44 protein-coding genes, 2 pseudogenes and 1 riboswitch (2 of these 47 running past the window's edge) are annotated in these 57,671 nt (G+C 70.0%); of the genes and pseudogenes, 22 read left to right on the forward strand and 24 right to left on the reverse strand.

Annotation, left to right across the window (positions count from 1 at the left end):
• Together ACFYO0_RS22825 and ACFYO0_RS22830 are read left to right on the forward strand one after the other, a co-directional pair.
• Window positions 1–352: the 3' end of an FHA domain-containing protein gene (locus ACFYO0_RS22825; RefSeq protein ID WP_388678866.1), read on the forward strand. Its footprint begins 389 nt before the window's first position; 352 of the gene's 741 nt are visible here — the last part of the coding sequence; its start codon lies off the left edge, out of view; it ends in the stop codon at window positions 350–352.
• On the forward strand, window positions 349–1,800 hold the full coding sequence (locus tag ACFYO0_RS22830; RefSeq protein WP_388678869.1) for a serine/threonine-protein kinase: 1,452 nt from the start codon (window positions 349–351) through the stop codon (window positions 1,798–1,800). The genes ACFYO0_RS22825 and ACFYO0_RS22830 overlap by 4 nt, the downstream gene beginning before the upstream one ends.
• 25 nt (window positions 1,801–1,825) lie before the next feature.
• Here the strand turns inward: ACFYO0_RS22830 and ACFYO0_RS22835 are convergent, their stop codons facing one another.
• A complete protein-coding gene (locus ACFYO0_RS22835; RefSeq protein WP_388678872.1) occupies window positions 1,826–2,245 on the reverse strand; it encodes a hypothetical protein in 420 nt (139 codons plus the stop codon).
• Between the two features lie 485 nt (window positions 2,246–2,730).
• Between ACFYO0_RS22835 and ACFYO0_RS22840 the strand changes: the two genes are divergently transcribed.
• The 3 genes from ACFYO0_RS22840 (at window position 2,731) to ACFYO0_RS22850 (ending at window position 5,886) form a co-directional block, all read left to right on the forward strand.
• Window positions 2,731–3,177: a peptidoglycan-binding protein gene (locus ACFYO0_RS22840; protein ID WP_388678875.1), complete on the forward strand. Its 447-nt coding sequence runs from the start codon at window positions 2,731–2,733 to the stop codon at window positions 3,175–3,177.
• Window positions 3,178–3,265: 88 nt separating this feature from the next.
• Window positions 3,266–3,694 (forward strand): peptidoglycan-binding protein, encoded by a 429-nt coding sequence (locus ACFYO0_RS22845; protein WP_388678877.1) that lies wholly within the window; start codon window positions 3,266–3,268, stop codon window positions 3,692–3,694.
• A 326-nt stretch (window positions 3,695–4,020) separates the two neighbouring features.
• Window positions 4,021–5,886, forward strand: coding sequence for a protein kinase (locus tag ACFYO0_RS22850; RefSeq protein ID WP_388678880.1), 1,866 nt, complete (start codon window positions 4,021–4,023; stop codon window positions 5,884–5,886).
• A gap of 70 nt (window positions 5,887–5,956) precedes the next feature.
• Here ACFYO0_RS22850 and purH read toward each other — a convergent pair whose 3' ends face one another.
• A complete protein-coding gene (gene purH / locus ACFYO0_RS22855; protein ID WP_388678883.1) occupies window positions 5,957–7,528 on the reverse strand; it encodes a bifunctional phosphoribosylaminoimidazolecarboxamide formyltransferase/IMP cyclohydrolase in 1,572 nt (523 codons plus the stop codon).
• Window positions 7,525–8,163 carry a phosphoribosylglycinamide formyltransferase gene (gene purN / locus ACFYO0_RS22860; RefSeq protein ID WP_388678886.1) on the reverse strand — a complete coding sequence of 213 codons (639 nt, stop codon included), beginning with the start codon at window positions 8,161–8,163 and terminating at the stop codon, window positions 7,525–7,527. The genes purH and purN overlap by 4 nt, the downstream gene beginning before the upstream one ends.
• Window positions 8,164–8,539: 376 nt before the next feature.
• On the opposite strand from purN, the gene ACFYO0_RS22865 reads away from it, so the two are divergent.
• Together ACFYO0_RS22865 and ACFYO0_RS22870 are read left to right on the forward strand one after the other, a co-directional pair.
• Window positions 8,540–9,553 carry a hypothetical protein gene (locus tag ACFYO0_RS22865; protein ID WP_388678888.1) on the forward strand — a complete coding sequence of 338 codons (1,014 nt, stop codon included), beginning with the start codon at window positions 8,540–8,542 and terminating at the stop codon, window positions 9,551–9,553.
• A 503-nt stretch (window positions 9,554–10,056) separates the two neighbouring features.
• A complete protein-coding gene (locus ACFYO0_RS22870; protein ID WP_388678890.1) occupies window positions 10,057–11,043 on the forward strand; it encodes an aldo/keto reductase in 987 nt (328 codons plus the stop codon).
• Here ACFYO0_RS22870 and ACFYO0_RS22875 read toward each other — a convergent pair.
• Entirely contained in the window at window positions 11,037–12,689 is a 1,653-nt protein-coding gene (locus ACFYO0_RS22875; protein WP_388678892.1) for a DUF6350 family protein, read from the reverse strand. The genes ACFYO0_RS22870 and ACFYO0_RS22875 overlap by 7 nt on opposite strands.
• Window positions 12,690–12,794: 105 nt before the next feature.
• Here ACFYO0_RS22875 and ACFYO0_RS22880 point away from each other — a divergent pair, with 105 nt between their 5' ends.
• A complete protein-coding gene (locus tag ACFYO0_RS22880) occupies window positions 12,795–13,919 on the forward strand; it encodes a helix-turn-helix domain-containing protein (protein WP_388678894.1) in 1,125 nt (374 codons plus the stop codon).
• A gap of 99 nt (window positions 13,920–14,018) precedes the next feature.
• On the opposite strand, the gene sucD is transcribed toward ACFYO0_RS22880, so the two are convergent.
• The 7 genes from sucD to ACFYO0_RS22915 all read right to left on the reverse strand — a co-directional run bounded on the left by sucD (window position 14,019) and on the right by ACFYO0_RS22915 (window position 24,908).
• On the reverse strand, window positions 14,019–14,903 hold the full coding sequence (gene sucD / locus ACFYO0_RS22885) for a succinate--CoA ligase subunit alpha (protein WP_033329097.1): 885 nt from the start codon (window positions 14,901–14,903) through the stop codon (window positions 14,019–14,021).
• A 21-nt stretch (window positions 14,904–14,924) separates the two neighbouring features.
• Entirely contained in the window at window positions 14,925–16,103 is a 1,179-nt protein-coding gene (gene sucC / locus ACFYO0_RS22890; RefSeq protein WP_388678895.1) for an ADP-forming succinate--CoA ligase subunit beta, read from the reverse strand.
• A 435-nt stretch (window positions 16,104–16,538) separates the two neighbouring features.
• Window positions 16,539–18,299 (reverse strand): hypothetical protein, encoded by a 1,761-nt coding sequence (locus tag ACFYO0_RS22895; protein ID WP_388678898.1) that lies wholly within the window; start codon window positions 18,297–18,299, stop codon window positions 16,539–16,541.
• A gap of 232 nt (window positions 18,300–18,531) precedes the next feature.
• Complete coding sequence (locus tag ACFYO0_RS22900) at window positions 18,532–19,764, reverse strand: hypothetical protein (protein ID WP_388678901.1); 1,233 nt, start codon at window positions 19,762–19,764, stop codon at window positions 18,532–18,534.
• A gap of 184 nt (window positions 19,765–19,948) precedes the next feature.
• The gene (locus tag ACFYO0_RS22905) at window positions 19,949–21,157 is read right to left on the reverse strand and encodes a VWA domain-containing protein (RefSeq protein ID WP_388678904.1); all 1,209 of its coding nucleotides are present in this window, start codon (window positions 21,155–21,157) and stop codon (window positions 19,949–19,951) included.
• Window positions 21,154–23,721 carry a DUF5682 family protein gene (locus ACFYO0_RS22910; protein WP_388678907.1) on the reverse strand — a complete coding sequence of 856 codons (2,568 nt, stop codon included), beginning with the start codon at window positions 23,719–23,721 and terminating at the stop codon, window positions 21,154–21,156. The genes ACFYO0_RS22905 and ACFYO0_RS22910 overlap by 4 nt, the downstream gene beginning before the upstream one ends.
• Window positions 23,718–24,908 (reverse strand): AAA family ATPase, encoded by a 1,191-nt coding sequence (locus ACFYO0_RS22915; protein WP_388678909.1) that lies wholly within the window; start codon window positions 24,906–24,908, stop codon window positions 23,718–23,720. Before ACFYO0_RS22915 ends, ACFYO0_RS22910 begins: the two co-directional genes overlap by 4 nt.
• Window positions 24,909–25,052: 144 nt before the next feature.
• Between ACFYO0_RS22915 and ACFYO0_RS22920 the strand changes: the two genes are divergently transcribed.
• Window positions 25,053–26,414, forward strand: coding sequence for an SWIM zinc finger family protein (locus ACFYO0_RS22920; protein ID WP_388678910.1), 1,362 nt, complete (start codon window positions 25,053–25,055; stop codon window positions 26,412–26,414).
• Window positions 26,415–26,490: 76 nt separating this feature from the next.
• Entirely contained in the window at window positions 26,491–28,140 is a 1,650-nt protein-coding gene (locus ACFYO0_RS22925; protein WP_388678913.1) for a DUF5691 domain-containing protein, read from the forward strand.
• 210 nt (window positions 28,141–28,350) lie between these two features.
• Here ACFYO0_RS22925 and ACFYO0_RS22930 read toward each other — a convergent pair whose 3' ends face one another.
• A complete protein-coding gene (locus ACFYO0_RS22930; RefSeq protein WP_328769183.1) occupies window positions 28,351–28,770 on the reverse strand; it encodes a cobalamin B12-binding domain-containing protein in 420 nt (139 codons plus the stop codon).
• A 585-nt stretch (window positions 28,771–29,355) separates the two neighbouring features.
• Between ACFYO0_RS22930 and ACFYO0_RS22935 the strand changes: the two genes are divergently transcribed.
• Both ACFYO0_RS22935 and ACFYO0_RS22940 read left to right on the forward strand, forming a co-directional pair.
• On the forward strand, window positions 29,356–30,327 hold the full coding sequence (locus ACFYO0_RS22935) for an esterase/lipase family protein (protein WP_388678915.1): 972 nt from the start codon (window positions 29,356–29,358) through the stop codon (window positions 30,325–30,327).
• 243 nt (window positions 30,328–30,570) lie between these two features.
• Window positions 30,571–32,148, forward strand: coding sequence for a M23 family metallopeptidase (locus ACFYO0_RS22940; RefSeq protein WP_388678917.1), 1,578 nt, complete (start codon window positions 30,571–30,573; stop codon window positions 32,146–32,148).
• A 34-nt stretch (window positions 32,149–32,182) separates the two neighbouring features.
• On the opposite strand, the gene pcrA is transcribed toward ACFYO0_RS22940, so the two are convergent.
• Window positions 32,183–34,675 carry a DNA helicase PcrA gene (pcrA, locus tag ACFYO0_RS22945; RefSeq protein WP_388678920.1) on the reverse strand — a complete coding sequence of 831 codons (2,493 nt, stop codon included), beginning with the start codon at window positions 34,673–34,675 and terminating at the stop codon, window positions 32,183–32,185.
• A 271-nt stretch (window positions 34,676–34,946) separates the two neighbouring features.
• A riboswitch (cyclic di-AMP (ydaO/yuaA leader) is annotated at window positions 34,947–35,119 on the forward strand.
• A gap of 7 nt (window positions 35,120–35,126) precedes the next feature.
• On the opposite strand from pcrA, the gene ACFYO0_RS22950 reads away from it, so the two are divergent.
• Window positions 35,127–36,281, forward strand: coding sequence for an NlpC/P60 family protein (locus tag ACFYO0_RS22950; RefSeq protein ID WP_388678923.1), 1,155 nt, complete (start codon window positions 35,127–35,129; stop codon window positions 36,279–36,281).
• Window positions 36,282–36,374: 93 nt separating this feature from the next.
• Here the strand turns inward: ACFYO0_RS22950 and ACFYO0_RS22955 are convergent, their stop codons facing one another.
• Window positions 36,375–36,728 carry a hypothetical protein gene (locus ACFYO0_RS22955; protein WP_388678925.1) on the reverse strand — a complete coding sequence of 118 codons (354 nt, stop codon included), beginning with the start codon at window positions 36,726–36,728 and terminating at the stop codon, window positions 36,375–36,377.
• 425 nt (window positions 36,729–37,153) lie between these two features.
• Between ACFYO0_RS22955 and ACFYO0_RS22960 the strand changes: the two genes are divergently transcribed.
• A complete protein-coding gene (locus ACFYO0_RS22960; protein ID WP_388678927.1) occupies window positions 37,154–38,203 on the forward strand; it encodes an NlpC/P60 family protein in 1,050 nt (349 codons plus the stop codon).
• Window positions 38,204–38,360: 157 nt separating this feature from the next.
• On the opposite strand, the gene ACFYO0_RS22965 is transcribed toward ACFYO0_RS22960, so the two are convergent.
• A complete protein-coding gene (locus ACFYO0_RS22965; RefSeq protein WP_388678930.1) occupies window positions 38,361–40,010 on the reverse strand; it encodes a PLP-dependent aminotransferase family protein in 1,650 nt (549 codons plus the stop codon).
• On the opposite strand from ACFYO0_RS22965, the gene ACFYO0_RS22970 reads away from it, so the two are divergent.
• Window positions 40,009–40,836, forward strand: a complete 828-nt coding sequence (locus ACFYO0_RS22970) for an L-histidine N(alpha)-methyltransferase (RefSeq protein ID WP_388678932.1) — start codon at window positions 40,009–40,011, stop codon at window positions 40,834–40,836. The two genes, ACFYO0_RS22965 and ACFYO0_RS22970, sit on opposite strands and share 2 nt — an antisense overlap.
• Before the next feature lie 222 nt (window positions 40,837–41,058).
• Here the strand turns inward: ACFYO0_RS22970 and ACFYO0_RS22975 are convergent, their stop codons facing one another.
• On the reverse strand, window positions 41,059–41,898 hold the full coding sequence (locus tag ACFYO0_RS22975) for a LuxR C-terminal-related transcriptional regulator (RefSeq protein ID WP_388678935.1): 840 nt from the start codon (window positions 41,896–41,898) through the stop codon (window positions 41,059–41,061).
• The gene (locus ACFYO0_RS22980) at window positions 41,895–43,178 is read right to left on the reverse strand and encodes a PspC domain-containing protein (RefSeq protein WP_388678938.1); all 1,284 of its coding nucleotides are present in this window, start codon (window positions 43,176–43,178) and stop codon (window positions 41,895–41,897) included. Before ACFYO0_RS22980 ends, ACFYO0_RS22975 begins: the two co-directional genes overlap by 4 nt.
• 180 nt (window positions 43,179–43,358) lie before the next feature.
• Between ACFYO0_RS22980 and ACFYO0_RS22985 the strand changes: the two genes are divergently transcribed.
• Together ACFYO0_RS22985 and ACFYO0_RS22990 are read left to right on the forward strand one after the other, a co-directional pair.
• Window positions 43,359–44,786, forward strand: a complete 1,428-nt coding sequence (locus ACFYO0_RS22985; protein WP_388678940.1) for a PspC domain-containing protein — start codon at window positions 43,359–43,361, stop codon at window positions 44,784–44,786.
• Entirely contained in the window at window positions 44,773–45,012 is a 240-nt protein-coding gene (locus ACFYO0_RS22990; protein WP_388678942.1) for a hypothetical protein, read from the forward strand. Before ACFYO0_RS22985 ends, ACFYO0_RS22990 begins: the two co-directional genes overlap by 14 nt.
• A gap of 35 nt (window positions 45,013–45,047) precedes the next feature.
• Here the strand turns inward: ACFYO0_RS22990 and ACFYO0_RS22995 are convergent, their stop codons facing one another.
• Together ACFYO0_RS22995 and ACFYO0_RS23000 are read right to left on the reverse strand one after the other, a co-directional pair.
• Window positions 45,048–45,578, reverse strand: a complete 531-nt coding sequence (locus ACFYO0_RS22995) for a DoxX family protein (protein ID WP_388678945.1) — start codon at window positions 45,576–45,578, stop codon at window positions 45,048–45,050.
• Window positions 45,579–45,984: 406 nt separating this feature from the next.
• A complete protein-coding gene (locus ACFYO0_RS23000; RefSeq protein WP_388678947.1) occupies window positions 45,985–47,250 on the reverse strand; it encodes a hypothetical protein in 1,266 nt (421 codons plus the stop codon).
• A gap of 208 nt (window positions 47,251–47,458) precedes the next feature.
• Here ACFYO0_RS23000 and ACFYO0_RS23005 point away from each other — a divergent pair, with 208 nt between their 5' ends.
• Complete coding sequence (locus ACFYO0_RS23005) at window positions 47,459–48,364, forward strand: DUF4429 domain-containing protein (protein ID WP_388678949.1); 906 nt, start codon at window positions 47,459–47,461, stop codon at window positions 48,362–48,364.
• Window positions 48,365–48,446: 82 nt separating this feature from the next.
• Here ACFYO0_RS23005 and ACFYO0_RS23010 read toward each other — a convergent pair whose 3' ends face one another.
• A complete protein-coding gene (locus ACFYO0_RS23010; RefSeq protein ID WP_388678952.1) occupies window positions 48,447–49,241 on the reverse strand; it encodes a class II aldolase/adducin family protein in 795 nt (264 codons plus the stop codon).
• Window positions 49,242–49,459: 218 nt separating this feature from the next.
• Between ACFYO0_RS23010 and ACFYO0_RS23015 the strand changes: the two genes are divergently transcribed.
• Together ACFYO0_RS23015 and ACFYO0_RS23020 are read left to right on the forward strand one after the other, a co-directional pair.
• Window positions 49,460–50,008 carry a hypothetical protein gene (locus ACFYO0_RS23015; RefSeq protein ID WP_388678955.1) on the forward strand — a complete coding sequence of 183 codons (549 nt, stop codon included), beginning with the start codon at window positions 49,460–49,462 and terminating at the stop codon, window positions 50,006–50,008.
• A 107-nt stretch (window positions 50,009–50,115) separates the two neighbouring features.
• The gene (locus ACFYO0_RS23020; protein WP_388678957.1) at window positions 50,116–50,613 is read left to right on the forward strand and encodes a pyridoxamine 5'-phosphate oxidase family protein; all 498 of its coding nucleotides are present in this window, start codon (window positions 50,116–50,118) and stop codon (window positions 50,611–50,613) included.
• Between the two features lie 36 nt (window positions 50,614–50,649).
• Here the strand turns inward: ACFYO0_RS23020 and guaA are convergent, their stop codons facing one another.
• Window positions 50,650–52,224, reverse strand: coding sequence for a glutamine-hydrolyzing GMP synthase (guaA, locus tag ACFYO0_RS23025; RefSeq protein ID WP_388678959.1), 1,575 nt, complete (start codon window positions 52,222–52,224; stop codon window positions 50,650–50,652).
• 312 nt (window positions 52,225–52,536) lie between these two features.
• Here guaA and ACFYO0_RS23030 point away from each other — a divergent pair.
• A pseudogene (locus ACFYO0_RS23030) lies at window positions 52,537–52,824 on the forward strand (chorismate mutase); the annotation flags it as partial.
• A 668-nt stretch (window positions 52,825–53,492) separates the two neighbouring features.
• Here the strand turns inward: ACFYO0_RS23030 and ACFYO0_RS23035 are convergent.
• Window positions 53,493–54,650, reverse strand: coding sequence for a hypothetical protein (locus ACFYO0_RS23035; protein ID WP_388678962.1), 1,158 nt, complete (start codon window positions 54,648–54,650; stop codon window positions 53,493–53,495).
• 232 nt (window positions 54,651–54,882) lie between these two features.
• Between ACFYO0_RS23035 and ACFYO0_RS23040 the strand changes: the two are divergent.
• Window positions 54,883–55,035: pseudogene (locus ACFYO0_RS23040) on the forward strand (site-specific integrase); the annotation flags it as partial.
• Window positions 55,036–55,124: 89 nt separating this feature from the next.
• Here ACFYO0_RS23040 and ACFYO0_RS23045 read toward each other — a convergent pair.
• Window positions 55,125–55,520: a hypothetical protein gene (locus tag ACFYO0_RS23045; RefSeq protein WP_388678965.1), complete on the reverse strand. Its 396-nt coding sequence runs from the start codon at window positions 55,518–55,520 to the stop codon at window positions 55,125–55,127.
• 9 nt (window positions 55,521–55,529) lie between these two features.
• Window positions 55,530–57,671 carry the 3' portion of a polymorphic toxin-type HINT domain-containing protein gene (locus ACFYO0_RS23050; RefSeq protein ID WP_388678968.1) on the reverse strand. The gene runs 5,082 nt beyond the window's last position, so only the last 2,142 of its 7,224 coding nucleotides appear in the window; its start codon lies off the right edge, out of view; its stop codon occupies window positions 55,530–55,532.

The following is a 57,671-nucleotide window of genomic DNA, read 5'->3' on the forward strand; positions in this document are numbered from 1 at the left end:
CACCACGGCCCAGGCGTTCTCCCTCGACCGCACCAAGCGGTACTTCGCGGTGCTGGCCGCCCTGTGCGAGCCCCGGCTACGCGGCGCACCGCACGCCCCGCTGCCCACCGTCGACGAGCTCGTGGAGCGCCTGCGGCACACCTGGCCCGCGGCCAACCGCTCCTCCGTCTACTGGAACATCGACTACCTGGCGGTCAAGCTCCGCCTGAGACCTGCCGCGGACGCGGCGGAACCCGGCCCACGCCGCTACGGCAAGAAGGATTCGCTGGTCTCGCTCGCGCTCCGTTTCGACCTCGTACGTGAGGATGATCTCGTCGTGCTCGCGGCGGTCCCGAGCGAGGTGGCGCGGTGAACGGACGCTCCTACGCCGTCCCCGTTCCGAAGGGCTACCGGGTGGGCCCTTGGGAGGTGCGCGAACCCCTCGCGTCGGGTGCGTTCGGCAGCGTGTACGCGGCCCGGCGCACCGGTGACGGCGGCAAGGCCGAAGATGGGGCCGCCGCCGGGGAGACCGTCGTGGGCCAGGGAGCCGGTCCGCTACCCCGGCACGCGGCGCTGAAGTTCCTGCCGACCGGCACCCGTACCCCGCGCCAACTCCACCACCTGCGCGAACTGGCCCACCGCGAACAGGAGTTGCTGAAGCGGCTGCGCTCACCACGACTGATCCGGATGTACGAGGCGCTGACGGTCGACGACCCTCAGCAGCCCGAACTCGACGGCGCCACCGTCCTCGTACTGGAACGGGCCGAGGGTTCTCTGGCCACGCTGCTGGACCGGTCCGCGACCCCGGAATCCGGGCCCGCCCTTCTCGCCCAGGTCTGCGAAGGCCTGCACCAACTGCACCACGCGGGATGGGTGCACGGCGACCTCAAGCCGGCCAACGTCCTGCTGATGAAGGACGGTTCCGCCCGGCTCGCCGACTTCAACCTGGCCGCGGAGATGGAGGGCACCCACGCGTACGCGCCCGCCTTCTCCACCCCCGACTACACCCCGCCGGAACTTCTCTGGTCCGAGATCAGCGAACGCGGCCAGCAGATCCGCCCGACCGCCGACATCTGGGCCTTCGGCGTGCTGGCCCACCTGGTCCTGACCGGTGCCTTCCCCCTGCCCGGGGGCACCACGGAGGCCCGCAGAGACGCGGCCGTGCGCTACGCGCGCGGTTCCGAGGCGCTACGCCTGTCTCCCGAACTCCCCTCGGACTGGCGGGAGATCATCACGGACTGCCTGGCCCCCGCGCACGCGGAGCGCGCGGCCCGCTACGCCGACACCGCCTCGCTGCTGTGCCGGGTGGAGCAGGCGGCCGGAACCACCCGCTCGCCCCGCCTGCCCCGGCTCCGCCCCCGCAGGTGGCTCCGCCCCGCCCTGGCGAGCGGCCTCGCGGCGGCTGTGCTGGCGTTGGCCGCGACGGTGACGTACGCGATGCGGGACGACGGTCCGACGTACGGCTATCACCGCTGCGCCTTCGGGTCCGTCTGCTTCTTCAGCGAGGAGTTCGGCATGGGCGAGATGTGCAGTTGGAAGGGCGACGACGCCGACTGGCTGTCGGGCGAGGAGACGTGCATGTGGACCCGTGACCGCCCGGTGAAGTCGATCTTCAACAACGGTGACGAGTCGACGGGACTCGCCGGCGTGGCCTACTACCGGGGCCGCGACTTCACGCCCGTCGGCGAGGACATCACCCGCAAGAACTCACGCAACCGGACCGGCTGCACCGCCCAACGGGCCCAGGGGAACCTGGCGGGCACCTACGCTCCGCTGTCCCACAAGTGGATCGAGCACTGCGGGGACGGGGCCTCGGACTGACACCGTCGCGCACGTGCGAGGGAAGTCAGTGGGCCCGCATACCCGTCGACGCGGCAGAGCTCGCGAACTGGAACTTGAACTTGGTGCCGTCCTTGACGTCGCCGGCGATGACCTTCCACGCACCGGCCGTGGTGGTCTTGTATTCACGCTGGCAGTAGTTGAGACCGCCGCCGCTGGCGTAGAAGCAGACCTTCACCTTGCGGCTGGTGTCGGTCTTGATGTTGATGTCGGCGCAGTTGTCGGTCGTGAAGTAGAGGGCGCCGCTGCTCGGCTGGAAAAAGGTGTTCGCCGGCTTGCTGTAACTCCACGCGTCGCCGTAGCAGGACTGGGCGACCGCCGCTCCCTGCGTGGCCGCGCCGGCGGTGCCCGCCGTGCTGCCGACGAGGCTGCCGCCGGTGAGCGCGCCGATCACGGCGACAGTGACGAACCGCTTGTGCCTGGTCATGAGAAACCCCCGCTGTCGATGGCTTGCGGCGCCGCTCTCCGGCCCTCGTCCTCTGGGCCTCGGGCGCCGTGGTCACCACGGTGACGGATCGTGAAGGGGGCTGGGAACCTGAAACTCTTCAGGTCTTCCCCGCCCCCTTTCGGAGTACGCGGGATACGTCCACTTCCTGGGCGGTGACTTCAACGCCGAGCCGCTCGACAACGAGATGAAGCAGATCTACAGCAGCCGCTGCTCCACCGACGCCACCGGGCGGTACGGAGAAGTCGACGGTCCCTGCGAGAGCGACACACACCTGCCCTAGTGGGCCTCCCCCTCAGCATCACCCTCTGATCAACGTGCCGACGCGGCCTCGCCCTGTGCACAAGCGACTTCGGGGCCGACCCTGAAACGTTTGAGGTATGCCGCGGCGTGGCTGTCCCCGAGACTCGTCGCGTGCATGTGCGGCTGAAAGGCCCACGCACACCGAGAACAAGGGGGATCAACTCATGAAGAGAGTTCACAAGTTGCGAGCCAAGGCGGGTGTCACGGCCGGGCTCATGCTGGTCGCCGGACTGGGCGTGGCCGCTACGGCCTCTCCGGCGGCGGCTGCCGGCTACTGCAACACCGGCAAGTCGATCATGAAGGGTACCTACAACCACATCTTCGTTCCGGCCAACGGCACCAGCACCAACTGCACCATGGCCCAGGGTGCCGGCGGCAACCACGTCAAGGCGCTGCAGCGGGCGTTGAAGGACTGCTACGACGTGGGCCTGGAAGCGGAGAGGGACGTCGACGGGATCTTCGGCCCGAAGACCTACTCGGCCCTGTGGGCCGCGCAGGGCAAGGCCGGTACCAAGCAGGACGGGATCTACGGTCCCAATACCCGCGACGCGTTGAAGTGGCCGCGTTACAAGAAGCTCGACGGCAGCTACCAGGGCTGTGGGTCGTTCTGAGCACCGCCTCGTGATCGCGCGTGAGCGCCGAGCCCTCCATCCGAAGCCCAGTCACAGTCACAGTCACAGTCAACGGGGAGAGTGACGTATGAAAAGGATCCGCACAATACGCGCCAAGGCGAGCGTCGTAGCGGGAATGATGCTGCTGTCCGGGCTGGCTGTGGCCGGCACGGCGACTCCGGCCGCGGCGGCGAGTTGGTGCAACACCACACAGGGCGACTTCATCAGCGGCGGCGAGCACAGCCTGGCCCAGATCCCCGCCTACAACGCGAACCGGGACTGCATCACCGCCCGGGGAGCCTCCGGTCCGCATGTGAAGGCGATCCAGCGCTCGCTGCGTTACTGCCACGGGCGGAGCACGGTGGAAGTCGACGGCCACTTCGGGGAGATCACCGAAACGCAGCTGGAGATCGTGCAGCGCGCTCTGAGGCTCGAAGACGACGGTGTGTATGGCCCCCTGACCCGCGACAAGCTGAGGTGGCGGGCCCACGACGGCGTCTGCGGGACCCTTCCGTAACGCGGCGTCAGCCTGACGATTCGGCGCCGCGGCCGTCTCCGGCAGCGGCGCCGGTCGGCGCGCCGCCGGAACCCCGGCACCATCGGTTCGCCCGCACCCCAGCCGGCCGCCCAGTCGTACGGCGGCGCGCGGTTCCCTGCCCGGCCGCGCCAGGCTCCGGCCGTACCGCCGCAGAGTTACCGCGGCAACGGCTCGATGCAGAGCCGCCGTTGGCCTGAGACGACGGCGGGACACACGAGGCCGCGATAGCCTCGTGTCAACTGGAGTGACCAACCAGCCATTTGCGCAAAACCGGCTGTGGAAGATCAGCGCATCGGGGGGGACCCATGTCAGACCAGCGGCCCGAGTCGCCGTACTCTCCGGCGACCGGGAACGCCGGTCTGGAGCAGGCCGGCGCGACCCCGCTGCAGCCCGCGGATCCGAGGCAGATCGGGCCGTACGTACCGCTCGGGCGGCTCGGCAGCGGCGGGATGGGCCGGGTCTATCTGGCGCGGCCCGTCGACGACGGGCCGGGGCTCGCCGCGGTCAAGGTGATCAGGCCCGAGTACGCCGAGGACGCCGACTTCCGGCGGCGGTTCGAGCGTGAGGCGGCCGTGCACGCCCGGGTCGGACCGCCGCACGCGCCGGAGCTGCTGGGCACCGGGTTCCAGGACGAGCTGCTGTGGATGGCCACGCGGTATCTGCCCGGCCTCAGCCTCTCGGACGCCGTCAAGGAATGCGGCGTACTGGAACCGGCCGGAGCATGGCGCCTCGTGGGAGAACTCGGCCGGGCCCTGTCGGCACTGTCCGCCGAAGGGGTCGTGCACCGGGACCTCAAACCGTCCAACGTGATCCTGTCCGAACAGGGCGCCCACGTCATCGACTTCGGTATCTCGCAGGCCGTGGACGCCAGCGCGATCACCGGCACCGGAAACAGGGTCGGCACCCCCTCCTTCATGTCGCCGGAGTACCTCAGGGAGGGCCGCTGCGACACCGCCTCGGATGTGTTCTCGCTCGCGGGCACGCTCGTGTACGCCACCACCGGGCACGCCCCGTTCGGTGACGGCACCGGTGTGGACGTACTGCACCGCGTGGCGTACGAGGAACCCGACGCGGAGATCATGAGTGAAGTCGCGGCCATGGACGCGGCGTTGGGTGCCCTGCTGGCCAGGTGTCTGGCCAAGGACCCTGCCGGGCGACCGCCCCCGCGACAGCTGATCGAAGCGGCCGACGCACATGGCGACGGTTCCTCGGCGAGGTCCTCCTGGCAGGAACCGCTCGACTCCCGGCTGCTCGATCGCCGCCGGGCTTGCGAGGTGCTGCGGCACGCCTCCGTCCAGCAGACCGGTCATTTGCGCACGCCCACGCAGCGGGTGGCTGCACCTGCTCCGGGGCCGGGCTTCGGGCCGGCCACGCCGCCGGGTGCGTACGGGCCGGGATCGCAGACGCCGCCGGGACAGTTCGGTCCGCCCTCGGTCGGCGTACCGCAGCCGGGACCGGGACCCACACCCGATCATCCTCCGGCTGCCGGGCGCGGGCGCAAGAAGGTGTACTTCGCCGTCGCCGCGGGGCTCGCGGTGTGTGCCGTCCTCGTGAGCACCTTCCTGCTCACCCGGCCGAACACCGAGGACACGGCGGCCTCTTCGACACCGACGGCCTCCGAGACCAGCACCCCCGATGACAAGGCGAGGGCGTCGCTGCCCGGTTCCTCCGCTTCTCCGTCTCCCGACAAGGAGACGGATGACGGGAGGGATGAGGAGCAGAGAGACAAGGAGAACGCCGCCCGGGGCGGTGGCGGAACCGAAGCCGAGGCCGGAGGCGGCACGGGTGGCGCTGAGGACACCACGCCCACGGTGACGCCGACGCCCACGCCCGGCGGAAGCGGTGGGAGCGGCGGCGGGGACGGCGGCGGCACCAGCCCGCACCCCTCTCCGACGAAGACCACGGCCCAGCCGCCCACACCGCCATGGATCTCCCAGTGCACGTACTACTCCGGCACCCAGCTCACGCAGTTCGGCGACAAGAACCAGCGGGTGGTGCAGGTGCAGTGCATGCTCACCAAACGTGGATACGGCGTCGGGGCCGCAGGGGTGGACGGCCAGTTCGGCCAGGACACCTTGAGGGCGGTCAAGCAGTTCCAGGGCGACAAGGGGCTTGACGTCGACGGCGACGTGGGGCCCAACACCTGGGCGGCACTGCGCAGTAGGACGTAGAAGACGTAACGGCAGACGACAACGGCCCGCCGGTGCAGCACCGGCGGGCCGTCCACACTTCCGGTCGGTGTCAGTGGAAGAAGTGGCGCGTCCCCGTGAAGTACATCGTGATGCCCGCCTTCTGCGCGGCCTCCACGACCTGCTCGTCACGAACCGAACCGCCCGGCTGGACGATGGCCTTGACGCCGGCGGCGCCCAGGACGTCGATGTTGTCGGGGAACGGGAAGAACGCGTCCGACGCGACATACGAGTCACGTGCCCGCTCGGCCCCGGCGCGCTCAACGGCCAACTTGCAGGAGTCGACCCGGTTCACCTGCCCCATCCCGACCCCGACCGAAGCCCCGTCCTTGGCGAGCAGGATGGCGTTGGACTTCACGGCCCGGCAGGCCCGCCAGGCGAAGGCGAGGTCCGCCAGTTCGTCGGCGGACAGGGCCTCGCCGGTCGCGAGCGTCCAGTTGGCCGGGGCGTCGCCCTCGGCCTGGAGTACGTCCGTGATCTGGGCGAGACCGCCGCCGTCGATCGGCTTGAACTCGGCCGGGGGCTGCGGTCCTTCGGGGCAGCGGAGGACGCGGATGTTCTTCTTGCGGGCGAGGATCTCGACCGCGCCGTCCTCGTAGTCCGGGGCGACGATGACCTCGGTGAAGATCTCGGCGACCTGCTCGGCCATCGCCACGGACACCGGACGGTTGACGGCGATGACGCCACCGAAGGCGGACAGCGGGTCGCAGGCGTGGGCCTTGCGATGCGCCTCGGCGACGTCCGCGCCGATCGCGATGCCGCACGGGTTGGCGTGCTTGATGATCGCTACACAGGGCTCGCTGTGGTCGTAGGCGGCGCGGCGGGCGGCGTCGGTGTCCGTGTAGTTGTTGTACGACATCTCCTTGCCGTGCAACTGCTCGGCCTCGGCGAGACCGCCGCAGCCGCCCGTGTAGAGGGCGGCGGGCTGGTGCGGGTTCTCGCCGTACCGCAGCACGTTCTTGCGCTCGTACGTGACGCCGATGAAGCCGGGGAATTCCCCGCCGTCACCCGCGTAGTCACCGGCGAACCAGCCCGCGACCGCCACGTCGTACTCGGCGGTGTGCCGGAAAGCCTCCGCCGCGAGCCGCTTGCGCGCGGTGAGGTCGAAGCCACCGTCCGCGACCGCCTTGAGGACGTCGCCGTAGCGGTCGGGGCTGACGACGACCGCGACCGAGGGGTGGTTCTTGGCGGCGGCCCGGACCATGGAGGGCCCACCGATGTCGATCTGCTCGACGCACTCGTCGGGCGAGGCGCCCGAGGCGACGGTCTCGGTGAAGGGGTAGAGGTTCACGACGACGAGATCGAAGGGCTCCACGCCCAGCTCGGTCAGCTGGTTGCGATGGTCCTCGAGCCGCAGATCGGCGAGGATCCCGGCATGCACGCGCGGGTGCAGCGTCTTGACCCGGCCGTCCAGACACTCGGGGAACCCGGTGAGTTCCTCGACCTTGGTGACCGGGACGCCGGCGGCGGCGATCCTGCCGGCGGTCGAGCCGGTGGAGACGAGTGCGACCCCGGCCTCGTGCAGCCCGCGGGCGAGGTCTTCGAGCCCGGTCTTGTCGTAGACGCTGATGAGCGCACGCTTGATCGGGCGCTGTGTACCTTCCGTGGTCACTTCGGCGGTCACGGGATAATCACCTTTCGTCCCTCGATGCGATAGCCGTGACGGGCGAGCCGCCCCACGACATCGACGAGCAGCCTTCGTTCGACTTCCTTGATGCGCTCATGGAGAGCGGCACCTTCGTCCTCGTAGTCCTCGTCCCGGACCTCGACCACGCCCTGAGCGATGATCGGGCCGGTGTCGACGCCGTCGTCGACGAAGTGGACGGTGCAACCGGTGACCTTGACGCCGTACGCGAGGGCGTCGCGGACACCATGCGCTCCCGGGAAGCTGGGCAGCAGCGCGGGGTGGGTGTTCACGAACCGGCCACCGAAGCGGGCCAGGAACTCTTTGCCAACGATCTTCATGAACCCGGCCGAGACGACCAGATCCGGCTCGTACGCCGCCGTGGCCTCGGTCAGCGCGCTGTCCCACTCCTCCCTGGTCGCGTGGTCCTTCACACGGCACACGAAGGTGGGCAGGCCCGCGCGCTCGGCACGTGCGAGGCCCTCGATGCCCGTACGGTCGGCGCCGACCGCGACGATCTCGGCCCCGTAGACGGCCCGCCCCTGCATGGCGATCGCGTCGAGGAGAGCCTGCAGGTTCGTACCTGATCCGGAGACCAGCACGACGAGGCGCTTGGCCACGGGATTGGCGGCCACGGCGGGGCCCTTTCTCGGGAGAGCTTTTGTAGGGTCGTACGAATGCTTCACGCCCCCTGATACGGGGAAGTCTACGAAGCGGCCGACCGTCAGCAACGATACCGGCACAGCGATCGGCCCTCTTGGGACGGGGGCGTGGCCGGAAGGTAGCGTCTGGGAAGGATCCGCCGGGGAACACGGACCATGGGGGGGAACGCCTCCGACGCATGGGTCGTTGTTGGGGCGGGGACGAAAATCGGGCATGACGCCCGCCGCCTGCTCCACCCGCTCGCTTCACCACCCGCTCGACCAGTCCGAACCATCGTTTTTGCTCCATCAACCCGATTCGCAGACCTGATTCGCCAGCCTGATTCGCCAAGGGGAAGACGCACACCTGATGCCGGACCGCAGCCTCCGACTCCTCCCACTCCTCCCCTCCCACGTGTCCAGCCCTTCGGGGGTCGCGGAGGGAGGGGGGCGGGGTGCGTTCGACCCGTCCTTCCGGTCCTTCCCGTCGTTCGCGTCCGACCGACCGTCCGGGGTCGCGCCTGGGCAGGGGGGCGGGCGCGGAGGCTTGCTGCTACGGGAGCGGCACTCGTCCTCGTCGGCCACTCCGCCGCGTGAGGGCGAGGGGGCGGAGAGCGATTCGACGCGACCCTCGGGCGCCTCCGGTGCGTCTGGTGCCTCCGGTGACGGGAACCCGGGCGGGGACTCGTCGCCGCAGGGCGGGCAGGGAGCCCCGCCGCCCACGGACGACAACCCGTTCGCGCCGCCGCCGGAGGGTGCGCCCGACCGTCCGTGGCAGCCGCGCCGGCCCGCGGACGGACAGGGGTCGGACGAGGGGCAGGGCGGCAACGGCGGGCACTCTCCCTGGGGCAGCCAGTGGAGCGACCGGCAGCCGGGGCCCGCGCAGGGCGGTGGTTTCGGTGACCGGCCCAGCCCCTCGGGCGGACCAGGCGGGCAGGGCGGCCCGGAGGGATCCGGCGGCCCCAACACCGGTCTGCGCTGGGACCCGACGGACCCGACCCAGCGCCGCGCCCGCTATGCCCTGCTCGCGGGCATATGGGCCTTCTTCTTCGCGCTCTTCAGCTGGCCGTACGTAGCGCTGCTGCTCGGCGCGCTGGCCCTGTACTGGGGCATCAGCACTCTGCGCGCCAAGCCCCGCACCCCGGACCCGGACACCTCGGCGCCCCCGCCCGGCTCCGGCGCCCGCCCCCAGACCACGGCGGCGATCAGCGGCCTGGTCACCGCGTCGCTGGCCCTCGCCATGGTCGCGGCGGGCTTTGCGGCGCAGCTTGTGTACCGCGACTACTACACGTGCGTGAACGACTCCCTGACCAACACGGCGAGGCAGTCCTGCGACAAGCTCCTGCCGGAGGAGTTGCGGGGGTTGCTGGGATCGCGGAGCTGATGGCCTCCGACGGTTGAGCGGTTGGGTTCGTCGTCGGGTGCGGGTGCGTTGTGGTTGCTCGCGCCCCGCGGCGGAGCCGCTGATGTCACAGCCCCGCGCCCCTGGGTTCGTGGTGGGTCGGGGCCGCGGGCCGGTGCGTCAGCCCGTCGCCAACAGGGCATACGGCCCTTTACTGACACAGGGCGCAGGCGGCCTGAGACAGAACCTACGCGACGGGCATACGACGCACCGGCCCACGTCCCCTCCCGCCGGTGGGAGAGCGCGGGTAGTCGGGGGTACGGGCTTTTAGGCCCGGGGGAGTCGCAGGCTTTGTCTTTTGGGGGCGCGGGGAACTGCGCGGCCAGCCACGACGGACCCGCAGTCGCCAGCGAACCGAACCCACCACCCCCGTAGGCGCCCCTGCTCAACCGCCGGAGGCCACCGTTGACTTGGAGAGCGCTTCAACTTGCATACTCCCGCTCAACGCCCCGCCATCCGGCGGGCCGGAAGGGGAGGACATCCGCATGCGCTACCGCACGATCGGTTCGGACCCCAAGACCCGCCGCGACGTGAGCGTCCTCAGCCTCGGCGCGATGCTGTTCGGCACCGTCACCGACGAGGAGACCTCGTTAGCCATCCTCGACCGCTACGTCGAGGCGGGCGGCACCTTCATCGACACCTCCGACAACTACGCGTTCTGGATCAACGGCACGCAGGGCGGCGAGAGCGAGGCCCTGCTGGGCCGCTGGCGCCGCAGCCGCGGCATCGGAGACGAGATTGTCATCGCGACGAAGCTGGGCGCACGCCCGCTCGCCCCCGGCACCGGCTATATCGACAACCCCGAGGGCCTGTCCGCCAAGGCCATCCGCGCGGCGGCGGAGGGCAGCCGCGAACGGCTCGGCGTACCGAAACTGGATCTCCTGTACGCCCACATCGAGGACCCCACCGTGCCTCTGGAGGAGACCGTCGAGGCCTTGGCGGATCTCGTCGCCGAGGGCACCGTCGGCCTCCTCGGAGCGAGCAACCACTGGTCGTGGCGCCTGGAGCGGGCCCGCAGCCTCGCCGCGGGGGCCGGTCTGCCGGGTTACGAGATCCTCCAGTACCAGCACAGCTATCTGCGCAGGCGCGCGGACCTGCCCGGCCAGCTCTCGCCGGACGGCGACCAGGGTGCGACCGGCGGCGACCTGCTCAGTTATCTCCGCGCCGAGCCCTCGCTGACACTCGTGGCCTACTCCCCGCTGCTGAAGGGAAGTTACGCCCGCGAGGACAAGCCCCTCGGCCCCGAGTTCGACCATGCCGGCACCCCCACGCGCCTGGCCGCACTCCGCTCGGTCGCCGAGGAAACCGGCGCCACCGTCAACCAGGTGGTCATCTCCTGGCTGATCGACGCCGACATCCCGTCGATCCCCCTGGTCGGCTGCTCCTCGGTGGCCCAACTGAACGAGAACCTGGCGGCGGTGGACCTGCGGCTGACACCGGACCAGCGGGCGAGGCTGGACGCGGCCTACTGACCCGGCGCACGTCCACGCTCGCCGGACGCGGCGTCCTGCCGGAGCGGGGCGAAGGGGTCCGAGGAGTCGACAGGGTCGACGGGCAGGAAGTCGTACGGCTCGAAGTCGGGGTCCTCGTGGGCGGTGGGCTTCTCTCGGCGACGTCGGCGGGGCAGCCGCAGCCAGGTGGTCCAGGACCACGTGGGCCAGGACCACGTGGGCCGGGACGTCGATGCGGCCTGAGGCTCGGCCTCGGGCGCGGATGCCGACGCCTCGCCCGCCTGCGGTTCGCGTTCCATGGTCTTCCGTGCCCGCGGCTCGCGCAGACGCCACGCCCGCAGGCCCACCGCCACCGGCACCCCCACCCCCGCGATCCACCCCACCGCCGCAGGCCCCGTCTGCCACCAGACGGGGCCGAAGTCGGCGAGTGCGGCCACCCCGAGCGGTCCACCGGCCAGGACGGCGAGCACCGCGAGGGCCAGCCCGCACAGGAGCGCCGCCAGCGTCACGGTTCCGGCGACCCGCCCGCGCGACCAGGCCTCACCACGCGCGGGCGCCGTCGCACCCATGTCCCCCAGGCCCTCACCCCTCGGCAACCCCACCGCCACCGCGAACCACGCCACCGTCACCCCCGCGAGCAGTGGCACCATCGCCACGGCCCAGTTCAGCGGGGTTCCAGGGCCCGCGTCTGGTAGTGCCGCCAGCAGAGGGAAGGGCGGCAGCATGGGTGCGGGCGACGAGGACAGGGGATCCGTCACGTGCCCGGCCCCGAGAGCGAAGCCCGGGCCGAGTGCGTACGCCGCGCCCCATACCGCCGCGTTCGGCAACAGGGCCAGCGCCAGCAGGAGTACGGCGAAACGACCCGACCACGCTTCGGTCAGCTCCAGGAACGAGGCGCGGGCCGGCGCTCCGTGCCAGACCAGCGAAACACCCACCAGCAGGGCCCCGCCTCCGACGAGCACCGCCGCTCCGGCCCCCGCCGCGCGCCCGGCGGCCACGAGAACGTCGCCCGCGACGAGACGGCGTACGCCCTTGGGAAGGGCTCGACGGACGAACGGCGGCAGGGGCCCGCCAGGGCGCCCGTACGCCGTCCACACCCCCGCCCCCGCCGCGGCCACGACGAACAGCGGCGGCAACAGGACGCCCACCGTCCAGGACGGGCGGAACGTACCGCCCGAGGCGTACAGCACGACTGCCACTCCGACCGCCAGATAGCCCGCGACCACACCGCCCCACGCGCTGCGGGTGGCAGGCATCGTGCCCCCGCCGTCGTCCTCCGCCGCGTCGCGCGCCGCCCGGTGCAGCAGCCACGCGGGCAGCGCGACCAGGAGCAGCGGGGTGACGCCGACCGGCGCGGGTACGCCGGAAAGGGTCTCGGTGCGGACGAGCTCGACGCCGTGCGCCAGCAGCCACAGAGCGGCGACGATGTGCAACGCCCCGTCGGGACCGCTGTCCGGGTAGGGCGAACTGATCCACAGGAGCATCACGAGGACGGCGAACGAGCCGAGCCCCAGTCCGGCCGCGAGAACACCGCCCACGAGGCCGCCCACCAGCGCAGGCGACCGGGCGGGCGGGTGCGACGGCATCGGGCCGCGGTCGGTCAGGTGGGTCGGACGGGCCGCGCGGGCCGGGTGCCTCGAGTAGGCCGAGTGGGTCGGGTGAGTCACGCCCCCATACTCCCAACGACACACACTTTCCCGGTGTAATAGGCGAACTCTGGACGCGTCGCTCAAAATCTGTTTTATGCACTTTTATGTCTGGAGGGGCGCTCAGTGACACAAAGCCCTGCCAGAAGCCCGGCCAGCTCGCTGCCGCCCCCGAAGGAACGTCGCCGTCTGCGCCAGGCCCGCTCCCTGAGCCAAGCCGAGGTCGCCGCCAGGGTGGGCGTCACCCCCAAGACGGTTCGCTCCTGGGAGACCGGCCGCACCACGCCACGGGGGCGCAGGCGGGAAGCGTACGCACGGCTGTTGGCGGAGTTGGCTCCGCTCGATGCGAAGCCTGAGGTTGTACCCGAGCCCGAACCCGAACCTGCGGCTGAGCCGGTGGCCGAAGCCGAACCGGTGGCCGAGCCCGAGCTCTCCACCCCCACCCTGACCCCCGCCCAAGCCTTCGACGCGCTCTACGCGTTCTGCGCCCCCAGTCTCGTACGGCAGACGTATCTCCTCACCGGGCGGCGGAAGTTGGCGGGAGAGTCCGTGGACCGTGCGTTCCAACTGGCCTGGCAACGCTGGCCGGAAGTCGCGGTCGACCCGGACCCGGCGGGCTGGGTGCGGGCGGTGGCCTACGAGTACGCGCTGTCGCCCTGGCACCGGGTGCGCCTTCGCCAACGGCGCCCGGACGCACCGCCCGCCACCCCGAGCGATCGCCGCCTGCTCTCCGTACTGCTGAGCCTTCCGCCCGCGTACCGTCGCACGCTGCTCCTCCACGACGGCCTCGGCATCGGTCTGCCGGAGACCGCGGCCGAGACGGAGGCGAGCACCGTCGCGGCGGCGAACCGCCTGCTGCACGCACGCCAGGCCATCGCCGAGCACTTCCCTGACCTGACGGATCCACAGGAGCTACGACGCCTCCTGACGAGACTGATGAAACTGGCGGACAAGGAGCGCCTGCGGACCGCCCCGAAACCCGTGACGGTCCGCATGAGCAGCGAACGCCGAGCCCGGCACTGGACCCGCGCGGCCATCGCCTTCACCACCCTGCTCGTCACCGCCACGGCCATGACCGTCAGAACGGCCCCGAGCCACTACGAACCTCCGGTGCCCCCGGGCGAGAAGATCCACGGCGTACCGCCCCGAGCGGTCCCCGGCACCCTCTCGGACAAAGAGCAGAAACTTCGGGCGAAGCTGAAGTCGGAATCGGCGAACGGTCCCGAGAGACTGATCCCCCAGAGCCACTGAGCCGCCAACGCCGCGGGAAACACGCGATGGGCCCGCATCCCGGCAAGGGATACGAGCCCACCCGACGTTCAGCTGAAGAAACCGCTCAGCTGCGGAACCTCAGCCGGCGAGAATCGCGCGCGCCAGCTTCGCCGTCTCCGTGGGCGTCTTGCCCACCTTCACACCGGCGGCCTCGAGCGCTTCCTTCTTGGCCGCGGCCGTACCGGAGGAACCGGAGACGATGGCGCCGGCGTGGCCCATCGTCTTGCCCTCGGGCGCGGTGAAGCCCGCGACGTAACCGACGACCGGCTTGGACACGTTGGCCTTGATGAAGTCGGCCGCGCGCTCCTCGGCGTCGCCGCCGATCTCACCGATCATGACGATCAGGTCGGTGTCGGGGTCGGCCTCGAACGCGGCGAGCGCGTCAATGTGCGTCGTACCGATGACCGGGTCGCCACCGATGCCGACGGCCGAGGAGAAGCCGATGTCACGGAGCTCGTACATCATCTGGTACGTCAGCGTGCCGGACTTCGAGACCAGGCCGATACGGCCCGGCTTCGTGATGTCGCCCGGGATGATGCCGGCGTTCGACTGGCCGGGGGTGATCAGGCCCGGGCAGTTCGGGCCGATGATTCGCGTCTTGTTGCCCTTCTCCACCGCGTACGCGTAGAACGCGGCGGAGTCGTGGACCGCGATGCCCTCAGTGATCACGACCGCGAGGGGGATCTCGGCGTCGATGGCCTCGACCACGGCGGCCTTGGCGAAGGCCGGCGGGACGAAGAGGACGGAGACGTTGGCGCCCGTCTTCTCGATCGCCTCGGCGACCGTGCCGAAGACCGGGATCTCGTTGCCGTCGATGTCGACGGAGGTGCCGGCCTTGCGCGGGTTCACGCCGCCGACGATGTTCGTGCCGTCGGCCAGCATGAGCTTGGTGTGCTTCATGCCCGTGGCACCGGTCATGCCCTGGACGATGACCTTGCTGTCCTTGTCGAGGAAGATAGCCATGGTGGTCTGAGTCCCTCTTCCTTACTTCGCAGCCGCGAGTTCGGCGGCCTTGTCGGCCGCGCCGTCCATGGTGTCCACGCGCTGAACGAGCGGGTGGTTGGCGTCCGACAGGATCTGACGGCCCAGCTCCGCGTTGTTGCCGTCGAGGCGCACGACCAGCGGCTTGGTGACCTCTTCGCCCTTCTCGGCGAGCAGGGCCAGGGCCTGCACGATGCCGTTGGCGACCTCGTCACAGGCGGTGATGCCACCGAAGACGTTGACGAAGACGGACTTGACGGCCGGGTCGCCCAGGATGATCTCCAGGCCGTTGGCCATGACCTGGGCGGAGGCGCCGCCGCCGATGTCGAGGAAGTTGGCGGGCTTCACACCGCCGTGGGCCTCACCGGCGTACGCGACCACGTCGAGGGTGCTCATGACGAGGCCCGCGCCGTTGCCGATGATGCCGACCTCGCCGTCGAGCTTGACGTAGTTGAGGTTCTTGGCCTTGGCGGCGGCCTCGAGCGGGTCGGCCGCCTGCTTGTCCTCCAGCGCCTCGTGCTCCGGCTGGCGGAAGTCGGCGTTGGCGTCCAGGGAGACCTTGCCGTCGAGGGCCAGGATGTCGCCGGAGGCGACCTTGGCAAGCGGGTTGACCTCGACGAGGAGCGCGTCCTCGGCGATGAAGGTCTTCCACAGCGTGACCAGCACGTCGGCGACCTTGTCGGCCACCTCGGCCGGGAACTTGGCGGCCGCGACGATCTCGGCGGCCTTCTCCGGGGTGACGCCCTTGTTGGCGTCCACGGGAATCTTGGCGAGGGCCTCGGGCTTGGTGGCCGCGACCTCCTCGATGTCCATGCCGCCCTCGACGGAGGCCATGGCCAGGAAGGTGCGGTTGGTGCGGTCGAGGAGGTACGAGACGTAGTACTCCTCAAGGATCTCGGGAGCCGTCTCGGCGATCATCACCTTGTGGACCGTGTGGCCCTTGATGTCCATACCGAGGATGTCCGTCGCGCGGGCGACGGCCTCGTCCGGGGTGGCGGCCAGCTTCACGCCGCCGGCCTTGCCCCGGCCGCCGACCTTGACCTGGGCCTTGACGACGGACTTGCCGCCAAGACGCTCGGTCGCCGCGCGCGCCCCCTCAGGCGTGTCGATGACTTCACCGGCCAGCACCGGTACACCGTGCTTGGCGAAGAGGTCCCTCGCCTGGTACTCGAACAGGTCCACGCGCGTCCGTCCCTATCAGGTATCTCGCGGTTCGTTGGTCTCCGTGGGCGTGCCGCGAGGGCAACGTGACTGCGCGGTCACTAGGAGGGCGTGGGCACGGTGGCCGGCACGCGGCATGTCCGTCTGGCAGGTTATCGCCGCTGACGGTGGGGTCGTAAATCGCAGATCACACCTGAGCGGTGATTACGGTCACAGATGTGGGTCTGATCAGGGCCTCACCAGGCTGGGGTTGGCCTGGTGAGGCCCCTGTAACAGCCCCTGAGGAACGCGCGAACAGCCACTCAGGGATTGCGGGGCGGACGGTCCCCACCCCATTGGGGACCACCCGCCCCTGTCCGCGGGATTTCGGTCGGCCGGCCGATGGTTTTCGGCTGCCCGGCGCTGGGTCCCGCGGAGTCTGTCGGGTGCCGTACGGCTGGGTGTACGGCGGTCCGGTCAGATGCCGTACGCGGCGCCGTGTGCGGCGCCCGGCAGGTAGCTCGGGGTGACGGACTCGGCCGCGCCCTGGACGCCGGTGGCCGCGTTGTGGACCAGCGGCCCACCGGCCGTCTCGACGGTCCCGGTCACGTCCTGCGCGAGGGGCGCGGCCTGTCCGGCGACACCGCCGGCGAACGGGGAGACCTCGCCGGCAAGGCCGTACGCGAAGGGCTGCACATCGCCCGCGACGCCGTACGCCAACGTCGTGGCACTGCCGCCGACGCCCTGCGCGACTGGCTGCGCGTAGCCGACGACGGTGTCCACGACCGGCCGCACGGCCCCGCCGACGCCTTCGGCGAACGGCGGCACCTGCCCGACGACGCCCTGCGCGAACGGGCCGGTCTGGCCCACCACGCCGTACGCGACCGACTGAACGTCACCCACGACGCCGTCCGCGAAGGGCCGCACATCACCGACGACACCGTCCGCGAGCACACCCGCGTCACCCACGGCCTGCCTGGCGACCGGCACCACACCGTCCACGGCGGCACGGGCGACCGGCGGGAGAACGGAGGCGGCGGTGTCCTCGGTGACCTGGTCCATGAGGCCGGTGGCGTACGGGGGGACGTCGCCGACGACGCCGTTCGCGTACGTCTGCGCGTCACCGACGACGCCGTGCGCGTACGGGGTGGTGCCTTGGGCGACTCCACCTGCGTACGTCCGGGCGTCGGCCACGACTCCGTACGCCAGCGCCGTTGTCCCGCCGACGGCTTGGCCGGCGACAGGGGTGACGTCGTGAACGGCCTGGTCGGCTATGGGAGTGACACCGCCGAACGCCTCACCGGCGACCGGCGTGACGCCGTGGACGGCGTCGGTGGCGAGGGGCGGGAGGGCGGAGGCGGCGGTCTCGTCGACGACCGGGGTGGCGGTGTCGTGGATGCCCTGGACGGTGGAGGGGAGGGAGGTGACGGTGGCCTGGACCTGGGCGGGGGCACCGTTCACGGTCTGGCGGGCGGTGTCGATCGTGGTGCCGAAGGGGGCGGCCGTCCTGCCCACGGACGCGACGGTCCTGTCGGTGGTGGCGACCGTCTGCCGGACCGCGGCCCGGGCGTCGGACGGTGCGCCCGTCGCGGTGCGCCCAGTGGCCGCGAGCTTGGTCTGCGCGGCGGCGAGCGCCTGCTCGAGCTCCGGGGCGAACGTCGACAGCGGGCCGAAGAGGTAGTCGACCTCGTCCTGGGGGCCGGCGGCGTCGGACACAGCGTTCGCCGCCTTGTTCGCCGCCGCGGACCTGGCCTCCTGCGCGGCGGCCTTCGCCCGGGCGACCTCGTGGGCGGGCAGCTCGGCATCGACGTATTGGCGGGCCTGGTCGGCTACGCCGCCGGCCACCTGCGTGTTCGTCTTCGCGGAGGCGGTTGTCTTCGCCTTGGCGGTGGTACCGGCGACGGCGTCGTGCGCCTTGACCGTCGTGTGCGAGGCCGTGCTCTGCGCCTTGGTGGTCGGGGCGCCGGTGATGCCGGTGATCGTGTCCGTGACTGTGACGGTGGAAGCGTCCGAGGTGATGTCGGAGACGTCGGAGACGTCGTGCAGGACGTCATCGACCACTTCGCCGACGGGGCTGTCGACCGCGCCGCCGGGCGCGTCGTCCACGGAGAGGGACGCGTCGGGTACGGAGGCCGTCGACTTGGGCAGTTCGTCAGCGCCGGCGACGGCTGAGCCGAGCGCCCACGCGCCGGTGACCCCGGCGGTGATGACGATGGAACGGCGAATGTTCTTGTGCATGCGTGCTTCAGATCCTTCGGGATACCGAGACTTGAGGACTTCGGGAGTGGGGGGCTTCCGGTGTCGGATGCGGTGCAGATCCCCTTACCGGCCCGGGGAGTTGAGGGCCGGGGGTGTCTGCAGCGGATCCGGTCCGGATCCCGTTGGCTGTGTCCGGAGATCGGAGGGATGTCCGGACGACGGGCAGACCTGTTCCGCCCCCGCGCGGCAGGTCAGCGCGGGAAGGACTGCCCTAGCCGGGGAAAACGGGAATGTCCCGGTACCTGTCCCTGGTCTCGGCCGCGGTCACCGCCGCGGCGATACCGGGCACCAGCCTCAGCTGAGCCCGGTTGCCGAACGCGACGGCATGCGCGTCGCCGTGCCGCGGCGAACCGTTGTCGGCCGCGGAACCATGTCCGAGCGCACCCCTCGGGGCACCCTCGTGCTCCTGGTGCGCGGGCGGCTGCGCGGGGTGCCGCGCAACCTCGTCGTTGTCGCTCGCACCGGCAGCGGGCGCCACGTGACCGCCGCTGAACCGCGGTCCGGACACGCCCGCGGAACGGTCGCCGGACTTCTCTTCAGCGTCCTGCCCGGCCGACCCGTTCTCGTCCGCCGCCCCACCGGGCAACTGCGGCTGCGAACCGACCGGCAACGTCTCGCCCGGCAGAACGGGCAGTCCCGGCAGGTGCGGGAGAGCGGGGAGTTCAAGTCCGGGGAGTACAGCCCGGGGCGGCCACCATGGCGAGGCGGGCGCCTCGGGCTTGGCAACGCCACCGCCCACGACCTGTTCCACCAGGCCACCTATGGGCCGTACTACGCCATCGGTGACCGGCCGTATGACCTGCTCGGTGACCGGGCGCACGACTCGCTCGGTGACGGGGCGCACGACTCGCTCGGTGACCCGGCGTACGACGCGGTGGACTCCGTCGGTCACGGGGTCGGCCACCGGGGCGGTCACCTCGTGGACGGGATCCAGGGGGGCGACGGGGCGGGGGCGGGGCGGGGTCTCGACGCCGGGCTCCGAGCCGGCCCCGGACTGCGACGCGGCGCCGGGGGTGGCTTCGGTTTCGGACGCGGCTTCGCTGAGGCCGTCGAGCCCGATGCCGTCGAGCCCGATGTCGAGGGAGGCTCCAGACGCGTCAGCCCCTGGGGTTTCAGACCCGACGGCTACTGCCTTGGAGGTTTCAGCAGTCGCCGACCGCTGCTCCGAACCCGGCCGCACCGCACGCCACTGCTCCGCGCCCCGCGCAACCGCTCCGACCGACCCCGTCACAACCCGCTCGGCCGAACCCGTCACCGACCGCACGACGCCCGTCGCCGTCACACCCGAAGTCGCACCGTCCGCCGCGCCCGCCCGTGCACCGCACAGCATCCCGAGAACGAACAACCCACCCACCAGCAACCCCACGTGCAGCGCACGCCGTCCGGCCGCCGTGCGCGTCATGCGCAGAGCGGCACCAGGCAGTGCGGCTGACAGGGTCGACACGGTCAAGACGGGGAGAGCCTCCGTGCGGGGGGGACGAGGCGAATGCGAAGTAGGACAGGGCGGCACGCGGCGCACCGTTGAAGTCGCGACGATCCTTGCATGGGAGTCGGGAGGTTGCGCAAGCCCCCCGTTCCCGTTGGGCATTCATGTCCGGTTTCCTTCAACCAGCCCCGCATGCCCCCTTTTACCGGCCCGGGCTCCCGGTGTCCGGTATCGGCAGCGGGCGCTTCTCGATCGCCGCCGCCATCACGTCCGGGAACAGGTCGGGCGTGCACGCGAACGCCGGTGCGTCCAGCGCGGCGAGCGCCGCCGCGTGCTCACGGTCATACGCGGGCGCCCCCTCGTCGGACAGCGCAAGCAGCGTCACGAACTGCACCCCCGACGCCTTCATCGCCGCGACCCGCTTCAGCATCTCGTTCCGTATGCCTCCTTCGTAGAGATCGCTGATGAGCACGACCACGGTGTCGGCGGGGCGGGTGATCTGTGACTGGCAGTACGCGAGCGCCCTGTTGATGTCCGTACCGCCGCCGAGCTGGGTGCCGAACAGGACGTCGACCGGGTCGTCGAGCTGGTCGGTGAGGTCTACGACAGCCGTGTCGAAGACGACGAGCCGGGTGTTGATGGATCGCATCGAGGCCAGTACTGCGCCGAAGACCGACGCGTAGACGACGGACGCCGCCATCGAACCCGACTGGTCGATGCAGAGGATGACCTCCTTCTTCACTGACTGGGACGCGCGCCCGTAACCGATCAGCCGCTCCGGCACGATCGTCCGGTACTCGGGCAGATAGTGCTTGAGGTTGGCCGAGATCGTGCGGTTCCAGTCGATGTCTTGGTGGCGCGGCCGGCTGATGCGGGCACTGCGATCCAGGGCGCCGGTGAGCGTGGCCCGGGTGCGGGTCGCGAGCCGCTTCTCCAGGTTCTCGACCACCTTGCGCACGACGGCTCGTGCCGTCTCCTTGGTCGTCTCGGGCATCGCCTTGTTCAGCGAAAGCAACGAGCCGACCAGGTGGACATCGGCCTCCACCGCCTCCAGCATCTCCGGCTCCAGCAACAGCGTGGACAGCCCGAGCCGGTCGATGGCGTCCCGCTGCATGACCTGGACCACGGAGGACGGAAAGTACGTCCGTATGTCCCCCAGCCATCGGGCGACCGACGGCGCGGAGCCCCCCAGCCCCGCCGACCGGTCCTTCCCCGCCCTCCCCTTGCCTGCGGCCCCGCCCCCGTACAGCGCCCCCAACGCCCCGTCCATCCCTGCGTCCTGCCCGGTCAGCTCACACCCGGTACCGTCCGCCTCCGCCCCGCCCAGCACCAGCCGCCACCGCCGAAGCCGCTCGTCGGAGGCACCGGCCTCGACGGCCGCGCCTGCCCGGCCCGTCGCTTCCGTGCTCATCTGCCCACCCCCGCGAGGTCGTTGTCGTTCGCGTCGCTGTTGTTCACGTCGCTGTTGTTCACGTCGTTGCCAGTTGCGTCGTTGCCAGTTGCGTCGTCCGCGTCGGCGTCGTTCTCGTCCAGCCCCAGGAGCAGGCGCAGCATCGGGAGGACGGCGTCCGCGCGGTCGGTGTCGAGGTCGGTGGCGAAGCCGGGTATGGCGGTGCCGGTGGTCGCGGCACGCTCCCGCGTTCCCGGCCCGCGGCGGACCAATTCGCCGAGCGTGCGCCGCACGCCGGGTTCGTACGCCGAGAAGGTCCGCCGCAGCAGGGGCAGTACGTCCGTGAACGCGTCCCCCGGCACCCCGGTCAGCCATGCGTCGACCAGCCCGAGCAGCCGTTCGTCGTGCACGAGCAACATCCCGCCTCCGGAGCCTCCGCCGACGAACCCCTCGATCCACGCCGCCGCGTCCCCCGGCACCGTCCCGGGCGACAACACAAGCCCCATCAGCCGCGCCGCCTCTCCCTCCACCAACTCCCCGTCGTCCAGCAGCAGTCGAACGGCTCGCCCCCGAATGACCCCCGGGATCGTCTCGCGCGCGGACAGCGTCCGAAGCACGGCATGCCAGCGGGTGCGTATACCGGTGCCGTCGGTCTCCGGACGAGGAGCCTGGCCCGCGGCTTCAGACGACGCCTCCGTACGCACCTCCCCCAGCAAGCCCACCGCTCCATGCACCGCGTCGACATGGCGACGCATCTCCTCTGCGGCGTCCGCGTCGAGGGCGGCGCAGGCCGGCGGCAGCCCGACGAAGACGCGCTCGGCGAGACCCGCCGCGACCTCGGCCAGGGCGTGCGTGCCCGTGCCGCGTACGTCGCCGTAACGCAGCGAGCGGACCAGGGCGGGGAGGGCCTGGGCGAGGTGGCCGACGTCCGCGTCGAGGGCCGCGCGGTCGGCGAGGATCCGCATCACCACGGGGAGGGCGTCCGGGAGTTCGGCGAGGAGGCAGCGTTCCGCAAGGGTGGTGACGTCGACCAGGGCGCCCGCGGCGACGGCGTCCGCCTCGGCCTTCGCGGTCGCCGCGGCGAGCACCGTGGTGCCCCACACCCCGGCCTCGGCGACCCGCACCGCCAACTCCGGCTCCCAGCGCAGCCGCCAGGTCTCCCGGAACGTACCCGTGCTCCCCCGCGACTCCGTCGGCGCACCCCATTCGATGCCGAGGAGGCGCAGCCGGTGCAGCAGCCTGCTGCGCCCGGCGTCGTTCTCCTTGCGCAGGTCGAGCTCCAACTCACGCTCCAGCGCCTCCGGCTTGAGCCGCAGCCGCCGCTGGATCCGGTCCAGGTCACGCTGCAACGGCACCGCAGGCGCCGACTCGGGCACCTCGCCCAGTACGTCGCCGACAATGAGCCGGTCGTGCACGAGCGCGAGCGGCACATCCGAGCCCTCGCACATCACCGCCCGTACGGCGTCCGTGCTCTCGGTCAGCCCCGGCAGCGGCCGGCCCCGCATCGCGGCGAGCGTGTCGGCGAGCCGCACCGCCTCGATGACGTGCGCCGACGAAACGATCCGGTCCTCGTCGCGGAGCAGCCCCGCCACCTTTGTCATCCAGCGCTCGATCGGCCGGTCGGGGGCGCTGAACAGATGCCCGTACCAGCCGGGCGAGTCGATCCCGGCGCCGTAACCACTGACCCGGGCGAGCCGCCGGTGCGTCCACGGCACCCACGTCATGTCCACCTTCGCCTTGGGCAGGCCCTTGAGCAGCGCCTTGTCGGCGGCGACGGCCGTCTTGTGCCGCAGCGCGGGCACATGCCAGGCCCCGCACACCACGGCCACGTCGTCTCCGAACTCCCGCTGTGCCGCGCGCACTTGGAGCCGCATGTACGCCTCCCGTACGAGATCCCGCTCGTGCCCCCCGCTCCCGTACGCCTCCCGCAACGCCTCCATGGCCTCCCCCAGCACCTCGAAGGGCCCGAACGCGTCCGAGCCCCGCACCCCCCGGTGCTCGACCACGTCCTCCCACCACCGCTCGGGGTCGTCGTACCCGGCGGTCTCGGCGAGCACGGCGAGCGGATCGATCCGGATGGCCTCCTCGGACGCACCACTGCCCGACGTCTGCGACGTATCCGGTGCTGACGTCTTCGGCGCTTCGGGCCCGTCCGGTGCCGCGGCCGCATCAGGCTCGTCCGGTGTCGCGGACGCGTCGGGCGCCTCCTCCTGATCCCACGCCAGCGTGTGCGTGGCGGGGAGGTCGATGAAGCGGGCCGGAACCTCGTGCTCCAGGGCCCAGCGGATGGCCACCCATTCCGGGGAGAATTCGGCCAGCGGCCAGAACGCCGACCGCCTGGGCTCGTCCACGACATGCGCGAGGAGCGCGACGGGCGGCTGCATGCCCTTCTCGGCGGCCAGCGTGATCAACGCGTCGGCCTCCGGTGGGCCCTCGATCAGTACCGTCCGGGGGTTCGCCGCCTCCAGGGCCGCCCTCACGGCCCGCGCCGAACCGGGCCCGTGATGCCGCACCCCGAGCAGCAAGGGCCCCGAACCGCGCCCGGCACCTGCGGCCCGCGCGGCCTCCGGCAGGGATCCGTTCACGCGCTCACCTCCCGGCAGGCGCGGTAGAAGTCCTTCCAGCCGTCGCGCTCGCGGACGACCGCCTCCAAGTACTCCTGCCAGATGACGCGGTCGGCCGCCGGATCGCGGACGACGGCGCCGAGGATGCCGGCGGCGACGTCACTCGCGCGCAGGACGCCGTCGCCGAAGTGGGCGGAAAGGGCAAGCCCGTTGGTGACGACGGAGATGGCCTCCGCGGTCGACAGCGTGCCGCTGGGCGACTTCAGCTTCGTACGGCCGTCGGCGGTGATGCCGTCGCGCAGCTCGCGGAAGACGGTGACGACGCGGCGGATCTCGTCGATGCCGTCGGGCACGGCCGGCAGATCGAGGGAGCGGCCGATCTGGTCGACGCGTCGCGAGACGATGTCGACCTCGGCGTCGGCGCTCTCCGGCAGCGGCAGCACCACCGTGTTGAAGCGGCGGCGCAGGGCGCTGGACAGGTCGTTGACGCCGCGGTCGCGGTCGTTGGCGGTCGCGATCAGGTTGAAGCCGCGTACGGCCTGCACCTCTGAACCCAACTCCGGTATCGGCAACGTCTTTTCCGACAGGATCGTGATGAGCGTGTCCTGTACGTCTGCGGGGATACGGGTCAGCTCCTCGACGCGCGCGGTCATTCCTTCCGCCATGGCGCGCATGACGGGGCTCGGCACCAGCGCGTCGCGGCTCGGGCCGTGGGCGAGCAGCTGCGCGTAGTTCCAGCCGTACCGGATCGCCTCCTCCGGTGTGCCGGCTGTGCCCTGCACAAGCAGCGTCGAGTCGCCGCTGACCGCGGCGGCCAGGTGCTCGGACACCCATGTCTTCGCCGTGCCGGGCACGCCGAGCAGGAGCAGTGCCCGGTCGGTGGCGAGTGTGGTGACAGCGACCTCGACGATGCGGCGCGGGCCCACGTACTTCGGTGTGATCACCGTGCCGTCCGGCAGGGTGCCGCCGAGCAAGTACATCGCGACGGCCCATGGCGACATCCGCCAGCGGGCCGGGCGCGGGCGGTCGTCCTGCGCGGCCAGCGCTGCGAGCTCGGCGGCGAACGCGTCCTCCGCGTGCGGCCGCAGCTCCTCGCCCCTCTGCCCCGCGGGCGCCTGCACGGACGTACGCCCGCTCGCGCTCGTGTTCGCGGGCGCGGACTGGTCGCGGCTCGGGTCGACGGACGTCGGTTCGACGGAAACAGGCATGGCTAGGGTCCCCCTCCAGCTCGGCCGGGTCGGCCGGTTCGGATCTGGTGTCCACCCTGCACCACACCACTGACAATGCGCTCTGACCTGCATAAATGCTCTCGCGAGGGTCGATTGTCAGTGGTGGGATCTACCTTCGATGTCATGACTCAGCAGGGGGTGCGCTGGACCGCGGATCAGGTGCTTGCACTGGCACCTGACTCCGCGTCACGCAAAGCGGGAAGCAAACTCGGCGCGGCCGGGCCGTGGTCGGAGGCCGGCAGTTCTGGCGAGGGGACGGTATGGGGACTGTGCAGGGGCAGTGGCAGCAAGCCGTATCGGACGGTCATCGACCTCGCGGATGCCACGGGGCCCGCGTACAAGTGCAGTTGTCCGAGCCGCAAGTTCCCGTGCAAGCACGCGCTGGGACTGCTGCTGCTCTGGGCGGGCGAGAGCGGGACGGACAGCTCGGTGCCGCGGGGGCAGGCACCGGACTGGGCCGAGCAGTGGATAAAGGGGAGAAGGCAACGCGCGGAGGAGAAGCGGACGACGAGCGGGCCGTCCGGCTCTCCGGCGGGTGATCCCGAGGCGGCGCGACGCCGGGCGGAGCGGCGTGCCGAGCGGATCACGGCCGGCGCGACGGAGCTGGAGCAGCGGCTGACGGACCTGCTGCGCGGCGGTCTGGCCGCGGCGGAGCAGGCGGGGTACGGGCTGTGGGAGGAGACGGCGGCCCGGATGGTCGACGCGCAGGCACCGGGACTGGCCGCGCGCGTGCGGGAGTTGGGGGCGATTCCGTCCTCCGGCCCCGGCTGGCCGGTCCGGCTGCTCGAGGAGTGTGCCCTGCTCCACCTGCTCGACCAGGGCTGGCTGCGGCTCGAGCGGCTACCGGAAGGACTCGCGGCGACGGTCCGTTCCCGGATAGGGCTGACCGGCTCGGCGGACGGCCCACCCGCGCGCGACCGCTGGCTGGTCCTCGCCCAGTACGACACTTCGGACAGCCGCCTCACGACCCGCCGCATCTGGTTGCACGGAGCGGAGTCGGGACACACGGTCCTGCTCCTGTCATACGGAGCTGCCGGCCGCGCACCCGAACTGGCACTGCCCGTCGGACTGGCCCTCGACGCGGAGGTGTCGGCGTACCCGGGCGCGGGCCAGCTGCGGGTGGCCCTGGGCGAGCAGTTCACGCCCCCTTCCCCCGTGACGCTCCGCCCACCAGGGGTGAGCGTGGCACAGGCGGCGGCCCGGTACGGCCAGGCCCTCCGGAACGACCCATGGCAGGACTCCCACCCGGTGACGCTGGCCCGCGTCATACCGACACCAGACGCCGATTCCTGGCAACTTGCGGACGCCGACAGCGACCTGGCGCTCCCCCTCACCCCGGCCGCCCAGTCCCGCTCCGGCCTGTGGCGCCTGGTCGCGCTGTCGGGCGGAGCCCCGGTCACGGTCTTCGGAGAGTGCGGCCACCGCGGCTTCACGCCGTTGACGGCGTGGCCTGAGGAAGCGGGAGAGACGGTGCCGCTGTGCTGACGCCGGCGCAAGGTCTCTCCCTGTCGACACCCACCAGCTCACCTGATTCCCTCACCCCCGCACGGAAGGGACGCCCATGAACAGCCCCCTCACTCCCACAGACGCGCCCGCCGGGAGCTCCTGGGAGGAGCTCGTGACCGTGGCGTTGCTCGGGACCGAGCGGCGTACGTTGCCGGGGACGGCGCCCGGACGGGAGGCCCCGGGCGCACTGCTGGACGCGGCGGCGGTACAGACGGTGCGGCGGCGGGCAGGGTTGCGGCCGGGGCGGGCGGCGGCACGGCCGGAGCCGGCGGCCGAGGATCCGCGCCCGGCGCTTCCCCGCCCCGCCGCGCGCAGGCTGGCGATGCTCCTCGCCGACCGGCCTGGCACGGGGAGCGGCGGCCGCAGAGGAACGGCTCCCGACCTCATGGAGTTGCTGCCGCAGTGGCTCGCCCTGGCGAACGAGCGCGGGTTCGCGGCACCCCCGGAGTTGCTGCCCGCGCTCTTGGACGCGGCCAGGGGGCGTACGGATCTGCGGCCGGCTGCACTGACCTTCGCGGGTCCGCGTGCGCTGTGGCTGGCACGGCTGAACCCGGACTGGCGGTTCGCGCTGCGGGCGACACCGGGCGGCGGAGCCGCGCTGCCCGGTTCCGGAGAACCGGAGCGGACACGGCAGTTGTGGCAGGAGGGCCTCTTCGCCGAGCGGATGGCACTCCTCGCGGCGATACGGGCGCGGGACGCGGCAGCCGCGCGCGAACTGCTCGCCACGACCTGGGCGACGGAGCGGGCCGAGGACCGGCTGATGTTCCTCGACTCTCTGCGCACGGGGCTGAGCGCGGCGGACGAGCTGTTCCTGGAACAGGCATTGGCCGACCGGAGCCGCAATGTACGGGCCACGGCGGCGGAGTTGCTGTCCGCGCTGCCGAGTTCGGCGCTGGCTGGGCGGATGGCGGACCGCGCCGGCTCGTGCGTGGCCGTCGACCATACGGGCCGCGGGCCCACGATCGTGGTCGAGGCGCCGCATGCGTGCGATGCGGGCATGGAGCGCGACGGGGTGGTGGCCAAGGCTCCGGCCGGCCGGGGTGAACGGTCGTGGTGGCTCGGTCAGTTGGTCGAGGCAGCCCCGCTCGCCACTTGGTCCCGGCGGCTCGGCGGGCGTACGCCGGAGGAGATCGTGGCGTTGCCCGTGGCGGACGACTGGCAGGGCGAACTGCATGCCGCATGGTGCCGGGCGGCGGTGCGGCAACGCGATCCCTCCTGGTCGAGGGCAATGTTGGGGTCACCTTCGGCGCCGGAGGCCGGCGGACCGGGTGCAGTGTCGCTGGCCGAGCGGGCCAAACTGCTCGGCACATTGGGCTCCGCCGAGCGGGCCGAGTGGGTGGCCGGGTTCATAGCTGTGCACGGGTTGTCCGAGGCGTTTCAGTTGCTCGGGGTGTGCGGTGTTCCCTGGGCGGGGCCTCTGGGGCGGGCTGTTGTGGACGCGCTCAATATTGCGCGGGATGCGGGGAGTTATCCGTGGAGCTTCAGCGGGGTCATGGGGCTCGCGGAGCGCTGCCTCGACCCGTCGGAGGCGGTTCGTCTCGACGCCCTCACCGCCGTTCCTGACGAGCCGGAGAACGCGTCGCCCGGTGCCGGGGGGTACTGGGCGGAATCGTTCCAGCGGCTGGTGGGGACGTTGCGGTTGCGCGCGGCAATGCGGCTCGAATTGGACGGGGCGCCGATGGGAGTGGTGGGTTCGGGTTCATAGGCGAGTGCGGGTTGCCAGGTGGCCGGTGAACATGGTGGCTGGCGGTTCCATGGGCGCGCCCCTTCAGGGGCGCGGGGCTGTATCGATTTACGGCTCCGCCGCGAAGGGGGTCCCCCCGCTCGAGCGAAGCCGAGAGTGGGGGAGCGACCAGCCACGACACACCCGCAGTCGCCGACGAACCGAACCCACCGCCCCCGTAGGCGCGCCCCCTCAACCAGAGGCAGCCGGCTGCCTGACGTTCGCTCGGACCCAGTCCACGATCGACGCCGTCGTGGCCCCGGGCGTGAAGATCTCGGCGACACCCTTCTCCTTGAGGGGTGGAATGTCCGCCTCGGGGATGATTCCGCCACCGAAGACCTTGATGTCCGACGCCTCACGCTCCTTGAGGAGTTCGATGACAGCGGCGAAAAGCGTGTTGTGGGCCCCGGAAAGAATGGAGAGCCCGATCGCGTCCGCGTCCTCCTGGATCGCGGTGTCGACGATCTGTTCCGGCGTCTGGTGGAGGCCGGTGTAAATGACCTCCATGCCCGCATCACGCAGGGCCCGCGCAATCACCTTGGCCCCACGATCGTGACCGTCGAGCCCCGGCTTGGCCACCACCACGCGGATCGGACCGGCTGCCACACCCATCACTGTTGCCTCCATGTACCGACTTCCGCCCCGCCGGAAACGATCTCCAGCGAACCGGACTGCGAAAATCCGTATCTAGCAAAAACCCAAATTAAACTGTTACCGTCCCGCACCGGCTTGTATCGACTGATAACACCTCAAGACGCCGACGGCGACTCGTCGCAACCGCAACACGTCAGCCCACGTCAGGTGTACCCAGCGGCACAGCACCCCGCACCGCGTCGGCCGGGGAAGTGAACGAACGTTATCGCCAGCATCCCGCAACCGGCAGTTTCACGGTGGAGACCGAGGGGGAAATCACACGATGGGACAAGTTCGCCGCGCACCGATCCCGCACCCTGGGGCACATGGGCCACAGCCGGGCCGGGCGCAAGGGGAGCCGCCACGAGGTCGCCGCACCTCCGCGCCGCCAGCCGGGCGGCAGGATGGCGCGGCATTTCGGCGATCGCACGACGACGGGAGCCCCCGTCGTTCAACGGGCGTGACATACGCCACCCGTGCACCGTCGTACTCCTCGTCGGCGGTTTCCCATGAGGGCACACGGGGGACAGAGCCGTCCTTCCGTGCGCCGACGGGAGGTCGGCCATGAAGGTCACCAGGGCAGTAGCGCCCTTTTATCCGCTTTTGCCGCTCTGTCAACGGCTGTTGCCCAGCAGACTGGCCGGACTCTCACTGACCCTCCTGAAGGCCACGGCCCTTGAGGTCGCGATCCTCGCGGGACATCTGATCCTCTATCCCACGGGCATCACCCAAGAGCGCCGCCCGGGCACCCCTTCGCCTTCCCCGGCTCCCACGCTCCCCTCGGCCTCACTGCCCAGGCCCCGCCGCGCACCCGACGACCTCACCTCCGAGATCGCGACCGAGACCGGCACCGACCGTGACGCCGAGGCCCACCGCCTGCCCACCCAGCCCAAACCCCCGGTCGTCCTCCTCCACGGGTTCATAGACAACCGCTCGGTGTTCGTGCTGCTGCGCCGCTCCCTGGCCCAGCACGGCAGGCAACAGATCGAGTCGCTCAACTACTCCCCCCTGACCTGCGACATACGTACCGCTGCCGAGCTGCTCGGCCGGCACATAGAGGAGATCTGCGAGCGCACCGGTCAGCAGGAGGTCGACATCGTCGGCCACAGCCTCGGCGGACTGATCGCGCGTTATTACGTGCAGCGCCTGGGCGGTGACATCCGCGTACGGACTCTTGTGACGTTGGGCACACCGCACTCGGGCACGCGCGTGGCACCGCTGATGAACGCGCATCCGATCGTGCGGCAAATGCGGCCCGACTCCACCGTGCTCGAGGAGCTGCGCGAGCCCGCACCGGCCTGTCGGACCCGGTTTGTGAGCTTTTGGAGCGACCTCGACCAGCTGATGGACCCGTTGGAGACGGCCTGCGTCGAGCACCCGGACCTGCTCGCGCAGAACGTACGAGTGAGCGGGATAGGCCACCTCGCCCTGCCCGTACACCCGGCGGTCGCAGTGGGCATACGGCAGGCGCTCGACATCGAGGAGACCGCGGGAGTCCCTGCCGCCGCACGCACCGGCGGACTAACCGTGGCGTAAGTCACAACACGCACCGCACGCCGACGGGACCTCGAACGCCGAACAGCTGGGGAACACCCACGCGCCCTCGAACGTTTATCGAACGAAAGGCCAAAGTCGCACCCGCAGTCCGCCGAAAGGCGGCCGAATGCCCGTTTCCCGAGCGGGGGATGACGGCCGAAGATTGTCGCGCCCGTCAACCGCCGGGTACAGTCACCGCACTGCTCTGCCAGCGCCCCTGTCGTCGAGGCGAAAGAGAAGTTGGTGAACGACCGTCACCCGTCGGGGACCGTGCCGCCCCCGGCCGCGGCTCCCGAAGCTGCCTCGACGCACTTCGCGTCGCATGGCGAGCACGGGGTCCAGTACGGCGACTTCACCACGTACGACGCCTACACCGCCACTGGATTTGACGCGGCGCCCACCGGCATCTACGACACATACGGCACACCGGGCGCCTGCGCGGCGCCGCCCTTCGAGGCCACGACGAGCTTCGAGACCGACCCCCTCTTCGGCGACCTGCCGGGCAGCGGTGCCACCGGTTCGTACACGTCCACCGGCAGTCACCAGACGCTGAACTACGACCCCTACGCGGCCCAGCATCACGCCGCGTACGACACCGGCGGCCATGACGCGACCGGCCTGTGGACGGACACCTCCGGCCACCAGCCGCTCGTCGGGATCCCTGCGCAGTCCACAGGCCCCGACATCAGCGGTCAGTGGGACGCGAACGCCTGGCTGCAGGCCGAACCGTTCGGCCAGGCTCAGCAGTGGAACACGCAGACCTTCGACTCGGGTGCGTACGACGCCACGGCATGGAACTCCGACGGCGGCGAACAGCACGAGTCGTCCGACCAACACGAGCCGCATGAGCCGCACGATCAGTCGGCCACAGCGATCTTCGAGCCGGTCACATACGAACAACAGTCCGCCATAGAAGACGAGTTCCCTTCCTCCGGCGGCCTGGATCCGGACGCCGGCACCGGTATCAGCACCAGCAGCCACGAGGAACCACTTCTCGTCGACGGCCCCGAAGAGCTCGCCCCGGACGCCACCGCCGTCCTGCCGGCCCCCCGCCCGGGGTCCCGCACCGCATCCCGCGCAGCATCCCGCTCCCGCCGCCGTACCCCGCCCAAGCGTTCCGCTCTGCTGACGGTCGCCGTGCCGTCCGCGTGCGTGATGGGTGTGGCCGGGATCGCGGCGGCATCCGTGGGCAGCGGGAACGGGAACGAAGGCAACGAGACGACGGCCGCGACCGGCACGACCGCTGTGCAGCCGGCGACCGCCAACAACAAGCTCGACACCCAGCTCGAGAGCCTGACCGCGGACGCGGACGACTTCGCCGACCGGGCGAGCCGTACGCAGGAGCGGATCGATCTCAAGGCCCAGCAGGAGGCCGAGAAGAAGCGGGCAGCGGCGGAGGCGGCGCGCAAGGAGCGGCTGCGTCCGAAGTTCGCGGTGCCGGTCGAGCAGAAGGGGCTCAGCGCCTACTACGGCCAGGCCGGCATCAACTGGATGTCCGTGCACACGGGCATCGACTTCCCCGTCTCGTACGGCACGACGGTGATGGCCGCGACCGACGGCGTCGTCCGTACGGAGTGGAACAGCGCGTACGGGAACATGGCGATCGTGACCGCGAAGGACGGTACGGAGACGTGGTACTGCCACCTCTCCACGTACAAGGTCGCTTCCGGGACCGAGGTGAAGGCCGGCGACCCGATCGCGTTCTCCGGCAACTCCGGCAACTCGACCGGCCCGCACCTCCACTTCGAGGTACGCCCGGGCGGCGGCGACGCGATCGACCCCCTGTCGTGGCTCCGCAGCCACGGCCTCAACCCGACGTAACCGCCCCGCCGCGCGGCCACCGAGCCCCGCAGGGCTACAGCTTCTCCACCGGCGCGTACCGCAGCAACAGCCGCTTCGGCTTTGTGTCCCCGAAGTCGATCGTCGCCTCGGCGTTCGACCCTGTGCCCTTCACGCCGACCACCGTGCCGAGCCCGAACTGGTCGTGGGTGACCCGGTCCCCCACCGCCAGCGACACCACCGGCTTCTCCGTGGCACCGCCACGCCGCGTGGCGAAGCCGGAGGCGCCCGAGGCCGCCGAGCGCGTGCGGGAGGAGGACAGGGAGGCCGCCACGCCCGCCGCGGGGCCGGAGGCCACCGCTCCCATGGACCCCGTCCGCTTCCACTCCAGATGGGTGTCCGGGATCTCCTCCAGGAAGCGGGACGGCGGGTTGTACGAGGGCTGCCCCCAGGCACTCCGCATCGAGGACCGCGTCAGATACAGCCGCTCCCGCGCGCGTGTGATGCCGACATACGCGAGCCGCCGCTCCTCCTCCAGCTCCTTGGTCTGGCCGAGAGAGCGCATGTGCGGGAAGACGCCGTCCTCCATGCCGGTCAGGAACACCACGGGGAATTCGAGGCCCTTGGCGGTGTGGAGGGTCATGAGCGTTATGACGCCGGAGCCGTCCTCCTCCTCGTCCGGGATCTGGTCGGAGTCGGCGACGAGCGCGACCCGCTCCAGGAAGTCCGACAGGCCGCCCGCGGCCTCGCCCTCACCGGCGTCCTGCTCGAATTCCAGGGCCACGGCGGCGAGTTCCTGAAGGTTCTCGATACGGGTCTCGTCCTGCGGGTCCGTGGAGGCCTGCAACTCGGCCAGATAGCCGGTGCGTTCGAGCACGGCCTCCAGGACCGTGGCCGGGCCCGCGCCCGACTCGACGATGGTCCGCAGCTCCTCCATCAGCGTGTTGAACCGCTTGACGGCGTTCGTGGAGCGGGCCGCCATGCCGTACGCCTCGTCGACGCGGCGCAGCGCCTGCGAGAAGCTGATCTTCTCCCGCGAGGCGAGTGCGTCGATCATCGCCTCGGCCCGGTCTCCGATGCCCCGCTTGGGGACGTTGAGAATCCGCCTCAGCGGTACGGAGTCCTCCGGGTTGGCGAGCACCCTCAAGTACGCGAGGACGTCCCGGACTTCCTTGCGCTCGTAGAAGCGGACGCCGCCGACGACCTTGTAGGGCAGGCCGACGCGGATGAAGACCTCTTCGAAGACACGGGACTGGGCGTTCGTACGGTAGAAGACGGCGACGTCGCCGGCCTTCGCCTCACCGGCGTCCGTCAGCCGGTCGATCTCGTCGGCGACGAACTGCGCCTCGTCGTGTTCCGTGTCGGCGACGTAGCCGGTGATGCGCGCGCCCGCGCCCGCGTTGGTCCACAGGTTCTTGGGGCGGCGGCTTTCGTTGCGCTCGATGACCGCGTTCGCGGCGCTCAGGATCGTCTGTGTGGAGCGGTAGTTCTGCTCCAGGAGGATCGTCGTCGCGTCCGGGTAGTCCTCCTCGAACTGGAGGATGTTGCGGATCGTCGCGCCGCGGAAGGCGTAGATGGACTGGTCGGCGTCACCGACGACGCACAGCTCGGCGGGCGGCACGTCGTGCTCGCTCGGGGGTACGTCCACGGGGTGCTCGGAGGTACCGACGAGTTCCCGTACGAGGGCGTACTGGGCGTGGTTCGTGTCCTGGTATTCGTCCACGAGGACGTGGCGGAAGCGGCGGCGGTAGTGCTCGGCGACGTCCGGGAAGGCACGCAGGAGGTTGACCGTCGTCATGATCAGGTCGTCGAAGTCGAGGGCGTTCGCCTCGCGCAGTCGCGACTGGTAGAGCGCGTATGCCTGGGCGAGGGTCTTCTCGAAGCCGTCGGAGGCCTGTGCCGCGAAATCCTCTTCGTCGATCAGCTCGTTCTTGAGGTTCGAGATCTTGGCGCTGAAGGACTTGGGCGGGAAGCGCTTCGGGTCGAGGTCCAGGTCGCGGCAGACCAGGGCCATGAGGCGCTTGCTGTCGGCGGCGTCGTAGATCGAGAACGAGGACGTGAAGCCGAGCTTCTTCGACTCCCGCCGCAGAATCCGTACACACGCGCTGTGGAAGGTCATCACCCACATCGCGTTCGCACGCGGGCCGACGAGGTGCTCGACGCGCTCCTTCATCTCGCCCGCGGCCTTGTTGGTGAACGTGATCGCGAGGATCTGACCCGGGTGCACCTTCCGCTCGCCGAGCAGGTACGCGATCCGGTGCGTGAGCACACGGGTCTTGCCGGACCCGGCGCCGGCCACGATGAGCAGGGGGGAGCCGGAGTGCACGACCGCCGCGCGCTGGTTGTCGTTCAGCCCCTCCAGAAGCGCGGCCGCGTCCACATGGGGACGGGGGGCACCATCGCGGTAGTAGGCCTCCCGGTCCGGCGGCACGTCGAACTTCCCGCCGAACAGATCGTCCGGAACCTGCTCCGGTACGTGCTCGTCCTCGGGCGGTGGCGGGGGCTCTTCCTCGCGGTCCCGCGAGGGTTTGAGGTCCGCCAGGAAGCTGTCATCAAAGAGGCTGCTCATCGCTCTCCGAGTCTAGGCTCCCCCACTGACACCTCGCGGCCGCCCTGAAAAGCTGCGCTCAAAACCTGACGGCTCTGCCGGTGCGAGCCTGCCGGGATCCCTCTCACTCTCCAGGACCGCCCCGTCACGGTCGGCGACGGATCATGACACCTGAGGCTAAGGTCACGAAAACGTATCGGACAATTCGCACATCAACCTTCACAGGAGCCACACGAGTTGGTTAGCTTTCGCAGTGGGCCGCTCGACCCCCACCGGCGAACGTCGCCGGGCCGTGCGGCTCCCGCCGAGTCCGGTACGCCCTTGTGGGCCACCCGGAGCCGGGGACCCACCGACCTTGGGGTGAATCGGTCCAACTCCCTCAGGGGAGAAGGGCCGTAGGGCAAACCTTCCGAAGCACACGCCCGAACCCGACAGCTAACTCGGTAGGCGGAGCACGGAAGGAGTCGCCTTCGTGGCGCCACACCGCAAAGCGCGGTCGTCCAGTCCCAAGGGCATACGGACCCCTGCCCTCGCCACCGCCGCTCTCACCTCGGTGGCCCTCCTGTCGCAGACCGCGAACGCTTCGCCCTCGGCGGAGCCGAAGCCCAGCCTCGACGAAGTCCAGAAGAAGGTCGACGACCTCTACCAGCAGGCGGAGACGGCGACCGAGAAGTACAACGGCGCCAAGGAGAAGACCGGCAAGCAGCGCAAGAAGGTCGACAACCTCCTTGACGACGTGGCCTCCCGCACGCAGAAGCTCAACGAGGCGCGCGAGGAGCTCGGTACGTTCGCCGCCGCGCAGTACCGTACGGGTGCCGCCGCCCCTGACGCCGCGTCCCTGCTGCTCGCGGACAACCCGCAGGACTACTTCGACCAGAACCAGCTGATGGACCGGCTGACCAGCCGCCAGCAGCAGGCCGTCGACGACTATGCGACGCAGCAGTCCGAGATGACGCAGAAGCGTCAGGAGGCCTCCGAGAGCCTTCAGGCGCTCACCACGACCGAGAACACCCTGAAGTCGTCCAAGGCGGACGTTCAGCGGAAACTCGCCGAGGCGCGCCAGTTGCTCTCGCGGCTGACCACCGAGGAAAAGGCACGGCTCGCGGCGATCGAGCGGGAGAAGCGCGAGGAGGCCCAGCGCAAGGCGGAGGAGCTGGCGCGGCAGCAGGCCGCGGAGGAACAGCTCCGCCAACAGCAGCAGCAGGCCCAGCCGACTCCCGCGCCCTCCACCGGCGCGGAGACCTCGACCGGCACGGGCACCTCCGCGGGCACCACGACCGCCAAGGGCGAGAAGGCGATCGCCTTCGCCCGTGCCCAGACCGGCAAGCCGTATGTCTGGGGCGCGTCAGGACCCGACTCCTACGACTGCTCCGGCCTCACCCAGGCCGCCTGGAAGGCCGCCGGCGTCACCCTCCCGCGCACCACCTGGGACCAGGTCAATGTGGGCACCCAGGTCTCGGTCGCCAGCGCCCAGCCCGGCGACCTGGTCTTCTTCTACGACGACATCAGCCACGTCGGCCTCTACCTCGGCGACGGCATGATGATCCACGCCCCGAAGCCGGGTGCGTATGTCCGCGAGGAGTCGATCTACTACATGCCGATCCACAGCGTGGTCCGTCCGGCGTGAGGCACGCGCGCGTGGACCCTTTTTCGGGGTGCACGCGCGCGTGAGCCCGTTTTGCGGCTCTTCAAGGGGCCGCTTCCGAGGCTCTTCAGGCCATCAGGTCCAAAGCACCGCGATGAAGATGTTCGCGGTGGTCAGGCCGCCAACCAGGCCGAACAAGCCCTTGTCCACCTTCTCCTCGTCCCGCTTCACGTACACGAGACCCAGAATCACGATCAGCAACGCCAGCTTGACGCCGATCTTGATGTTATTGACCGCCTGGTCGTCGGCCTGGTTGAGGCCGACCAGGATCACACCCGTGACGAGCATGGTGAACGCGCCGTGGAGCATCGCGGGGCCGAAGCGGGCCGTGCCCTCGCCCATCGCCTTCATCTGGGTGAGGAAGCCGCCGAGGAGTGCGGCGATACCGATGATGTGCAGGGCGACGAAGAGATGGATGAGTACGTCCATGACGCCGGAGCCTAACCGGGAGCTCGTGCACGGCCTCACACCACCCCGCGCCGCCGGGCGTATCCCCGTACAGGCCCTGACGGACGCCTACGGGCGCTGGCGGGCCCCGTAGCACCGCCGAGCCGCCCGGGCCTCCACGACTGCTGCATCGGTCAACGCCTCGCGTCAACTCGGCGCCGTCAGGCCGGGATCACGGTCGTACACGGTCATCTCGCGGCCCAGTCCCGTCAGTTCCGTACATGGCGTTACCAGGCCGACCCGCTCAGGCTTAGCGTCCTTCCCCAGGTGACCGGCTCCCCACCGCCGTCCGGACCAGGGGCGGCAGCCGGACATCACCGCCGAGAAGATCCGGCGGCGGCCCGCTCCCCCTGTGCGGGCCGCCGCCGGACGCGTGACCGGCCCGTTCGGGAAGGAAGTGTGTCCAGGTGGCAGCGCACCGCAAGCCAAGACAGCGCTCACTCGGGGGCAATACGGCCCGCACCGCCTTCACGATCGCACTCGCGGGCGCGGCGAGCGCCACCTCCTTCGACGGGGCGGGCCACGCCGAGCCACGGTTGACCCCGGATCAGGTGCGGGCGAAGGTCGACAAGTTGTACCAGGAAGCGGAGGTCGCCACCGAGAAGTACAACGGGGCGAAGGAGAAGGCCGACAAGGCGGAGGAGCGGGTGGACTCCCTCCAGGACGAGGCCGCCCGCAGGACGGAGCGGCTCAACGCCGAGCGGGACGCGCTGGGTTCGGTGGCTGCCGCGCAGTACCGGGACGGAGGCCTGGACCCCGCGCTGCGGCTCTTCCTCTCCTCGGAGCCCGATCAGTACCTGGATGAGGCCGCGTTCGCCGAACGCGCCGGCAGCCGGCAGGCCTCGACCGTTTCGCGCGTACGCGGCCAACTGCGCGAGATCGAGCAGTTGCGCGGGGCCGCCCATGTCGAGCTGGCCTCGCTCAAGTCCCAGCAAGCGGCGCTGAACCGGCACAAGAAGACGGTCACGGGAAAGCTCGGCGAGGCCCGGCGGCTGCTGTCCCGCCTGACGGACGAACAGCGCGCACGGATCGGCGCGGACGACGCCGCCACGGCCCGCGCCTCACGCTCCGCTCCGCCGGCCCCGGGCTCGACCGCTGCGGCTCCCAACTCCCGGGCGGCGGCCGCCATTTCGTACGCGTACGAGAAGCTCGGCAGCCCGTACGTGTGGGGTGCCACCGGTCCCGATGCCTTCGACTGCTCGGGCCTCATGCAGGCCGCGTACCGCTCCGCGGGGATCTCGCTGCCTCGGACGACGTATGCCCAGATCGACGCCGGGGAGCGGGTCTCGCGCGCCGGCCTCCGGCCTGGGGACCTGGTGTTCTTCTACTCCAGCATCAGCCATGTGGGGCTCTACGTGGGGAACGGGCAGATGATCCACGCGCCCAATCCTTCGGCGCCTGTGCGGCTCGCTCCGCTCGACGAGATGCCGTTCGCGGGGGCCACGAGGGTGGTGTGAGGTTGCCTCGCCCCGCCGCCCTTACCCTCCGAAGTACCTCGGTGCGGGTCGGTTGTGGCTGGTCGCTCCCCCACTCTCGGCTTCGCTCGAGCGGGGGGACCCCATCGCGGCGGAACCGCACAGTGATACAGCCCCGCGCCCCTGAAGGGGCGCCCGCCTATGCCACCTCTCTCAGCGCCTCCCCCACCGTGGCCACGCCTTCCTCAATCGCGGTCGTCGCAGTCGCCGCGTATCCCAGAAGCACTCCCGGCGGACCTTCCGGCCGCTGCCGGTGCCACGACAGCGGGTGCACCTTGACACCGCGGGCCAGTGCGGCTGCGGTGAGGTCGGTGTCGGCGAGACCGAGCCCCTCGAACGTCACCAGCAGATGCAGCCCAGCTGCGGCCCCGTGCACGACCGCCCCCGGCAGATGCGCCTGTATCGCCTTGATCATGGCGTCCCGCCGACGACGATGGCGCTGCCGCAGCAGCCGCAGATGCCGCTCCAACTCCCCCGACTCCATCAACCGGGCCAGCACGAGCTGCGGCAACACCGCATTCCCCAGATCAGCGAACCGCTTCGCCGACACCAACGCGTCCCGGTACCGCGGCGGGGCCACCATCCACCCCATACGGAGCGCCGGCGCGAGCAGCTTCGACACGCTCCCCAGGTAACAGACCCGCTCCGGCGCCATCGACCGGAACGCGGGTACGGGTGACCGGTCGTAACGGTGCTCGGCGTCGTAGTCGTCCTCGACCACCAGGCCGCCGCCCTCGACCCACCACAGCAACTCCCGGCGCCGCGCGCCCCCGAGCACAACCCCGGTCGGGAACTGATGAGCCGGGGTCAGCAAGACCGCCCGGCGGTCGCCGGGTTCGGCCAGTTCGGATACGAGTACGCCCTCGCCGTCGACCGTCACGGGCGGCGTACGAAGTCCTTGGTTCGCCAGATGCTGTCGAATCCCGAGCGATCCGGGATCCTCCACAGCGAGCTCCTCGACCCCGTCCTCCCGCAGCACGCCGCCGATCAGCGCGAGCGCCTGTGCGGTCCCCGCGACGATCAGCACCTCACCGGGCTCGACCCTGATCCCCCGGTTCCGCCCCAGCCAGTGCGCGACCGCCTGCCGCAACTCCACAGTCCCCCGCGGATCCCCGTACCCGAACCCGACCGCCGCCAGCTCCCCCAGTACCTCCCGCTCGGCCCGCAACCAGGCCGCCCGCGGAAACGCCGCCAGATCCGGCACTCCGGGCGACAGATCGATCCGCGCGGGCGCGGCACGTATCAGGTCGAAGACGTCCTCGCCCGGCGGAAGACCGAACAGAGTGGCGGAGTCAGGCGGTTGGCGCGAAGGATTGGGCCGGAGGCGACGTACACCCGCGCCCAAGCCGACTGGCGCTCTCCGCACCCGTCTACCCACCACGCCCACAGGCTCGGCCATGCCCGAAGCCACTGTCACGGCCGCAGGCTCTGCCACGCCCACCGGCACCGCCACCACCACTGTCCCGTTTCGGCCCCGTCCCTCCACATGCCCGTCCTCCGACAGCCGCTGATAGGCCTCGGTCACCACCCCGCGCGACACCCGCAACTCCGCGGAGAGCACACGCGTCGCGGGAAGCCGACTCCCGAGCGGCAGCCGCCCGTCGGCCATCGCACGCCGCAACTGCCCCGCAAGCCAGTCGGCCCGCCCGCCGAGCGGCGCATCCCGTATGTCGAGCTGCAGGAAGTCGGAACCGGCAGTCACGTCCCCGTCCTGGACATCTTTGGCTCCCTCAACGGCATGCCCATTGGACCTGTCCACCGAACCATTCTCGGACGAGGCTCGCCTCATGACCACCACACCCATCGACTACGTCCACGGCTACTCCGCCCACGAGACCCGCCGCCTCGGCGACCAGGCCGACACCCTGGCGCAACTGCTCCACGCCGGCACTGCCTACCCCGCGGGCAGCAAGGTCCTGGAGGTGGGCTGCGGAGTGGGCGCCCAGACGGTCCACTTGGTCGAGGCGAGCCCGGAGGCGCACTTCACGGCGGTGGACGTCTCAGCCGCTTCCCTCGCCCAGGCCCGCGTCCGCGTCACGGCCCTGTTCCCCCAGGCCCACGTGACGTGGCACGAGGCGAACCTTTTTGAACTCCCCTTCGCTGACGCCGAGTTCGACCACATCTTCGTCTGTTTCGTCCTGGAACACCTGGCCGCCCCGGGCCAGGCGCTGAGTGCCCTGCGCCGCGTCCTCCGCCCCGGCGGCACGCTCACGGTCATCGAGGGCGACCACGGCTCGACGTTCTTCCACCCCCACAGCCGGTACGCCCACGCCGCCATCGACTGCCTGATCCAACTCCAGGCCGCACCCGGCGCAAACGCCCTGATCGGCCGCGCACTGCACCCCCTCATCGCCGGCGCCGGATACGACGACGTGACGGTCCGCCCCCGCACCGTCTACACCGACCGCTCCCGGCCCGGCCTGGTGGACGGCTTCACCCGCAACACCTTCATCGCCATGATCGAGTCCGTACGCAAGGACGCCTTGGCGGCGGACCTCATCACCCCCTCGGACTGGGATCGAGGCATAGCCGACCTCCACTGCGCAACGGCCGATGACGGCACGTTCCACTACACGTTCTTCAAAGGGGTCGCCATCAGTCCGCCCCACCGCTGAACGTGCCGGCCTGCCCGGCGCTTCTCCGGCACCAGCGCGCCCGGTACCGCGTCGGTGCGACCACCCGCCCCATTCGAGGAATTGGGTTGCCTGCGGCGGAGCGCACCGGCAGCCGCCCAACCGGTGCTCGACATGCTCGCGGCGGACGCCCCGCGCATACCTCTCCTTCACCCTCGTGACGGCCCGAGAACTAGTCCGTCACAGCCATACGAGCGGGGAGGGTCAGACCAGTCGTCGTGCCGTCGCCCATCGGGTCAGCTCGTGGCGGTTGGACAACTGGAGCTTTCTGAGGACCGCCGAGACATGGGACTCCACCGTCTTCACCGAGATGAACAGCTGCTTGGCGATCTCCTTGTAGGCGTACCCGCGGGCGATGAGGCGGAGGACCTCGCGCTCGCGCTGAGTGAGGCGGTCGAGGTCCTCGTCGACGGGCGGGGCGTCGGTGGAGGCGAAGGCGTCGAGTACGAAACCGGCCAGGCGCGGGGAGAAGACCGCGTCACCGTCCTGGACGCGGAAGACGGAGTTGACGAGGTCCGTGCCGGTGATCGTCTTCGTCACATAGCCTCGGGCGCCGCCCCGGATGACGCCGATGACGTCCTCGGCGGCGTCGGAGACGGACAGCGCGAGGAACCGTACGGGCTGCTCGGCATCCGCCATCAACGGGGCGCAGCGGCGCAGGACTTCGACCCCGCCGCCGCCCGGAAGGTGCACGTCGAGGAGGACGACCTCGGGCCGTGTGGCCGTGATGACCGAGACGGCCTGGTCGACGTCGGCGGCCTCCCCGACCACCTCCACACCCGTCCGTTCGGTCTGCCCGATCTCCGCCTGGACCCCCGTACGGAACATGCGGTGGTCGTCGACGAGGACTACCCGGACCCGCCGAACCGGCCCGGCATCCGCCGAATCAGGCGTGCCCGCCGGGTCGTTGGCTTCGGCGGCGGCCTGCGGCGGCGCGGCGGCCGCGGCAGAGCCGGTCTCCGCGGCAGGGCCGTCGGCCGCGCCCGCGCCGGTCGCGCCACCGCCCGGCTCGACCGTCCCGGCCGGCTCGTTCGCGTCGCTCATGTCTCCGCCCTCTCCATCTCCAGCTCGACCTCCGTGCCGCCGTCCGGTACGGCGCGCAGCCGGGCCGTGCCGCCGTTGCGCTCCATGCGGCCGATGATCGATTCTCTGACGCCCATACGGTCGTCGGGTATCGCGTCCAGGTCGAAGCCGGGGCCGCGGTCCCTGACGGACACGAAGACCGTCCTGCCCTCGACCTCGGCGTAGACCTGCACCGCGCCGCCCTCGCCACCGTACTTGGCCGCGTTCACCATCGCTTCCCTCGCGGCCTGCATCTGGGCACCGATTCTGTCGTCGAGCGGGCAGTCGCCGACGACCACGACCTCTATGGGGACGCCGTGCTTGTCCTCCACCTCCGCCGCGCTGCGCCGGACCGCCTCGGCGAGGGTGCCCGGCTCGTCGGCCTCTTCCTTGCCGGTGCCCTCCGGTTTGTACAGCCAGTTGCGCAGGTCGCGCTCCTGGGCACGCGCGAGACGGCGGACCTCGCCCGCGTTCTCCGCGTTCCGCTGTATCAGCGTCAGGGTGTGCAGTACCGAGTCGTGGACGTGGGCGGCCACCTCCGCCCGCTCCTGGGCACGGATACGCATCAGCCGCTCCTCGGAGAGGTCCTGGGTCATGCGTACGAGATAGGGGCCGGCGAGCAGCGCTATGCCGACGAGCACCGCGAGCGCCGCCTGCAACACCGAGCCGAGGTGGGCGGCGGAGCCTTGGAGGACGAATATCCCGGAGACGCCCACGGTGACCAGCAGGACTCCGGCCGCGGAGCGGGCCAGCGTCAGCGTGCGCCGGTGGCGGCCGACCTCCATCCAGCGGGCCCGCCGCGCATTGTCCGCCTGGCGCCAGACCAGGGCGACGCCCGCGCCGACGAGGACGAGGGGCCAGAGATACACCTTCGCCCCGCCGCTCAGGTCCACGTTGCCGACGAAGATCATCGCGATCACGACCATCGCGAGCAGCGCGACGATCTGACCCTTGTCGGGCTTGCGGGCGACAAGTCTGCGGCGCCCGTCGGTGGAGGTCTCGGTGGCGATGGACGGAGGTCGTCCGGTGTCCACGCCTCCGACGCCGAGCGGCACGAAGAACCAGAACGCGGCATACAGCAAGGCGCCGAGGCCCTCGGCCATGAACAGTCCGACGAAGACCAGCCGCACCCAGATCACGGGCAGCCCGAGATGCCCGGCGAGCCCCCGCGCCACACCACCGAGCCAGCGTCCGTCGCTGCTGCGGTAGAGCTTGCGCGGAGGCCGCGGGTCCTCGACGGGCACAGCTGCGACTTCCGGCATGCCATCGATATTCACACGCGAGTCGAGCCAGGACATCAGGGTCGACCCCCGAGACTCCCCTGATCTTCGGTGCCCGGGGCGTCTCGGGGCTCAAGGGCCCGATGCCTCGGGGACGATTTCAGGGTTCGGCCAGGGTTGTCCCGACTGCCGCCGGGCCGCCGCGCCCGTCACCATGGACACATGACAGATCACCAGCACGCCGCGACGGGTCCGGTACCCGGCTCCGGCCCGGGCGAGGCGTCGCCCGCCGGGCCGCGGGACGCGGTGCCCGCTGCCGGCGCCCCGGCCACCGCGGGTGAGGAACCGCGCGCGCACGGAGACCCGCCCGCGCCCGGAGATCCGGTCGTGCCCGAGGTCCCGCAGAAGTTCCGGCGCGACCGGCGGCACAAGATGCTGGGCGGCGTGTGCGCGGGGCTCGGGCGGCAGTGCGACATGGACCCGGTGATCTTCCGCATCGGGCTCGCGGTGCTCTCGGCGAGCGGCGGCATAGGCCTCGTCTTCTACGGCTTCGCCTGGCTGTTCGTGGCCTACGACGACGAGGAGGAGAACGAGCTGCGCAAGCTGCTCACCGGCCGCGTCGACGGCCAGGCGCTGACAGCCGTGCTCTTCGCGCTGGTCGGCTGCGGGGTGTTCCTGTCCATGCTGGGCAACGGCGGGGTGCTCACCTTCGCCACCACGCTCGCGCTGGTTCTGACGGGCGCCGGTTACTGGTCGCGGCAGCGCGGCGCACCCGGCCCCGACCCGCTCGCCGCGCAGGCTGTGGCCGACGCGCCGCCGGAAGCCCAGGCACCGCCCGTCCCCCACTCCTTCTCCTCCTGGTGGCGCGACCCCATCGTCAAGGACGGCACCCACGTGGGAGGCACGGGTTATCTATGGGGGCCGAGTGACACCCAGGACCGGGACATCACGGCGGCAGTCAATATCGCGCAGGGCAACTACGGCAGGGACATACGCGCACGCGAGCCGAAGCCGCGCGGCCCTCGCTGGATCGGCGGCTGGGTGTTCCTGCTCTCCCTGCTGGCGGGCGCCCTCGGCACCGGTGCGACCTGGGACGACCACGCGCTGGGCACCAGCCTCCAGGCCGGCCTGGCGAGCGCTCTCATCGTTCTCGGCGCAGGTATAGCGGTCAGCGCGTTCCTGGGGCGTACGGGGGCGGGGTCGGTCTTCCTCGCGATCATCACCGCGGCCCTGCTGGCCTGCTCGGCGGCGCTCCCGAAGGACATCAGTACGCACTGGGTGCGCACGAACTGGACACCGGCCGCGGTGGCGGACGTACGGCCTGCCTATGAACTCGGCACCGGCGTCGGCACGCTTGATCTGACCCGGATACCCCTCGCCGATGGCCAGACCGTGACGACGAGCGTCGAGGTGGGCGTGGGCCGGCTCAAGGTCCTCGTGCCCAAGGACGCGACGGTGAAGCTGAACGTCGAAGTGGGCGTCGGCGACATCCAGTTCCCCGGCGACGGCAAGCAGGACGTGGACGTGGCCCCCGGCAAGTATGAGGAACGGACTCTCAGGCCCACGAGCAGCACCAAGAACGGCGGCACGCTCGACCTCACCCTCGAGGTCGGCGTCGGACAGGCGGAGGTGGCCCGTGCTACGTCATGACTTCCAGCCCGGCCGACTGATAGCGGGCTTCTTCCTCACGCTCACCGGCATCATCTACGCCGGCGACGCGGGCGGGCTCTGGGAGACCCCCTGGTTCGCGGTGATCCCTCTCGTCACCGGCGGCCTGTGCGTGGCGGCAGCAGCGGGCACGGTGACACACGCGATACGCCACCGCCGCAAGAGGCTCGCTTCCCGGGAGACACGGGAGGCGCCCATGCAGAGCTAGGAGCCGGCTCTGGTAGCCGGAGACCCTGGCCAGCCCTAGTACGCGCCGGCTCGCTGCCTTCGTCGTGATCGCAGCATCGAGTCGATCGAGAACACGGAGGCGCCGGCCAGTACGAGGGGGAGCCAGGCCATCAGGTAGGGGAGGTCGTTGCCGTAGTAGTACGGGTCCGAGGGCCAGCTCACGGTCAGCCAGAGGCTGAGGGAGATCATGGCACCACCGAACGCGGCGAGCCGGGCGAACAGTCCGATCAGGGTGCCGATGCCGACGGCGAGCTCGCCGAAGGCGATGGCGTATGCGAAGCCGACCGGGTTCTTGAGGGAGAGGTCGACGAGTTCGGGGATCGCCGAGGAGTCACGCACCGTGCGCATCATGTCGCCGATCGAACCGGAACCGGCCTCCGACATGAACGCGCTGTCGGTGAGCTTGTCGATCCCCGCGTAGATGAAAGTGACGCCGAGGAAGACGCGCAGCGGTAGCAGGGCGTACCGCGTGGCGGTGTCCCGCCAGTCTCTGCCTCCACCGTCGAGGTAACCGGAGTGCGTATCCATCCGCATACCGTGAGCCATCGCTCTCCGCCACCTCTCACCGAACCGACAGTTCGCCCCTCAACAGACCATACGTAGCCCTGAGGCGGGCGGCTCAACCCCGGACCGAACTTTTTACCTCCGGCGGATGAGCAGGGCGCCTACGGAGGGGTGGTTCGGTTCGTGGGCGAGTGCGGGTGCAGGTCCGTTGTGGCTTGTCGCGCCCACGCGGCGGAGCCGCAAATCGATACAGCCCCGTGCCCCTGAAGGGGCGTCCTGGAGCCGTCGGCCATCATGCTCACCAGTCCCGATGTGCCCGCACCCTCCCACCGGCGGGAGGGGACGTGGGCCGGACCCACCGACCACCCAGGGGCGCGGGGAACGCGCGAGCAACCACAACGAACTGGCACCCGACAACGGACCCAACCGACTGACCCAACCGACGGAGTCAATCCGTCACATCGATCCCGTACCGATTCGTCTCCACCCCCGCCGCGGTGACCACCTGCACATCCACCCGCCCAGGCTCCACATCCGCAGGCACCGGCACAGTCAGAACCGCGTCGGACGGATTCCGGAAGCCCCCGGCCACAGGCACGAGCGGTACATGCACATGGACGGTCCCGATCCGGACCACCATCCGGGACAGGCGGTCAGCCGTGTGCGCACCCGGAGGCACAAACCCAGCCCCCCGGATCTCGATGTCGTCCCCCGTTCGGATCGGCGCGTCCAGGTCCCCGGCCTCGCGGGAACGGACGACCGAGTAGATCACCGGCCGCCCACCCTCCGCGTACTTGGCGGCAACGTACGTCGCGGCCGACACCAGCACCACCAACGCCAGCCCCCACGGCAGGTCCGGCAACTGCTCGGGCCGCCGAGCGAGCCGTACCGCCGCGAACACCAGCGCGGCACCGGCGATCACCACGTACTGCGTGTCCGCGAAGCTGCCCCGCCCCGAGTCATCGGTCAGCAGATCAGCGGCCCGCGGCCGGTCGGCACGTATCTTCTGCAGGCGCTGACCGAGCACCCGCAGGCCCACCACCCGCCGCACCAGCACAGCGATCCCGCACACCATGGCGAGAACGGTGACGACGCCCGCGCCCCGGGTGAGTTCGAGCCCGGAGATCAACGCGTCACGCTCGCCCGGAGAGGACGCGCCCGCGAGCCGGCCCGCCAGCACCAGCACGGCGTAGACGACGAACAGCACCCAACTCGCCGCCACCGCACGTGAAGTGGACAGCCGATTGTCCTCACCGATGACGGGCGCCAGCGCACCTCCACGCGCCCGGTGGAACCACGACGCCCCGACCAGCAGCCCACCCACGACGACCGCGGCGAGGAAGCCGGCAGTCCGCGCGGCAGTCCAGCCCGCCCCGATCGCGGTGAGCGCCTGTACGAGAAGCAGGCCCCCGACGACTCCCGCCACCGCAAGTGCCGTACGCCGCCACAGCAGCCCCAGCCATGCCTCACCCTCGGCCCGGCTCCGCTCGACGACGAGGTCCGCGGACTGGGTCAGCTCGTCCGACACCCACTGCCGCGAGGCGCCCGCCGAGTGCGCGACCGCGGCGGGCAACCCCCGGCCGGAGGCCAACTCGTCCCGCTTGGAAAGGAATGCGGCCACAGCTCGTCGATGTCCTTCGCGCGCCCCCTGCGGACAGTCCCCGCAGGTGCAGCCCCCTTCGTGCGCGCCCTGTCCAGCCTCCTGCACCGCCACCGCCCGCTGCCGCCTTCCCGCACCGCTCCGTAGGACCAACTCGTAGAACCAACCCATAACCACAAGTACCAAGCACCGGGATTGTGCCGTACGCCACTGCGCCCCCACCCGGCAGGTCCGCCCAGCGGTGGCGAACCACCGCACGCCACCGGGGAGGCCATCGCCCCGACCCCCGACCCCTTGTTGACCCGGCTGCGAGAATTTCCCTATGGCCGAGATCATCCAGCGTGACGGGACCTGGGCCTTCGACGGCAACACGGTCCGGATCACGCCGGGACTCCACCGCTCCGTGCCGCTGTTCCGGCAGACGTACGGAGAGATCGCCGTGCCCCTCGAAGCGGTCGCGAGCGTCGTGTACGAACCCGAACGCAAGCGCGGCCGACTGCGCCTGAGACTCCGGGAGGGCGCCGACCCGCTGCTCCAGGCCACCGGTGGCCGGCTTCCCGACGCGGCGGACCCGTACCGCCTGACGGTGGACCTCGACCGCTCGGGCATCGCCGAGTACGTCGCCGAGGAGATACGCCGTGCGCTGCTCCTCGATCAGATCCCCAAGGAACCCGCGAAGGAGTACCTTCTGCCGGGCCCGCCCGTGCCGGTGTCCGTACGCTCCAGCGACGGCATGGTGTCGTTCGACGGAGCCCAGGTCCGGATCGACTGGAGCGACACCTCGGACCGGGTGAAGCGCGCGACGGGTCCGCGCATCATCGAGGTACCGGATCTCGTCCAGGTGGAGTGGCTGCCCAACTCCGGTTACGAGGACGGATTTCTGCGCTTCGTGACCCGCGAGACGGCGTTCTCCAAACTCCCGCCCGAGAAGGACCCGTTCGCCCTCGACCTGTGGGGCAGCGCCCGCCGCGACCTGCTCACGGCGCTGGTCGCCACCGCTGTCACGGCCCGTCTCCCCCATCCGTCCACCCGCACCGGCGAGTATCTTCCCGCCGACACGCCCCGCCTCGCGCTGACGACCAGGGATGCGGTACCGCCCGAGCCGCAGCCCGAGAATCACGACGTGCTCCTGCGGCGCCTGCGGGAGTTGGGCGAGCTGCACCGCGAGGGCGTGCTGACGGACGAGGAGTTCGCGGCGACGAAGGCCGCGGTACTCCGCGGATTCTGAGGGCCCAGTCGCACCAGGACGCCCTGGAACGCGAAGTCCAGAACAGGTCCCGGAACGGAACCCGCAGGTCGGAACCCTCAGATCACGACAACAGATCCGGCTCACTCCGGCTGATGTCCTGCCACAGCGGCTGATAGTTGATCCACGCCACCAGATCCCCGCCGAGCTGCTCACGTGTCGCCACCGCCTGCCGGTGGTCGATGAGCACGGGCCGGCCCGCCGCGCGGGCGGTGAGCTGGACCTGGCAAGAGCGTTCCATGGACACGAACCACCAGGCCGCCGCGTCGACCGAGTCGCCGACGGTCAGCAGTCCGTGGTTGCGCAGCACCAGCGCCTTGCGGGAGCCGAGCGCGGTGGCGATCCGCCGCCCCTCCTCGGCGTCCACGGCGACGCCGGTATACGCGTCGTACAGTGCGTGATCCTCGTAGAAGGCGCAGCTCTCCTGGGTGATCGGGTCGAGCAGTTCGCCGAGCGCGGCCATGGCGCGCCCGTGCACCGAGTGGCAGTGGGCGACCGCAACGACGTCCGGGCGGGCGGCGTGCACCTGGGCGTGCACGGTGAATGCCGCCTGGTTGACGTGATAGCGCCCCTCGATCACCCGCCCTTCTCCATTGGCCATGACAAGATCGCCCACGGTGACATGTTTGAAGGGCATCCCGAACGGGTTGACCCAGAAGCAGTCACTGAACTCCGGGTCGCGCGCGGTGATATGGCCGGAGACACCGTCCTCGAAACCGAGCCGCCCGAAGATCCGCAACGCCCCCGCGAGCCGTTCCTTGCGATGCCGCCGCTCGTCGTCGAGCGACTCGTGCATCGGCGGCATGGCGAAGCGCAGTTGCTCGGTGGGTCGGGGCAGGGGCGGGGTGGGCCCGTGCATATGTCCTCCAGCCCAGAGGTACGGACTTGTTTGCAGCCCGGAAGTTACCGTCGGTCAGCACAGAGGAACAGAGATGTTCGTGAAGAGAGTGCACAACCGTTGTGCAGGGTCGAGTGTCTGCGTGTCTGCGAGAGTGAAACCTACTGCCCAGTCGGGCACGGTCCGAACAGGCACGATCCAGTCGGGCCATTAGGAAGGGCGGAGAGATGAGGGGAGGCATGAACAGAACCGAACGTCGGATCACCGACATGCTCCGGCAGATCGCGACCCGTGACGTGGTCGTGCTGAACGACTTCGGCGGCTCACCGCGCAGACTGGCCGCGCTCACCTTTATCGCCGTCCAGTACGGATTCCGGTACGGGCAGACGACCAGGCACGGTCAGATGCTCCAGGTCCGCCTGATCCGCGACAACCGCCCCGAGGCACGCGAGCGGAGCACCGCCGCGCTCAGCCAGCTGGCGGCCGGCCGCACGCCGGGTATGCGCCCCGGCACCCTCAAACCTCTGCCGGACGCGGCGCCCGCGGTCGGGTTACTCAGGGCCCGGATCGAGTTCGATGCCATGGACGACGACCTCGACTGGCGCCGCAAGGCCGTCTTCATGAGCGCCAGCGCGGCCCTGATGACGCTGCTGCTGATCCCCGCGGGATGGAGGGCCTCGCTCTGCGCCGGCGGCGCGATGGGCCTGGTGTTCGCGGTCTTCCTGCGCCTGGAACTCGGACGCAAGGACCGGCTGGCGCGACGGCTCAAGGCACACGGGCTGCTCTGAGGCACCACGGCTCAACGTCTGTGCACCGCTCTTCACGTCTGTGCACCGCTCTTCACCGCCCATCAAAGGCGACAGTGGATGTCGGGTTTCGGCGTCAGACTCGTCGTATGACGCCGAAACCGAACCCGAGCCAGAAACCGAATTGGGCAGCCTTCACCACCGCCGAACCCGACCTCGCCAAGACGGCCGAGGAACGCTTCGGCGCCTTCACGCACCACGTCCTCGCGACGATTCGCAAGGACGGGTCGCCCCGTACCTCGGGGCTTGAAGTCCAGTTCAAGAACGGCGAGTTGTGGCTCGGCATGATGCCGGACTCGCTCAAGGCACTGGACCTGCGCCGCGATCCGCGCTTCGCGATCCAGGCGAACCCGGGGTCCGGTACGGAGATGGCGGGCGGCGACGTACGGATCTCGGGACGCGCCGTCGAGGTCACCGATCCCGAAACGATGGCGCTGTATGCGCAAGAGGTGGAACCACCGGAGTCGTTCCACCTCTTCCGAACCGAGCTGACGGAGGTCGTACGGACCTACGTCGAGGACAACACGTACCTGGTCGTGCAGATCTGGAAGCCCGGCGAAGCGCTGCGCACCGTCAAGCGCAAGTGAGCCGGAGGCTCCGGGGCGGCCAGGGCGCCCGGAGAGTCACTCCCACTCGATCGTGCCCGGCGGCTTGCTCGTCACGTCGAGGACGACGCGGTTGACGTCCGCGACCTCGTTGGTGATCCGGGTCGAGATCTTCGCGAGGACGTCGTACGGCAGTCGCGACCAGTCGGCGGTCATGGCGTCCTCGCTCGACACCGGGCGGAGCACGATCGGGTGGCCGTAGGTCCGTCCGTCGCCCTGGACGCCGACGCTGCGTACGTCCGCGAGCAGCACGACCGGGCACTGCCAGATGTCGCGGTCGAGGCCGGCCGCGGTCAGCTCCTCGCGGGCGATGGCGTCGGCCTCGCGGAGCAGGTCGAGGCGCTCCTTGGTGACCGCGCCGACGATACGGATACCGAGGCCGGGGCCGGGGAACGGCTGCCGCTGGACGATCTCGTCCGGCAGGCCCAGCTCCTGGCCGACCATCCTGACCTCGTCCTTGAAGAGCTTGCGCAGCGGCTCGATGAGCTGAAACTCGAGGTCTTCCGGCAGCCCGCCCACGTTGTGGTGGGACTTGATGTTGGCCGTGCCGGTGCCGCCGCCGGACTCGACCACGTCCGGGTAGAGGGTGCCCTGCACGAGGAAGGCGACCTCGGGGCCCTCGTCCGCGATGATCTCCGCCTGCGCCTGCTCGAAGACCCGGATGAACTCGCGCCCGATGATCTTCCGCTTCTCCTCGGGGTCGCTGACCCCGGCGAGGGCCTTGAGGAAGCGCTCCTCGGCGTCGACCACCTTCAGCTGCACGCCGGTGGCCGCGACGAAGTCCTTCTCGACCTGCTCGGTCTCGCCCTTGCGCATCAGACCGTGGTCGACGTACACGCAGGTCAGTTGCGAGCCGATGGCCTTCTGTACGAGGGCGGCGGCGACGGCGGAGTCCACGCCGCCGGAGAGCCCGCAGATGGCGCGCTTCGTACCGACCTGCTCGCGGATGGCCGCGACCTGCTCCTCGATGACATTGCCCGTCGTCCAGGAGGGGGTGAGTCCTGCGCCCCGGTACAGGAAGTGCTCGAGCACCTGCTGGCCGTGCGTGGTGTGCATGACCTCCGGGTGGTACTGGACGCCGTACAGCTTCTTCTCGTCGTTCTCGAAGGCAGCGACCGGGACGACGTCCGTGGAGGCGGTGACGGCGAAGCCCTCCGGGGCCGCGCTGCACGCGTCGCCGTGGGACATCCAGACCGACTGCTCGTTCGGGGTGCCCTCGAAGAGGGTGGAGCCGGACTTGGAGACATGCAGGGGCGTACGGCCGTATTCGCGGGCGCCCGTGTTGTCGACCGTGCCGCCGAGGGTCGTCGCCATCAGCTGGAAGCCGTAGCACATGCCGAAGACGGGGACGCCGGCTTCGAAGAGCTCGCGGTCGAGGCGGGGGGCGCCCTCCGCGTACACCGACGAGGGGCCGCCGGAGAGGATGATCGCCGCCGGGTTCTTGGCGAGCATGTCCTGGACCGGCATGGTGCTCGGCACGATCTCGCTGTAGACCCGGGCCTCGCGGACCCGTCGGGCGATGAGCTGGGCGTACTGCGCACCGAAGTCGACGACTAGGACGGTGTCGGGGGCGGTGGGGTTCGCTTCTGGCACGGGTTGCCTTCCGGCGGTTGAGCAGGGCTGTGTCCCCGAGTTTAGCCGGGAGCTCGGGGGTGGTGGCGCCGTCGCCGGGGCTCCGCCCCCGGACCCCCGATAGGCCTGAACGGCCTCGTCGTGCATACTGGCCCCATGCTCACGCACCAGACCTTCGTCTTTACTTATGGCAACCGGCCCACCGGCTGCCATGGTCGTGCTGCTTGAGCTACTGACAAGCGACTTACCAGGCGCCCCGGGCCGACAAGGTCCGGGGCGCCTGACGTTTCCGGGTCTTGCCGGTCCAGGGCGTCGCTCGAAGCAGAGGAGCCCGACATGGCCGACGTACTGAACAAGACCGGCGCCCGTACCGATGAGGCGGCCGGCGTGATCACCGGTGCGCGTGAGCGTATCGACGCGATCGACGACCGGATCATCGGTCTCGTACAGGAACGCATGGCCGTGTCTGCCGTGATCCAGGAGGAGCGGATCGCGTCCGGCGGCCGGCGGGTGAACCTGTCACGGGAGATGGAGATCCTCGGCCATTACAGGGAAGCCCTGGGCAAGCCCGGTACGTCGCTGGCGATGACGCTGCTGGAGCTGTGCCGGGGCCGCATCTGAGCCCCCGCATCCGAGTCCCCGTTTCCGGGTCTCCGCATCTGAGTTCCGTGTACGCACGTACCCATGTCCCCGCACCCGGAAATCGCGTGACCGTGTCGCGACGCGCTTCGTTGGTGTCGGTGTCCGTGCCAGCCAGGGGCGGGCCCGAAGAAACCACGCGTGGCTCCGCCGGAGCGATGAGGCGTACGGACGTGCGTCGTGGGACCTCGCTCCAGTAGACGTGACCGGACGGCAGGGGACAGCGGCCCGGTCACAACCAGAGAAGGCCGGCTCCGGGGACGCCCGGAGCCGACCGGCCGAATCTGTGTGAGAGCGGTCGAAACGGTTGCGGAGGCCTCAGCCCTTCGAGCACGATGCGTAGAGCAGTCCCAAATCGAACAGTCCACCCGAGTCCCAGCGCAGACAACCGCAATGCCACGCCCAACTGCCAAAGGTCTACGCCACTGACGCTCCCCGAGTGCTCCGGAGCGCGGACCGGCGGACACCCGCATCACCACCGAATCACCACGAAACCAGCGGCGCTCCCCCCGGCGCCGCTCCTCAGGCACCGGCGCTGCCCTGACGTCGGTGCTGACCAGGAAGGGCCCCGCGGATCCCCCCGCCGCGGGGCCCTTCGCCTGCCCGAAGCTGTGCGCCTCCCCGTCCGGTCCCCCTCAGCCTGGTCTCCCTCAGGTCCGTGAGACCGTGCCGCACGTCTCCGTATCGGAGTTCTGGATGTCACGGCTGCGGTCGTACGGGTCGACCCTGGGCCCTGTCGGCGTCGGCCCCTGGATGACGGCCGAGTCGAACTGCGGGTGCAGGTAGCCGTCGTAGACGCCGCAGGCGGTGTTGGCAAGATCCTGGTTGAATCGGACGACCAGGAGTTTGCCCGGGGTGACCTGGAATCGCGTCGGGTCGGCGAGCTCCGTGTCGATGACGCGGCGTGCGATGACGCGGGTCACCTCCGTGGAGTCCGGGTCGGCCGGGGCCACCGCGTAGACGAAGGTGTAGTCGGCGTGGACGACGACGGACCCGTTCTCGCCCCGCTCGAACGTCATGCGGCCACGGGTCTTGACCACATCGCCGATGAGCCGCACCTCGTCCTTGTCGAAGCGGCTGAACAGCAGCAACGGGTCATTCTTCTTGTCCGGCTTGCGCAGCCAGGACCTCACGTCGGAGAGCATCCGGGGCTGCTTCGGGTCGAGGATGTCGAGCACGGTCTCCGGGGTGCCGCCGAGCAGGGTCTTCCGGTCGAGATTCGCGTCGACGAGCAGGGCCTTGGTCTGCTTCAGGGCCCGGTCCACCTCGTCCTTGCTGAACGAGCCGACCGCCTTCGCCTCCGGCAGCACGATTCCGGCGGCCCCGTCGGCGTACCGCGCGGCAGGAGATCCGGCGAACGGCCGGTCCAGCGTGGGCGTTCCGGGTGCGGAGGAAGGGGCGGTGGACGGGGGCGCGGTCTCCTCGGGCAGCGGAGCCGCGGATTCCGTGCCCGTACCGCCTGTACTGCCCGTGCCGAACGGGTCGCCGGGCAGCAGGGACGGCTTCATGGCGACCAGGGCGACGGCGAGCGCCAGCGGTACGCCGATGATGGCCCAGAGCTTGCGGCGGCGGGCCGCGCGCCCGTCCATCTCCCTCCACGCGGGCCCCGTACGCCACCCCGGGGGCAGTTCACCGCGCGCGTCCTGCTGCCGCAGCCGCTCGGTGACCATGCGGGCGCGCGCCGACGGCTCCTTGGGCGCCTCGGACGTCCGGATGTCCCGCTCACTGTCCTCGACGAACCGCTCCCACACATCGTCGGGTATGGACGGCTCGGGCTTCTCGGACGACTCGGACGACTTATCGGCCACGGCGCTCGCGCCTCTCCCATGATCACTTGTTGATCGACTTGCTCGACAGTCAAACGAAGGACAGTTCTAAGCCGCGCGAAAGGGAGTTCACAAGTCGACTCGGACATGATCAAACACACATAAGAATTCTGCGAGTGAGGGGCAACTGTTCACAGGAGTCACGAGTCTCACTCCAACCCAACGGCCACATTGAACCGCCGACGAAGCCCGCCAGCTCCTCACCACCGCACAAGTCGTCATCAAGGAACTGCTCGGCCACGCCCACATCGGCGTCACCGCCGGCGTCTACGCCCACGTCCGACTCCGCCTGCAGCACGAAGCCATCAACCGACTCGGAGAGGCCATCCGGAACCCGCACGAGGAGGGCTCTCCTTCCTCTCTCTGATCGAACGCGAGAGGGCCCCGACCAAGATGAATCGGTCGGGTCCCTTCGTCCATCCACGTTGCCGTCAGCGCTGCCGTCAGAGTTCGCCTTCAGCGATTAGAGCGACGCTTCTGGTCTACTTCCAACCGCAATTCTTCGAGGTCATCAGAAGTCGCCGAGAAGGGAGAGCAGTAGACGCCAAGAATCTCGATCTGCTGATCTCGACTCCAGTCATCCCACATTGAAAGCGAGACGGCGTAGCTGACGATCACTTCTCGCTCAAATTCTCGCCCACCCCACTCTCGCCACCCTTCCCAACGACGTGCTCGACCTTCATCCCCGGATTCCCGACTCCCCGCAATGAGAGAGTCCAGAATTCGATTATGTGCCGCAGAGAATACCGGGCTTCCAAAGTACGGCTCCGGCACCTCCACTTCATCGAACTTCATCCTCACAAGAGCGGCCGCGAGAACCTCCAGCTCACCCAACTCCATCTCTACCTGCATCAACGCCTCCTATCCGAACGGGTTCGGTCCAGCATAGAGCACGTCAGAGATGTCGAACTTGACGGATCCCCTATGGATTAGTTCATTGGGCTGCTCTCCGCGCCTGAGCGACATCCCTTGAGGTCGCCTCACTGCAATCATGAAGCCACCTTTGTGTGCGTACGCAGGGTTTCCAGCGAAGAGAACATTCAGCGCATCGCCAGATGAAACCATCTCCTGGGTAACATAGGCCCGCCCCTTCGAGTCGGCCTTAATTGCGCCCGAATTAACGATCGAAGCGATTCCATCTGCGTCTGCGTAGTGGAATATCACATCGTCGTCAAGATTCTCCATCAGGGATTCCGCAGTGCCAATCCTGGCGCACCCGTTGGAATTGTGAACCAGTACCGGAGTTGCCCCCGCCAGCACATAGTACGTGTGCAGGTCGTCGACAGTGAGGTTGTACGTGGTCGCGTGGTCGGTGTAGGCCCGGTTGCCCGTGATGATGACGGTGTCGCCGTCGTCGGTGAGCAGGGTCATACCGGAGGTGAGGTCGCCGGCTTCGATCCAGTCGTTCTCTGAGGGGGACCAGAAGGGGTGTTCATGGGTCGCCGTCAGTTCTTCGATGCCGTCTTCCGTGGCTATGGCAAGCTCGTTGAAGTGCTTGTCGTCCTCGGTGATGATCAGGCGGGTGACTTCCCGGGGGCCGGTTTCGCCGGTTTCGGGGTCGGTGGCCTGGACCTTGTCGCCGACCTTGACGTCCTCGATGTCCTTGGTGGTGCCGTCGGCCATGAGGACGTCGGTTCCGGCGAGGAAGCATTTCGTGCACTTGGCGGCGACGTCCCCGGCGTCCTCAAGCTTCTTCAGTTTGGTGAGTTTGAAGAGTTTCAGGAACGGCACGTCGCCGAGCGTTGAGGCGCAGGCGATGCTGACACCGATGTGCGCACCGCACTCTTTCCAATCCTCGACATCCGGCAACACGAGAGTCTTGGCCATCTGCCAGGTCGCGTTCCAGTCGGGCTCTGGCTGCGGACCGTAGTTGCAGGAGCCGATCCCGGACAAGCGGGAGCAGGCATGACCTGAGTTGCCGTTTCCTGAGGTCCCGGAGGTGGTGTGGACGGTTCCGGTGCTATTGGTAGTGGCGGTTCCACTCGTCCCACTGCCAGCGTTGTAACTCAGGCCCTGTTCGGCGTAGAGAGTGTTGGCGGATTTCTTGGGCTTGCCGGGAACGTGACCGGGTGTGGTGTTCTCATACCCGGGCCCCGGGCGGGTCGGGCAGTCGATGTCCGCACACAGGCCAGTGGGGTCGGAGCTGGTGATCGGACTGTTGCCGGCGTAGGAGTAACCGTTGAGGGACTGCGGTGCATCAACAGCCAGTACCGGATCAACACTGATGAACTGGCCGATGGTGGGGTCGTATTCACGAGCGCCGAGGTGGGTCAGCCCCGTCGTGGTGTCGGCTGTTTTGCCGAGGAAACCCTTGTCGTCGGGCCAGGTGCCGCCTGTGGTGGTGCCGCGTTCGGCGCCGAAGGGTGTCATATGGCGCTTGGTGACGGCCTGGGTGCTGCCGGCAGCGATGGCGAGGCTGGATGTGCCGTGGTGGTCGCCGGCGAGGTAGGAGAGTTTGTTCGTGCCCGACTCGTTGGTGCGGACAGCGACGGAGTCGTAGTGGCGCTGGGCCCAGGTGGTGCCGTTGTCGCGGAGGTGGAGTTCGGTTCTCCCGGCGTACAGGACGCGTTCGCCGCCTGAAGTCGCGCGGATGAGGAGTTCGCCGTCGGCGTCGTAGAGGTAGTCGGTCCGGCTGCCGGCGGGGACTGTGCTGGTGGCGAGCCGGCCCTCGACGTCCCAGGTGTGCTCGGTGGTGCCGGAGGTGACCGGCGCGGAGCCGATCCAGGAGCCGGCGCTCCATTTCGCACTCCAGCCGGCGTCGTAGATGACGAAGACACCGGTGTCCTGGAGGGTGGCGAAGTAACCGGAGTCCGCTCCCTTGTAGGTCCCGCTGGCCCACAGGGCCTTGCGGTCGGAGTCATAGACAACGAAGTTGCCGTCATCCTGCATGGTGGCCCAGGCACCGGGGCTGCCCGCGGTGTCGGTGTGCCAGACCCTGTTGCCGGTGTCCCGGTCGTACAGGGCGAGATCGCCGTCCTCACGCATCACCAGACGGCCCCGCTG

The organism is Streptomyces sp. NPDC006365, assembly GCF_042870755.1.
In the GTDB taxonomy this organism is placed as follows: domain Bacteria; phylum Actinomycetota; class Actinomycetes; order Streptomycetales; family Streptomycetaceae; genus Streptomyces; species Streptomyces xiangluensis.

Excerpts from the sequence above, each read along its gene's own strand:
- ACFYO0_RS22835 (WP_388678872.1), bottom strand. The coding sequence starts at position 2,245 with ATGACCAGGCACAAGCGGTTCGTCACTGTCGCCGTGATCGGCGCGCTC.
- ACFYO0_RS22840 (WP_388678875.1), top strand. The coding sequence starts at position 2,731 with ATGAAGAGAGTTCACAAGTTGCGAGCCAAGGCGGGTGTCACGGCCGGG.
- ACFYO0_RS22845 (WP_388678877.1), top strand. The coding sequence starts at position 3,266 with ATGAAAAGGATCCGCACAATACGCGCCAAGGCGAGCGTCGTAGCGGGA.
- ACFYO0_RS22850 (WP_388678880.1), top strand. The coding sequence starts at position 4,021 with ATGTCAGACCAGCGGCCCGAGTCGCCGTACTCTCCGGCGACCGGGAAC.
- ACFYO0_RS22865 (WP_388678888.1), top strand. The coding sequence starts at position 8,540 with ATGCCGGACCGCAGCCTCCGACTCCTCCCACTCCTCCCCTCCCACGTG.
- ACFYO0_RS22870 (WP_388678890.1), top strand. The coding sequence starts at position 10,057 with ATGCGCTACCGCACGATCGGTTCGGACCCCAAGACCCGCCGCGACGTG.
- sucD (WP_033329097.1), bottom strand. The coding sequence starts at position 14,903 with ATGGCTATCTTCCTCGACAAGGACAGCAAGGTCATCGTCCAGGGCATG.
- ACFYO0_RS22895 (WP_388678898.1), bottom strand. The coding sequence starts at position 18,299 with ATGCACAAGAACATTCGCCGTTCCATCGTCATCACCGCCGGGGTCACC.
- ACFYO0_RS22905 (WP_388678904.1), bottom strand. The coding sequence starts at position 21,157 with ATGAGCACGGAAGCGACGGGCCGGGCAGGCGCGGCCGTCGAGGCCGGT.
- ACFYO0_RS22915 (WP_388678909.1), bottom strand. The coding sequence starts at position 24,908 with ATGCCTGTTTCCGTCGAACCGACGTCCGTCGACCCGAGCCGCGACCAG.
- ACFYO0_RS22920 (WP_388678910.1), top strand. The coding sequence starts at position 25,053 with ATGACTCAGCAGGGGGTGCGCTGGACCGCGGATCAGGTGCTTGCACTG.
- ACFYO0_RS22925 (WP_388678913.1), top strand. The coding sequence starts at position 26,491 with ATGAACAGCCCCCTCACTCCCACAGACGCGCCCGCCGGGAGCTCCTGG.
- ACFYO0_RS22930 (WP_328769183.1), bottom strand. The coding sequence starts at position 28,770 with ATGGGTGTGGCAGCCGGTCCGATCCGCGTGGTGGTGGCCAAGCCGGGG.
- ACFYO0_RS22935 (WP_388678915.1), top strand. The coding sequence starts at position 29,356 with ATGAAGGTCACCAGGGCAGTAGCGCCCTTTTATCCGCTTTTGCCGCTC.
- pcrA (WP_388678920.1), bottom strand. The coding sequence starts at position 34,675 with ATGAGCAGCCTCTTTGATGACAGCTTCCTGGCGGACCTCAAACCCTCG.
- ACFYO0_RS22955 (WP_388678925.1), bottom strand. The coding sequence starts at position 36,728 with ATGGACGTACTCATCCATCTCTTCGTCGCCCTGCACATCATCGGTATC.
- ACFYO0_RS22970 (WP_388678932.1), top strand. The coding sequence starts at position 40,009 with ATGACCACCACACCCATCGACTACGTCCACGGCTACTCCGCCCACGAG.
- ACFYO0_RS22965 (WP_388678930.1), bottom strand. The coding sequence starts at position 40,010 with ATGAGGCGAGCCTCGTCCGAGAATGGTTCGGTGGACAGGTCCAATGGG.
- ACFYO0_RS22975 (WP_388678935.1), bottom strand. The coding sequence starts at position 41,898 with ATGAGCGACGCGAACGAGCCGGCCGGGACGGTCGAGCCGGGCGGTGGC.
- ACFYO0_RS22980 (WP_388678938.1), bottom strand. The coding sequence starts at position 43,178 with ATGCCGGAAGTCGCAGCTGTGCCCGTCGAGGACCCGCGGCCTCCGCGC.
- ACFYO0_RS22985 (WP_388678940.1), top strand. The coding sequence starts at position 43,359 with ATGACAGATCACCAGCACGCCGCGACGGGTCCGGTACCCGGCTCCGGC.
- ACFYO0_RS22995 (WP_388678945.1), bottom strand. The coding sequence starts at position 45,578 with ATGGCTCACGGTATGCGGATGGATACGCACTCCGGTTACCTCGACGGT.
- ACFYO0_RS23005 (WP_388678949.1), top strand. The coding sequence starts at position 47,459 with ATGGCCGAGATCATCCAGCGTGACGGGACCTGGGCCTTCGACGGCAAC.
- ACFYO0_RS23010 (WP_388678952.1), bottom strand. The coding sequence starts at position 49,241 with ATGCACGGGCCCACCCCGCCCCTGCCCCGACCCACCGAGCAACTGCGC.
- ACFYO0_RS23015 (WP_388678955.1), top strand. The coding sequence starts at position 49,460 with ATGAACAGAACCGAACGTCGGATCACCGACATGCTCCGGCAGATCGCG.
- ACFYO0_RS23020 (WP_388678957.1), top strand. The coding sequence starts at position 50,116 with ATGACGCCGAAACCGAACCCGAGCCAGAAACCGAATTGGGCAGCCTTC.
- ACFYO0_RS23045 (WP_388678965.1), bottom strand. The coding sequence starts at position 55,520 with ATGCAGGTAGAGATGGAGTTGGGTGAGCTGGAGGTTCTCGCGGCCGCT.